Annotated in this window: 40 protein-coding genes and 1 other RNA gene (2 of these 41 running past the window's edge); 11 read left to right on the plus strand and 30 right to left on the minus strand. The window is 35.4% G+C overall.

What is annotated here, in order from left to right:
* Positions 1-586 carry the 5' portion of a hypothetical protein gene (locus tag CPHY_RS17705; protein WP_012201413.1) on the minus strand. The gene continues 41 nt to the left of window position 1, outside the view, so only the first 586 of its 627 coding nucleotides appear in the window; its start codon is at positions 584-586; the stop codon falls past the left edge of the window.
* A 30-nt stretch (positions 587-616) separates the two neighbouring features.
* Positions 617-1,834: an NAD(P)-dependent oxidoreductase gene (locus tag CPHY_RS17710; protein WP_012201414.1), complete on the minus strand. Its 1,218-nt coding sequence runs from the start codon at positions 1,832-1,834 to the stop codon at positions 617-619.
* A gap of 320 nt (positions 1,835-2,154) precedes the next feature.
* Here CPHY_RS17710 and CPHY_RS17715 point away from each other — a divergent pair, with 320 nt between their 5' ends.
* Both CPHY_RS17715 and glmS read left to right on the plus strand, forming a co-directional pair.
* On the plus strand, positions 2,155-3,174 hold the full coding sequence (locus CPHY_RS17715; protein ID WP_012201415.1) for an asparaginase: 1,020 nt from the start codon (positions 2,155-2,157) through the stop codon (positions 3,172-3,174).
* 430 nt (positions 3,175-3,604) lie between these two features.
* A complete protein-coding gene (gene glmS / locus CPHY_RS17720) occupies positions 3,605-5,449 on the plus strand; it encodes a glutamine--fructose-6-phosphate transaminase (isomerizing) (RefSeq protein WP_012201416.1) in 1,845 nt (614 codons plus the stop codon).
* 328 nt (positions 5,450-5,777) lie between these two features.
* Here glmS and CPHY_RS17725 read toward each other — a convergent pair whose 3' ends face one another.
* Positions 5,778-6,632, minus strand: coding sequence for a FlxA-like family protein (locus CPHY_RS17725; RefSeq protein ID WP_012201417.1), 855 nt, complete (start codon positions 6,630-6,632; stop codon positions 5,778-5,780).
* 381 nt (positions 6,633-7,013) lie between these two features.
* On the opposite strand from CPHY_RS17725, the gene CPHY_RS17730 reads away from it, so the two are divergent.
* Entirely contained in the window at positions 7,014-8,474 is a 1,461-nt protein-coding gene (locus CPHY_RS17730; RefSeq protein WP_012201418.1) for a phospholipase D-like domain-containing protein, read from the plus strand.
* A gap of 232 nt (positions 8,475-8,706) precedes the next feature.
* Here the strand turns inward: CPHY_RS17730 and hslO are convergent, their stop codons facing one another.
* The 3 genes from hslO to xylB all read right to left on the minus strand — a co-directional run bounded on the left by hslO (position 8,707) and on the right by xylB (position 12,333).
* Positions 8,707-9,585 carry an Hsp33 family molecular chaperone HslO gene (hslO, locus tag CPHY_RS17735; RefSeq protein ID WP_012201419.1) on the minus strand — a complete coding sequence of 293 codons (879 nt, stop codon included), beginning with the start codon at positions 9,583-9,585 and terminating at the stop codon, positions 8,707-8,709.
* A 65-nt stretch (positions 9,586-9,650) separates the two neighbouring features.
* Entirely contained in the window at positions 9,651-10,478 is an 828-nt protein-coding gene (locus tag CPHY_RS17740; protein ID WP_012201420.1) for a class I SAM-dependent DNA methyltransferase, read from the minus strand.
* Positions 10,479-10,866: 388 nt separating this feature from the next.
* Positions 10,867-12,333 carry a xylulokinase gene (xylB, locus tag CPHY_RS17745; RefSeq protein WP_012201421.1) on the minus strand — a complete coding sequence of 489 codons (1,467 nt, stop codon included), beginning with the start codon at positions 12,331-12,333 and terminating at the stop codon, positions 10,867-10,869.
* 318 nt (positions 12,334-12,651) lie between these two features.
* On the opposite strand from xylB, the gene CPHY_RS17750 reads away from it, so the two are divergent.
* Complete coding sequence (locus CPHY_RS17750) at positions 12,652-13,797, plus strand: ROK family transcriptional regulator (RefSeq protein WP_012201422.1); 1,146 nt, start codon at positions 12,652-12,654, stop codon at positions 13,795-13,797.
* 179 nt (positions 13,798-13,976) lie between these two features.
* Here the strand turns inward: CPHY_RS17750 and CPHY_RS17755 are convergent, their stop codons facing one another.
* The 4 genes from CPHY_RS17755 to addB form a co-directional block, all read right to left on the minus strand.
* Entirely contained in the window at positions 13,977-14,924 is a 948-nt protein-coding gene (locus CPHY_RS17755; protein WP_207635921.1) for a diacylglycerol/lipid kinase family protein, read from the minus strand.
* A gap of 5 nt (positions 14,925-14,929) precedes the next feature.
* Entirely contained in the window at positions 14,930-15,145 is a 216-nt protein-coding gene (locus tag CPHY_RS17760) for a small, acid-soluble spore protein, alpha/beta type (RefSeq protein WP_012201424.1), read from the minus strand.
* A 160-nt stretch (positions 15,146-15,305) separates the two neighbouring features.
* Positions 15,306-19,439, minus strand: coding sequence for a helicase-exonuclease AddAB subunit AddA (gene addA, locus CPHY_RS17765; protein ID WP_012201425.1), 4,134 nt, complete (start codon positions 19,437-19,439; stop codon positions 15,306-15,308).
* On the minus strand, positions 19,396-22,839 hold the full coding sequence (gene addB, locus CPHY_RS17770) for a helicase-exonuclease AddAB subunit AddB (RefSeq protein WP_049762422.1): 3,444 nt from the start codon (positions 22,837-22,839) through the stop codon (positions 19,396-19,398). Before addB ends, addA begins: the two co-directional genes overlap by 44 nt.
* A gap of 205 nt (positions 22,840-23,044) precedes the next feature.
* On the opposite strand from addB, the gene CPHY_RS17775 reads away from it, so the two are divergent.
* The gene (locus tag CPHY_RS17775; protein WP_012201427.1) at positions 23,045-23,521 is read left to right on the plus strand and encodes a hypothetical protein; all 477 of its coding nucleotides are present in this window, start codon (positions 23,045-23,047) and stop codon (positions 23,519-23,521) included.
* A gap of 191 nt (positions 23,522-23,712) precedes the next feature.
* Here the strand turns inward: CPHY_RS17775 and CPHY_RS17780 are convergent, their stop codons facing one another.
* Complete coding sequence (locus CPHY_RS17780) at positions 23,713-25,656, minus strand: NAD(+) synthase (protein ID WP_012201428.1); 1,944 nt, start codon at positions 25,654-25,656, stop codon at positions 23,713-23,715.
* Between the two features lie 396 nt (positions 25,657-26,052).
* On the opposite strand from CPHY_RS17780, the gene CPHY_RS17785 reads away from it, so the two are divergent.
* On the plus strand, positions 26,053-26,994 hold the full coding sequence (locus tag CPHY_RS17785; protein WP_012201429.1) for a radical SAM protein: 942 nt from the start codon (positions 26,053-26,055) through the stop codon (positions 26,992-26,994).
* Positions 26,995-27,102: 108 nt separating this feature from the next.
* Here CPHY_RS17785 and ssrS read toward each other — a convergent pair.
* The 3 genes from ssrS to CPHY_RS17795 form a co-directional block, all read right to left on the minus strand.
* Positions 27,103-27,282, minus strand: a non-coding RNA gene (gene ssrS, locus CPHY_RS21410) — 6S RNA.
* A gap of 97 nt (positions 27,283-27,379) precedes the next feature.
* Positions 27,380-28,921 (minus strand): sensor histidine kinase, encoded by a 1,542-nt coding sequence (locus CPHY_RS17790; RefSeq protein WP_012201430.1) that lies wholly within the window; start codon positions 28,919-28,921, stop codon positions 27,380-27,382.
* Positions 28,918-29,619, minus strand: a complete 702-nt coding sequence (locus tag CPHY_RS17795) for a response regulator transcription factor (protein ID WP_012201431.1) — start codon at positions 29,617-29,619, stop codon at positions 28,918-28,920. The genes CPHY_RS17790 and CPHY_RS17795 overlap by 4 nt, the downstream gene beginning before the upstream one ends.
* Positions 29,620-29,930: 311 nt before the next feature.
* On the opposite strand from CPHY_RS17795, the gene CPHY_RS17800 reads away from it, so the two are divergent.
* The 4 genes from CPHY_RS17800 to CPHY_RS17815 all read left to right on the plus strand — a co-directional run bounded on the left by CPHY_RS17800 (position 29,931) and on the right by CPHY_RS17815 (position 35,205).
* Complete coding sequence (locus CPHY_RS17800) at positions 29,931-30,656, plus strand: Ig-like domain-containing protein (protein ID WP_012201432.1); 726 nt, start codon at positions 29,931-29,933, stop codon at positions 30,654-30,656.
* A gap of 254 nt (positions 30,657-30,910) precedes the next feature.
* The gene (locus CPHY_RS17805) at positions 30,911-32,320 is read left to right on the plus strand and encodes an MBOAT family O-acyltransferase (protein WP_012201433.1); all 1,410 of its coding nucleotides are present in this window, start codon (positions 30,911-30,913) and stop codon (positions 32,318-32,320) included.
* A 104-nt stretch (positions 32,321-32,424) separates the two neighbouring features.
* Positions 32,425-33,750: a DHHW family protein gene (locus CPHY_RS17810; RefSeq protein ID WP_012201434.1), complete on the plus strand. Its 1,326-nt coding sequence runs from the start codon at positions 32,425-32,427 to the stop codon at positions 33,748-33,750.
* Positions 33,751-34,029: 279 nt separating this feature from the next.
* A complete protein-coding gene (locus CPHY_RS17815; RefSeq protein WP_012200343.1) occupies positions 34,030-35,205 on the plus strand; it encodes an ISL3 family transposase in 1,176 nt (391 codons plus the stop codon).
* 191 nt (positions 35,206-35,396) lie between these two features.
* Here CPHY_RS17815 and CPHY_RS17820 read toward each other — a convergent pair whose 3' ends face one another.
* A complete protein-coding gene (locus CPHY_RS17820) occupies positions 35,397-39,380 on the minus strand; it encodes an Ig-like domain-containing protein (protein ID WP_012201435.1) in 3,984 nt (1,327 codons plus the stop codon).
* Positions 39,381-39,877: 497 nt separating this feature from the next.
* Positions 39,878-40,252 carry a TIGR04086 family membrane protein gene (locus CPHY_RS17825; RefSeq protein ID WP_012201436.1) on the minus strand — a complete coding sequence of 125 codons (375 nt, stop codon included), beginning with the start codon at positions 40,250-40,252 and terminating at the stop codon, positions 39,878-39,880.
* A gap of 131 nt (positions 40,253-40,383) precedes the next feature.
* Here CPHY_RS17825 and CPHY_RS17830 point away from each other — a divergent pair, with 131 nt between their 5' ends.
* On the plus strand, positions 40,384-41,247 hold the full coding sequence (locus CPHY_RS17830) for a PHP domain-containing protein (RefSeq protein WP_012201437.1): 864 nt from the start codon (positions 40,384-40,386) through the stop codon (positions 41,245-41,247).
* 228 nt (positions 41,248-41,475) lie between these two features.
* Here the strand turns inward: CPHY_RS17830 and yajC are convergent, their stop codons facing one another.
* The 14 genes from yajC to CPHY_RS17900 form a co-directional block, all read right to left on the minus strand.
* Positions 41,476-41,808, minus strand: a complete 333-nt coding sequence (gene yajC / locus CPHY_RS17835; protein WP_012201438.1) for a preprotein translocase subunit YajC — start codon at positions 41,806-41,808, stop codon at positions 41,476-41,478.
* Positions 41,809-41,855: 47 nt separating this feature from the next.
* Entirely contained in the window at positions 41,856-42,992 is a 1,137-nt protein-coding gene (gene tgt / locus CPHY_RS17840) for a tRNA guanosine(34) transglycosylase Tgt (RefSeq protein WP_012201439.1), read from the minus strand.
* Positions 42,993-43,484: 492 nt separating this feature from the next.
* Positions 43,485-44,354 carry a methionyl aminopeptidase gene (locus tag CPHY_RS17845; RefSeq protein ID WP_012201440.1) on the minus strand — a complete coding sequence of 290 codons (870 nt, stop codon included), beginning with the start codon at positions 44,352-44,354 and terminating at the stop codon, positions 43,485-43,487.
* Between the two features lie 269 nt (positions 44,355-44,623).
* Entirely contained in the window at positions 44,624-45,262 is a 639-nt protein-coding gene (locus CPHY_RS17850; protein WP_012201441.1) for a V-type ATP synthase subunit D, read from the minus strand.
* A 4-nt stretch (positions 45,263-45,266) separates the two neighbouring features.
* Positions 45,267-46,652 carry a V-type ATP synthase subunit B gene (locus CPHY_RS17855; protein ID WP_012201442.1) on the minus strand — a complete coding sequence of 462 codons (1,386 nt, stop codon included), beginning with the start codon at positions 46,650-46,652 and terminating at the stop codon, positions 45,267-45,269.
* A 13-nt stretch (positions 46,653-46,665) separates the two neighbouring features.
* Complete coding sequence (locus CPHY_RS17860) at positions 46,666-48,432, minus strand: V-type ATP synthase subunit A (protein ID WP_012201443.1); 1,767 nt, start codon at positions 48,430-48,432, stop codon at positions 46,666-46,668.
* Positions 48,425-49,012, minus strand: a complete 588-nt coding sequence (locus tag CPHY_RS17865) for a V-type ATP synthase subunit E (protein ID WP_012201444.1) — start codon at positions 49,010-49,012, stop codon at positions 48,425-48,427. Before CPHY_RS17865 ends, CPHY_RS17860 begins: the two co-directional genes overlap by 8 nt.
* 15 nt (positions 49,013-49,027) lie before the next feature.
* On the minus strand, positions 49,028-49,336 hold the full coding sequence (locus CPHY_RS17870) for a V-type ATP synthase subunit F (RefSeq protein ID WP_012201445.1): 309 nt from the start codon (positions 49,334-49,336) through the stop codon (positions 49,028-49,030).
* Between the two features lie 85 nt (positions 49,337-49,421).
* On the minus strand, positions 49,422-49,868 hold the full coding sequence (locus CPHY_RS17875) for an ATP synthase subunit C (protein ID WP_012201446.1): 447 nt from the start codon (positions 49,866-49,868) through the stop codon (positions 49,422-49,424).
* A 34-nt stretch (positions 49,869-49,902) separates the two neighbouring features.
* Positions 49,903-51,801 carry a V-type ATP synthase subunit I gene (locus tag CPHY_RS17880; RefSeq protein ID WP_012201447.1) on the minus strand — a complete coding sequence of 633 codons (1,899 nt, stop codon included), beginning with the start codon at positions 51,799-51,801 and terminating at the stop codon, positions 49,903-49,905.
* A 63-nt stretch (positions 51,802-51,864) separates the two neighbouring features.
* Complete coding sequence (locus tag CPHY_RS17885; protein WP_012201448.1) at positions 51,865-52,905, minus strand: V-type ATPase subunit; 1,041 nt, start codon at positions 52,903-52,905, stop codon at positions 51,865-51,867.
* Positions 52,906-52,909: 4 nt separating this feature from the next.
* Positions 52,910-53,221 (minus strand): hypothetical protein, encoded by a 312-nt coding sequence (locus CPHY_RS17890; RefSeq protein ID WP_012201449.1) that lies wholly within the window; start codon positions 53,219-53,221, stop codon positions 52,910-52,912.
* Between the two features lie 1,381 nt (positions 53,222-54,602).
* Positions 54,603-55,616, minus strand: coding sequence for an aspartate--ammonia ligase (gene asnA, locus CPHY_RS17895; RefSeq protein WP_012201450.1), 1,014 nt, complete (start codon positions 55,614-55,616; stop codon positions 54,603-54,605).
* A 372-nt stretch (positions 55,617-55,988) separates the two neighbouring features.
* Positions 55,989-57,671 carry the 3' portion of a methyl-accepting chemotaxis protein gene (locus tag CPHY_RS17900; protein ID WP_012201451.1) on the minus strand. 312 nt of this gene lie beyond the right edge of the window, so the window shows 1,683 of its 1,995 coding nt (coding positions 313-1,995); the start codon falls outside the window, past its right edge — the gene reads right to left on this strand; its stop codon occupies positions 55,989-55,991.

Here is a 57,671-nt window from a genome sequence, read left to right on the forward strand (position 1 = left end):
GAAGTGTTTTTATCCAATCACATAAAGTATGCCATTCCTTTAGTTTATGATTCTTTCTTGCATGATAGATATTAACTAAAGTTTCATAATTCAAAGTACAAGTACGTAACTGATTATAACTTGATGGTAAAAGCTGAATTAAATCATACCAATACGCCTTCTCTTTTGTTTCTACAAATTTTTGACGAATTGTTTCCATATAATCAATATATGCTTGAAATTTTTCTTTGGACTCCTCAGTCATATGGTCATGGCTAAAGTCATCAAGTTCAAATGGCTTATTATGAATTTTATGCATAGTACTTGTAGAGTTTGCTACCGTTGCTACCTTATAAGTATCATATTCTTTCCACCAATACATTGGTGCTGTAATATCTACCGATACAAGAATCTGTCGAATAAATTTACGGTGATCACTACCTGCCCCACATAGACGCTTCGCAAGATTTAAATCATTTTCACCTAGAACATACTCATGTGCATCATTATAGTAGCTATCCATTCTTGCCCAGCTATTCATTGGATTTCTTGCACCTCGAATAGCATTCTCCATGTTCATAACACTTGTGTTGCTTACACCTAACATCCCTTATCCTCCTTTGCATACTTCCATGAATTATAGATTGCTCATGTATTCATCCATGGCTTCTGCTACCTGTTTTGAATAATATACCGCCTCCACTACGGTCTTTGCACCATTTACGACATCTCCGGATGCAAATATACCAGGGCGTGAGGTTTCTCCCTGTTCATTCGTAACAATTAATCCTCTTCGGTTTACATCGATACCTTTTGTTGTGGAAACAATCTTATCCTTTGGTCCTTGACTAATTGCAATAATAATAGATTGTGAAGGATATAGTTTAGCACTTCCTTCTACAATTTCCATGTTACCTTCTTCATCCCAGGTTACTGTATTCATAATAGGACCATCTTCAGTTAATTCAACTGTAGACTTACAAGTTTCAAAGTTAACACCATCTATTTTTGCATATTCTACTTCATGGACACTCGCTTTGATTTCTTCACGATGAGAATATATTGTAACTTCCTTAACCCCTTTTCGGATTGCTGTTCTTGCAACATCCATCGCAGAGTTTCCTGCGCCAATGATTGCAAGCGAGTCCCCAAGTTCAAAGGAGTCTGGATTTACAAGATAATCAATTGCATAATGAACATTACCTAGAGTTTCTCCTTTTAAGTGTAACGCATTTGGTCTCCAAACGCCAGTACCAACAAATATTGCTAAATAACCATCACGGAATAAATCATCAATTCCAATTGCACCACCAATTGTTGTATTTGGACGGAATTTAATTCCTAACTCTAACATTTTCTTTTTATAATTATCAAGAATTTTCTTTGGAAGACGGAATTCTGGAATACCATAACGTAAAACTCCACCTATTTTTTCTCTAGTTTCAAATACGGTTACATCATACCCTTTTTTCGCCAATAATATAGAAATCGTAATACCAGCAGGACCTGAACCTATAACAGCAGCTCGTTTATTCTTCTTCTCTTCTCGGTCTAGCTTCATTTGATCAAAATAGGTACTAGAAATATAGTTTTCTATACTACTAATGTGTACCGGCATACCCTTTTTGCCTAAAATACAGTGCCCTTCACATTGCTTATCGTGGTCACATACTAAGGAACAAACGATAGAAAGAGGATTATTTTCAAAAACCATTTCTCCGGCTTTTGCAATACCTCCATTTAAAAATTCTTGTATCATAGTAGGAATCTGTGTGCTGATTGGACAACCAGTCATACAGAGTGGTTTCTTACAATTTAAACATCTTTTCGCTTCATATACTACATGATCTGCCATAAAAAAGCCCTCCTTATTACGGTCAGTAAATAACAATATCCGTTCGGATTTTATTATATACGAAAATGTTCAAATAGCAACAATCGTTAATTAATTGACACTATTCGATTATTTTACTATGAAATTTCTAACAATACAGTAAGTTTTTAGTGATATCATCTGCTTGTTTTTAGGAATGAAATCGAGGACTTATTTTTTCTTCTACATTATGGTATCGAAACCCATTGCATATTTAGATTAAATCTTCTATAGTAGATATGATAGTAAACGTGATAATAAGGTTCTAACCAAAATAGGACCAAGGAATATAGAGGATAATTATGGATACAAAGAAAAGTATATTAATATTAACGACTGGTGGCACGATAGCCTCACTTAGCAGTAGTGAGGGTCTTGCTCCGGGTTTAAACGGCTCAGACCTTGGGGGGTATCTAGCTGGTATTTCAGAAAATTACCTTATTACAATAAAGGACATCTTAAATTTAGATAGCTCCAATATTCAACCAGAAGAGTGGATGTTTATTGCAAAAAGTATTTACGATAATCATAACTCTTACGATGGTATCGTAGTAACTCATGGTACCGATACAATGGCATATACCACTTCCGTTCTTTCTTTTATGTTAAAGAACCTTCCGATTCCAGTGGTGTTTACCGGTTCTCAGCTACCACTTACACATCCGCTTACAGATGCTATAGATAACTTACGGTATGCGCTTGCTATGGCGGCAACAGGTATCCCAGGAATTTATCTTGCATTTCATAGAAAAGTTATCTTAGGATGTCGCGCTGTAAAGGTTCGCACGACAGGTTTTGATGCCTTTGAAAGTGTGAATTATCCACTGGTAGCAACCATAGATGCCAATGGACTTAATATCAATACAAATGCCATACAACCTATCACTGGTAAAGTAGTTTATAAAGAAAATCTATGCAATGATGTATTTTTAATTAAATTAACACCTGGTTTAAACCCTGAGATATTCGATATGTTAGTAGAAATGAATTATAAGGGCATCGTTATTGAGGCCTTTGGCTCTGGTGGTTTACATTTTGTAAATCGTAATCTTATGGAAAAATTAAAGAAATTAGTAGACGCTGGAATTCCTATTGTCGTTTCAAGTCAGTGTCTTTACGAGCGAAGTGACTTATCCATCTATCAGGCAGGTCAGTTAGCGCTAAAGCAGGGTGTTATTCCAGCTTATGATATGACTACAGAAGCCGCTGTAACAAAGCTTATCTGGGCACTTGGTCAGTCAAATGATGAAGAAGAAGTTCGTAAAATGTTCCAGACAAATTATGCGGGGGAAATCAATTTAAATAAACCTGCACATGCATAGCCATCATTTCATATGATGATATTGGAGTATTCTTAAAGAATACTCCAATTTTTATGAAAGGTAACAATTTATGTGTTCCTCTACATTGATTTAGTTTTGCACAATCAGATAGGTATTTTACTATTACAGCCAATTGTTGACTTTCCAGTTACTTTCTTGTAAAATGTTGTTTGTCAGTCCAAGGCATAATCCGACAGAAATGTCTTCTCCGAACATATAGGAGATAAAATTAGCGCCATGTACCTCTATTGGACGGGAAATTTAGAGGTTAACGAGGTAGGGAGTTAGCGAATCTTCGGCGGATGCTCTCTCGTACAGTTTGAGTGCGTAAGGTGCTGAAAAAATGGCAGGTAACTGCAGCACAACAGCAGTACTATCAAACAACAATGTATTTGTACTTTGACAACTAAATTAAGAAGGAGAATTTTTTATGTGTGGTATTATTGGATTTACCGGACACTTAAATTCGGCCGAGGTACTGCTTAAGGGACTCGGAGAATTAGAGTATCGCGGTTATGACAGTGCAGGAATTGCATGTTTTATGGACGGAGGAATTCGTATAATCAAATCCGTAGGAAAGGTAGCCGCATTGAAGGAAAAAGTTCCGGCTGCCTTTGTATCTTCTTGTGGTATTGGGCATACCCGATGGGCTACTCATGGTGGAGTATCCGAAGTAAATGCTCACCCACATTCCTGTGGAAAGGTTACTTTAATTCACAATGGTATTATTGAAAACTATCACGAGCTAGAACATGAGCTTAAACTCGGCGGACGCCAACCAAGTTCTCAAACAGATACCGAAATAGCTGCAATGCTTATCGATAGTTTATATTACGGTGATGCCTATCAAACGATTAAGGCAGCTGTTGACAAATTGGAAGGTGCTTACGCATTCTGTATCTTATTTTCAGATCAACCTGATGTAATCTACTGCATAAGAAAAGGCAGCCCACTTGTTGCCTGCAGCACAGAACAAGGTTCCGTAGTCGCTTCGGATATGGTAGCACTGCTCCGTTATTCGAAGGATTATTTCATATTGCCTGAATTTCATATCGCTAAGCTAACCAAGACTTCTATTACGCTTACCGATTTAAATGAGGAGCGCGTAGAACCAGAAATGCTAAGTGTTACTTGGGATATGTCTGCCGCTCAAAAGAATGGTTTTAAACACTACATGCTAAAAGAAATCTATGAACAACCAGAAGCAATTACGCGAACGATTGCTCCTAGAATCAAAAAGTATACAGGAGAAGATTCCAAAAAAGAATATCTTCTTCCAGATTTAACTTGTGATAATATTCCGGATTCCTTATTTTCTGATATCAATCGTATCATCATTACAGCATGCGGGACTGCTATGCATGCAGGATTGATGGGTAAAGTATTATTAGAACGCCTTCTACGTATTCCTGTAACCGTTGATATTGCATCAGAATTTCGTTATCAGGATCCAATTATGGACCGGAATACACTAGTAATTACAGTTTCACAATCCGGAGAAACTGCGGATACCTTAGCGGCATTAAGACTTGCTCATGAGATGGGAGCAAAAACTCTATCCATAGTAAATGTCAAAGGATCCGCTATAGCAAGAGAAAGCGACTATGTATTCTATACTCATGCAGGTCCAGAGATAGCAGTTGCAAGTACCAAAGCTTACACTGCTCAACTTTCTGCCTTTTATATCTTAGCTTTCCGTTTTGCATATGCAAAAGGTTGCCTTGCTAAGAATGAAGTATCGAATTATCTACAAAAATTGTATGATGTTGTACTGTCAATTGAAGAAGTATTAAAACAGGCTGACTACTTCAAAAAAATTAGCAAGGAACTTATCCATACAGAAAATCTATTTTTCATAGGGCGTGGTATGGATTCCGCTCTTGCTTGCGAGGGCTCTATTAAGCTAAAAGAAATTACCTATATTCATTCTGAAGCTTATGCTGCTGGTGAACTAAAACATGGTACTCTTTCCTTAATTACGGAAGGTATTCCTGTCATTGCATTAGCTACCCAGTCAAACGTATTATCGAAGATGGTTTCTAATATGAAAGAAGTACGTGCAAGAGGTGCTATGGTTATTTGTATTACAACTAAGGATGCAGTAATCGAAAGCTCCCTTTATGATTTTCGTATTGATATTCCGGCTACAGAGGATATTTTTGCTCCATATGCTGCAGCCGTTGCTTTACAGATGATCGCTTATTATACTTCTGCTTCCCGTGGTTTAGACGTTGATCAACCGCGTAATTTAGCAAAATCCGTGACAGTGGAATAAATTTTCGTTACATGAAAATTACGCTTCGCAAACTTTTCCTTGTTATATATAAAAGTGTTGATAATTAAAGTGAAGTGCACCTCCAGATGTTAGATAAAATATATCTATCATTTTGAGGTGCACTTCATTATTTTCATCTTTATCTATTTAACATCCTTTATATTTTAGCCTTTTATATCTAAACCTTTTATATCTTAACCTTTTATATTTTATCCCTTTATATCTTAAACCTTTATATTTTAGCCTTTTATATTTTATATCTCTTTTTACATGCTTATAATTGAATATCTTAATAACACTTCATCTAATATCATTCTATTACTTATTATTATATAAGAACATTTACATGTTTATCGTACCTATTATCCATTCGTTTCTCTTCTTTTTCTTCTATCTCAGAGTTATTCCTATACATGCGTTCTTTTGCTACTTTTGTTTCTTCTAATTTCTCTTTTAAAGAAATAGAATTTTTAGAATCCTTCTCCTGATTCTTCAACTCATCTTTTTGAGCATTCGCAAGCTCATTTAATTTTCCGAGTTTCTCACTCAATTTTATATCATTCTGGGATAATCTTTTTTTCGCTTCGGACACATTTTTAGTAAGACTCTTGCTAGCTCCACCTGACCTTGCCATGGATGATTTCAATTCTATGGAAGCGACCCTTAACTCTCCTTCTGTCTTTACTTTTAATCGTTTATGTATACCAACCTCCGACATAACATTGGATGCCTCTGTAAGAAATTTCTGATGTAACTGATTTCTATATTCCTCTTCTGTAATATCTTTATTATTGGATGCTGATTCTCTCTGTCTTTTTTCAATCTCTTTTTGGGCATTTTCTTTTTCTTGCTGCTGTAATTGCTGCTGCCTTAAAGCTATTTGACTTTTTATATCATCGATCTGTTCTTGTATTTCTTTTCTCTTTGCTAGTTTTTCTTCAGGTGTCATTTCTTCATTCGCACTCAATGAATTTAATTCTTCCTGATACCCTTTATACTGTTCTCTTAAGGACTCTAAGAATGAATCTCCCTGCTTATTAAAACTTAATTCTGCTGCATTAATGCTGCTTCTTTCTTCCTTGCTCTTATTAGATTCTTGTATTCCTAAACCATTTGTATATTGATTTTGCCCAAAAGCAAGTGATGAAGAATAAGAGTAACCTTGCGTAGCACCTATATTCATTTATAACACCTATCTTTCTCTCTTTAATTTCTGGTAACCAAATATAAACTATATCATACATATCGGCACCGTCTAGTAAAAATTAACCATTTTCAATAAAAACATAGGCGTTTTCATTATCTAAATATCCTATGTCGGATTTTTTATCGAATTTTAATTGTATTTTTTTATGTGTCTAACTATAATGAACTATTATGACAACTTAGATTTACTAAAAACAAGAAAAAGCTCGCTTTCTTTTTCTTGTCTTGAATAATTTGATACCTTAATAAATGTGAGAATGAATTAGAATATATTACAATATTTTATAGTAGGTACTATATGTTAACACACGTAGTTACTGCTATAGATAGGCGCTTTGGCGCTAGAATAGAGGTTATTATGCAAAAATTCAAAAATCTATCCCGAAAAAAGAAAATACGATATGGTATTTTGTCCGTCCTAATATTCTATCTAGTTTATGTTATCATCAGTGTTACCATCCCCTTCGCAAATCCACCAAAAGTTAGTGAAGAATTTAAGCAAAGTGTTAATTTAAACGCTTTTTATAGTGATACCATATCGGTAGATCGTGCTGCTATAGTGGAAACTAGTCAAGATGCGCTTGATGTTCGAATACATATGATTAATCAAGCCAAAGAAAAGATTGCAATTTCTTCTTTTTCCATAAAGCATGACCGCAGCTGTAAGGAAATTGCTAGTGCAGTCTTAGCTGCTGCTAATCGTGGTGTTAAAGTTCAAATTCTTGTAGATGGACTTACAGGTAATATCGATATGGGATCTGATCCAATTTATTATGCTCTTGGAACGCAGGAAAATGTTGAAATTCGCTATTATAATATTCTTAACTTATTAAAACCATGGACAGCAAATGGCAGACTACATGATAAATACCTTATTGTAGATGATTCTTTATTGCTCCTCGGGGGCAGAAATATCTCAAATTATTTTCTTGGTGAGTATAATACCAATGTCTTAAGCTATGATAGAGATATCCTCGTATATAATACTGCGGCTAAAACAAGTAGAAATGATGAAAGTGTTCTATCCCAAGTATGGAGTTATTTCGAAACAATTTGGAATGATAAGATGAGTGAACCGGTATTTGACCGGGTTCCAAGGTATAAGAACAATAAGGTTTCAAAGGCTTATGAAACTCTAGGTTCCATCTATCAGGACTTAAAAACATCCAGACCTCAGCTTTTTACCGAAGTTGATTATGTTCCATTAACTGTTCCAACAAATAAAGTTAGTTTAATTACAAATCCTATTCATATCATGGCAAAAGAACCTCATATCTGGTATCAGATGGCGGAGCTAATGAAAAATGCAGAGAAACGTGTTTATATTCAGTCTCCATATGCTGTCCTAGACTCAACTATGTATCAGGATATGAATGAAATCAGCAACAAGGTACCTGATTTTCGAATGCTCATTAACTCTACCGCTGGCGGCGATAATGTCATGGCATCTTCAGATTACACCTTCAATAAACGAAAAGTTATCAAAACAGGCGTGCAGATTTTTGAATTTCAAGGAGAACACTCCATGCACGATAAATCTATTTTAATTGACGATGACATATCTATTATAGGTTCCTTTAATGTTGATATGCGAAGTGCTTATCTGGATACCGAAGTAATGCTTGTCGTACATGGTACTGAGTTTAACAAACAATTAGAATCCTATATGTATGCGATGCAAGATAAGTCTCTTCCTGTACATGAAGATGCATCCTATGGAACCAACGGAAATGTCATTCCACTAAAAATTTCAACCGGTAAGAAGATGCTTTATAACATTACCTCTGCTGTATTTCAGTTATTTCGCTATTTATTATAGAGGTAAATAGTTTGGTTATATAGACTTTTAAAGGAATTAATCAATATATGATTTACGAAGCAAATGTATTAGCAAGCTAATTCACTTGTTATGGATAAGAAAACGAAGAGGAGTGAGATAACATCTCATTCCCCTTCGTTTTTATTATTTTTTATTATTATTTTTTTATTATTATTTTTTTATTATTTCTTTATTATTATTTTTTTTATATAATTAAGATAATAAACTTAAATTAATTGCTTCTAGTTATTATATCTTTTAACTCTTCTACTGAAAATTCATAGTTCGTATTGCAAAAATGACAATTTACTTCAATTGGCTTTTCATCGTCTATCATCTCTTGTAAATCTTTCTTTCCGATGCTTACAATAGCCTTCTCCACACGCTCTTTTGTACAGTTACAAGTAAACTTGGTTGGTATCTTATCTAAGATAGTAAGACCAAATTCTCCAAGTAACTCCTGTAAGATTTCTTCCGGTGTCATACCTTTATCTAACATCGAAGTGACTGAAGTAATTTCCCCAATCTTTTTTTCTAATTTCTCAATTACTTCTTCTTCTGCAAATGGTAATAACTGAATGATAAATCCACCTGCACATCGTACTGTATTATCACGATTCATCAATACTCCAAGTGCTACTGAGGATGGAACCTGCTCTGAGGTTGCAAAATAATAAGTCAAATCTTCTGCAATCTCACCTGTAACTAAATCAGTTTGTCCAACATATGGCTCCTTTAGTCCCATATCCTTAATCACACTAAGAACACCGATATCAAGTGCCTTACCAACATCTAATTTTCCTTTTGGACTAGGAGGAAGATTTACTACATTTTGATTCGCATAACCTTTCACATTTGCACCAGCATCTGCAGTAACAGTTAATCCACCAATTGGTCCACTACATGCAATCTTTAATGTTAAGAGATCTTTTTCTCCCTTCATCATACTACCCATCATTGCTCCACCAGTTAGTAATCTTCCAAGGGCTGCAGTTACAACAGGACTTGTGTTGTGAGCCTGTCTTGCAGTTTCAACGATTTCCGTTGAAATACAGGCGAATGCTCGTATCTGGCTATTTGCTGCGGTTGCACGTATTATATAATCGTTCATCATTTTCCTCATTTCTTCACTGTTTTTTTCTAATATTCAGTTTGTGATTTCAAATTATTATTATTTTACAAATAAAACTTATTCTCTTGTTTTTTCTCCCGTGCAATGATATAAATACGCTCACTTTCCTCGGATGGCGCATTCTTAGTCATTGCATCGTAAGCAGCCACATATTCCATTCCTGCTTCGATTAATAATGCTTTTATTTCCTCTAGCTCATAAGCTCTTTGATAATGAGTTTCCTCCCATCTTTGATAAAGATTACGTTCATAGAGTGAAGTTGTTGATTCTAACTCCTCATCCTCAAGCTCAATCTCCGTCTTTTTATAGATTGTAATATCATATTGATTGATTGCTTCTTTGTCATGATAAAAGTTTTCCCAGATAAAACTGCAATCTTCTCGATTCTCTGCAATTGTTGTCTCTCCAAGGATATCTCTGTATTTATGAATTGTGTTCATATCAAAAATAAATATTCCTTGTGGGTCTAAATAGTTATTCACTAAACGAAAGACTTGCTTAAGCTCCTCTGGTTTTGTAATATAGTTCATACTATCACAAATACTAACCACTGCAGAAACAGTTCCATATAACTCAAATTCTCTCATATCCTGATTCAGATATAAAATATCGTCAAAGGAATATCCTACATCCATATCTTTTTCTCTTGCAATTTCTAACATGTCTTCTGATAAATCTATTCCAATCATGTCATACCCGCGTTCAAATAATCTTCTGGTTATACTTCCAGTACCGCAACCGAGCTCTAGTACTAAACCATCCTTCACTCCGTACTCTTTTAATAAACCAGCAAGATACTCTGACCATTCCTCATAAGGAACATTATCCATAAATGTATCATAAACTTCAGCAAAACCTGTATATGCTTGCATTCTAGTTCTCCTCCCAGTAAAAGGGTATTCTATATCGCTATCGCTGCTTTCTCATTCCCTTTTGACACACATAGTATTTAAACAGGAGTTTTATTCCCTGCCAAAATCAGTCCCATCCCTAAAAAGCAGTTGATTTTCCAGATGACATCTTGATGTCATCTAATATCATCTTGATACCATCAAAACCATCAAAAAGGACTGAAGTAAAGTGGTATCAATATTTCATACCAAACTTTACAACAGCCCCTATTATAACATTATTCCATTGTTGCTTCAATGTATTCTAGAAAATGTAATCTATCATATATGTATTATTCCAATACAAAATTTCCTAATTATAATTTTGATTTTAATAATACATCCAAATAATTTTCTTAAGTACTTAATCTTACAGCATACGATATACTGGTTTTAGCGCTGGATACAACTCACGGAATACCTCATATTTCTTATTATACTTCTCCACCAAAGCTGGCTCTTGATGAATGGTATCTGTAACACGAATTAACTTATCTGCTGCCTCAGATACTGTCGCATAAGCACCGCAACCAACTGCTGCTAACATTGCTGCACCATATCCAGGTCCTTCTTCACAAGCTAATTTTTCAACTGTTACATCTAAGATATTAGCTACTAACTTACACCAGAGGTCACTCTTTGCTCCACCACCAATTAATCTGACACGTTCTACTGTAACACCAAAAGAACGAGCGATTTCAACTGCATCACGAAGTGCATATGTAACACCTTCTAAAACTGCAAGCGTCATATCTCCTCTTGTTGTATTCATTGACATACCAACAAATGCACCACGTGCTGATGGATCGTTATGAGGAGTTCTCTCTCCCATAAGGTATGGAAGGAAGTAAACTTCATTTTCTCCAAGTTCACCAATCTCTTGCTGTTCCTTTGCAAACTCTTTCGTTTTTAAGACATCTTCCATCCACCATTTATTTGCAGATGCTGCACATAACATACATCCAAGGAAGTGGTATTTACCGTTTGCATGAGCAAAAGAGTGAAGTGCATTATTTTCATCGACTGCAAAATTATCAGACGCAATAAATACTGTACCGGAGGTTCCAAGAGACACACTACACATACCATGTTCTATTGTTCCAGTACCAATTGCTCCTGCTGCGTTGTCACCAGCACCTGCAATAACCTTAACTTCAGTTGTAAGTCCTAATTCTTCTGCAGCGGTACTCGTAAGCGTTCCAACCACTTCATAGCTCTCATAAATATTTGCGAGTTGATTTTTCTGTATGCCTACAATTTCAATCATCTCATCGCTCCAACATTTATGTTCTACGTCAAATAATAACATACCAGACGCATCTGAAACATCCGTACAATGAACTCCAGTAAAACGATATGCAAGGTAATCCTTTGGTAACATGATTTTTGCTATTCGATTAAAGATGTCAGGCTCATGTTTTTTAACCCACAATAATTTGGGAGCAGTAAAACCAGTTAGTGCCATATTCGCTGTGTAGCGAGAGATTTTTTCTCTTCCAATTACATTATTTAAGTAATCGCATTCTTCTCCTGTTCTGCCATCGTTCCACAGAATTGCAGGTCTAAGTACTTCGTCATCACTATCTAAGATAACAAGTCCATGCATCTGTCCACCAAAACTAATTCCAGCAACTTCTTCATTCTTAATGTCACTAATTAATTCTTTGATTCCTGCAACGCTCTGACGATACCAATCCACTGGATTTTGTTCCGACCATCCAGTTTTCGGGAAGAATAAATCATATTCTTTTGATACTACCTTTGTAATTTCACCATTGTCCTTCATCAACACAAGCTTCACAGAAGAAGTTCCCAAATCCACACCAATATAATACATCTGCTACCTCCCATACACTTTATCTTATTTCAACTAGCTCTGCTAAGCGGTACCCAGAATCCGCTTCGCTACTTCCTCGTAACCTTACAGCAGCTTCGCAACTAACTCAGTGGCGCTCGAACATCCATTGAGATTAAGCTGTTGGCTCCGCTTAGAAGCGGAGGACATCTCCCGTAAGATTATATTGTTTATTTACTAAACAATATAATTATGGTATAATCATAACAATATACAAAACGAGTGTCAAGAGAGATTCTTACGGTTTCCTTGATAGAAATTGAAAGATCTGACACTTTAAAGAAAGGACGAAATTCTATCATGGTTTTAGGTAGTAAAGAACTTATACGAGATATTAATAGTAAGCTAGTGCTTGAAACTATTATACAAAATGAGCCTATCTCTCGTGCTGCTATCTCGAAGAAATTAGGACTTACCAAAGCCACTATTTCTGCTATCGTTAGTGATTTTATTAATGATAAATTAGTTGTGGAAATCGGAAGTGAAGATACGGGGCTCGGTCGTAAACCAATTCTATTAAGTTTTCATAAAAAAGCTGGTTATGCAATTTGCGTTGATATTGAAGTTTCTAGAATCTCCTGTATGATCTCAGATCTAAAAGGGGAACAGCGCAGTGTCAAACAAATCAAAACACCTTCAGAATCAAACTTAGTACCAGTGTTAATTGATCTCATACAATCTATGGAATCTGAATACGAAAAAACACCTTATGGTCTCATTGGTATTGCAATTGGTATCCATGGTGTTGTCCATCAAAACGAGGTATTATTTACCCCTTATTACAATTTAAATGGCATTAACCTCTCAGAACAATTAGGTAGCTATTTTGGTGTCCCTGTATTCTTGGAAAATGAAGCAAATCTTTCTGCACTAGGAGAGAAAGCTTATCTCCCAGAAACTTATACTTCACTTGCAAACCTTAGTATTCACTCTGGAGTAGGTTTAGGTATTATATTAAATAAACAATTATACACTGGATATCATGGAAATGCTGGTGAATTTGGTCATACTATCGTAGTTATGAATGGCCGTACCTGTCCTTGTGGAAATCAAGGCTGCCTCGAACAATATGCTTCGGAACGTGCGCTATTAAAAGAGTATAGTGAAGATGCTTCACTAGATGATTTGTTGTTAGCTTATGAGAAAAAAGAACCGAAGGCTATGGGAGTGATGGAGCATTTTGTAAACTACATGGCAGTTTGCGTGAATAATCTACAAAATACAATTAGCCCAGAGATTATCATCATTAATAGTGCATTTACCAATGCTTATCCGGAATTAGCTGAGATGATTGCAAAAAAAGTTAATAACAAGTTAGTTGATAAAATTCCATTGATAGCCTCCAACTTAAAAGATCATTCCATACTACTTGGTGGTATTACGGTATTGGTTAAAAACTTCCTTGGCATTAAAAATCTAAGCTTAGGAGTCAAGAATCCATCATAATGTATAACTAATATAGGTTTTATTATAAAATGGTTATTTTCCCTCTATTTCTTATATAGAGCTTATGATGTTTGATTCTAAATAGCCTCATTGTTATAACTAAAAGACGCATAAGAAATTTTAACATAAAGATCATATCTTCATGTTAGAATTACCTATGCGTCTTGTTTTAAATATTATTATAGTATTTCTAACGTTTCTTTTGATTCGAGCAATTCCGAACGGTCACAGATATAAGGTATGGCTTCTTTATGTATTACAATGTTTGCTTCCGTTGTAGTACCACCATATTCCCCATCTAAGGACCAAGGCATGTCACTTTCTGAAATAATCTTAACAGAATGGACACGATGATAATATATGTTCTTTCCAGTGAGTACATTATGCGCCAAATCATTGATGATACCACTTAGCTCAACCAGATTATTTGGCCTACGAATTAAGATTAATTCAAATAATCCATCATTTAGCAGTACTTTTGATCCAGTTATCCCCCGGAAACCGCCGATCGAATTCGAATTCGCTAACATGCCATAAATAAAATCATCCTCTAAGACTTCGTCCTCATGCTCAATGCGAAGATGGTAAACCTTAACGCTGTGAAGTTTACTGATACCACTTAAAATGTATGCCATACGACCAAGTACATTCTTAAAGTTTTGTGGAGTATCATAAGAAACATCTGTAAATAATCCAAATGCTGCTGTATAAGTAAAGTACGAATTATTCATTGACCCCACATCACATAATAAGGTAGCACCTTTTACAATGATTTCAGCAGCCTTCACCATGTTCTTTGGAATATTTAGACTATAGCCGAAGTCATTTGTTGTACCGGAAGGTATGTAGCCAACCGGTAACGAACAACCAACTTCCATAAGTCCTCCTACTACCTCATTCAAAGTTCCATCCCCACCAGAACATACAATGGCATCACATTCGTTTTTGGTTGCATATTCCTTTGCTATCTCTCTGGCATCCATTTTTTGTTTGGTTGGGTATATTACAATTTCACAATCTGTCCTTAAGAATATCTCTAGAATCTGTGAAAGCTTCGTACGTATTCTACCTCTACCTGCATTTGGATTATAGATAAATAACATCTTTCTTCGCATTTTATACGTCAACCTTTCTATTCTTCCTTGATTGTATCAATCATTTGCTTTTCCATAGCTTTTCTTTTTCTTGTCATGATACCACCGATACGGCCTGTTTCCTTTGCAGACAAAGACCCCCAGCCCTCACGAAGTACTTGATCAAAAAGTCCTAGTTCTTTTGCAATCTCATACTTCAACATATCTTCCGGTTTAACTTTTGACATATCAATTGGTTTTCTTATTTTTCCCATACAATATACTCCTTATTGTGTTGCAACACAAGGAAAATGTCAATCCCTAAAAGGTGTCATTTCCCCTATATTACTAATTACTGGGTACCTAATACCCTCTTGGAGTATATCCAATTTACCCTACAGTAAACATAATTTAGGGCTTTTTCTTATGGTTCTACTATGATTTTATTCTGATTTCCTTACCAAGAGAGAAAGAATAAATAATCTTTTCTTTAACCGTTTTGTCAAGTAACTGATTCAGTGCCCTCTCATAATAGCGTATTTGTTCTTGATACCGCCTTATGAGTTCTTCTTCTCCTAATTCACCCACTGCATCTGTTTTATAATCTACTAAAACAATTCCATCCTCTTCTTCAAAATAAACATCAATAATACCTTGTATTAATACTAAATCATCATTTTCGTAATCCTGTGAATTTGGACAACTGCACAAATTCGCGTGTGAAAAATCTTCGTTTTTGCTTAGTATGCTGGAGGCTTGTGCCTGCGTCGTCCGCACAAACTTCTGTGTACTTATCTCTCTTACTGGGATACCGATTACAAATGGTTGTTCTCGGTAGAGATATCCTTTTTGATAAGCAATCTGTATACGTTGATAAAGTTCTGACTCAAAAAAACGTGAAAGCCGCTCAAAATTAATACTCGATATAGATTCTTCCTGTATGAGACCACGATTTGCTAACTGAGAAACAAACTCCCTTAAGTTAAGCTTCGTTTTATTATCCGAAAAATCTATCAGTTCCAAAATCTTGTGATACAGATTTCCTCGTTCCGTTCCTCTTAGTTCTTTTTCCTCTTTTAAAAACTTAGGTATAGTAGGCTCTATTAACATTTGACTTTCCTCTTTTACCGGTGGGCTCGTCTCTATCAATTCCTCAACTTGAGGGTACTTTTCTGTCAATTCCTCATCTACTTGAGGCCACGTCTTTGTCAATTCATCCTTAACTTGAGTAAACGTCTCTGTCAATTCCTCATCTACCTGTTGGCTTAATTTTTTTAATTCACTTACCGTAGTTTTTATTGGTAGCATTGCCTCATGTTCATATGGATATCGGAAAGATAGTTTTGTTAAAAGGTCTTTTCTAGGCTGTTCTCCATCTGATTGTTCTCCATCTGATTGTTCTCCGTCTGATCGTTCTTCATCTGATCGTTCTTCATCTGATTGCTCATCCGATTCTTCCTCAAAGCTTTGAAGGAAATTATATGGATTTAATTCCTCTTGTTTATTCTTAATATCCGTCTGTTTTTCATATTCATCCTCCAACAAATCATTCGGTGTAAGCGTGATGACTCGGATTCTAGAATCATAAAGTGCTGCTGGACCAACAAAAGAAAAATAATCTTTCGCCATAGCCAATGTTTGAAACCGCAAAGGAGTAACTCCAGGTGTAGAATCTTGTCTCCATTTATCAAACACATCATTTGCATCATTTGCACTGCCAATCATAATTAGCTTTTCCTTGGCTCTCGTTAACGCAACATATAAGACCCTTAATTCTTCTCCTAGGTTATCAAGCACAATATTCTTTTTAATTACCTGTTTTAACAGAGTCGGACACTTTGTTCTAAGTTGATAATCAATGCATTCTGGTCCGATTCCGTAATCGGCATGAAGAACAATTTTTTCCCTTGCATCCATCGTATTAAATTGTTTTCCCATTCCAGCAAGTATTACCACCGGAAACTCCAAACCTTTACTTTTGTGGATACTCATGATACGAACTGCATTGTCATTCTCCGAAAGTCCACCGGCTTCCCCATAATCAATTTCAAATTTTAATAATCTTTCAATATAACGGATAAATTGAAATAATCCATGGTAACTACTTTCTTCAAAAGATAGTGCATGTTGAACCAGTAGATTTAAGTTATTTCTTCGCTGTTCTCCTCCTGGCATAGCATAGACAAAAAGATCATATCCAGTTTCTTTAAAAAACTCTAAAATAATCTCATGAACCGGAAGGTATATAGCCTTTTCTCTTAATTTATCATAAGTAGCAAAAAAACGCTTTAACTTCTCTCCCGTTTCTATTAAGTTTTTGTCCATAGAAACTGTCTTCTCTGCGCTGCTTTTTTCATACATCAAATCTGCTTGAATAATACTGTCATAAACCGGTTGAGTTTCTTCCGGTTGAGTTACTTCGTCTTGTATTTCCAAATAATTTAAAGCACATTCTCTTGCAGCATCATAAATAGATAACTTCTCTGCTCCCTTTCCCGGTTTCACTCTAAGAAATGATAATTGTTCTGCACTTAATCCTACAATTGGAGAATAAAGAATAGCGGTTAACGGGGCATCTTGCCTTGGATTATCAAGTATTCTAAGATAATTTAAAACAGTTTTTACTTCCAAAGTCTGAAAATACCCTGTCTGCGTATCAGAATATGCTGGAATCCCTTCCTGTTTTAATATTTCAGTAAAGGTCTCTGACCAACCAGACATTGTACGTAATAAAATAACGATATCACGGTACTGACAACGCTTTAGGTCCTGTTCCTCTCCGTTTCTTTTCGTTACTGAGAATCCTCTCTCCCCATGCACTAATTGCTTTATACGCATAGCAACAGCCTTCGCTTCCAATTCTCGCTTGCTAAGCTCTATTGCATCCTCTTCTAACGCCATCACATCCAACCGATCCATAGAATCCGGTATCGAAGCTTCCTCTTCTTTTAAATCTAGAATAATAAGTTCTGTCTTTGTGTCCGAGAATAGAAAAGAGGTGTTGTCTAAATCCATCCCTATCTCTGGAAATTGTGCACCAGGGTAAAGTGAGACCTCTTTGGTATATTCAATTCCTCCCATGGCTTTTGTCATAATCTTTTCAAAGACTCCGTTAATGCTATCTAGCACTTCCGCTCTGCTTCGAAAGTTCTTACTTAAATCAATACGACGATATAATCCTTCCTCCGTCGAATACTGCTCGTATTTTTCCATAAACAGTTCTGGTCTTGCCATACGGAATTTATAAATACTCTGCTTCACATCACCAACCATAAATACGTTCGGACATCCTCTAGTAACCTTAGAAATACTACTTAAGATATATTCCTGAACATAGTTACTATCTTGATATTCATCAATCATAATCTCTACAAATTGTTCGCTCATCTCAGTTGCAACTTTTGTAGGAACAAGATTCCCATCCTCTTTTGTAACTAGGATATTAAGTGCAAAGTGCTCAATATCTGAAAAATCTACAAGATTATTCTCTTCCTTCGAAGCATCTAGTCGTTCTAAAAAGTCATGAGTAAGTGATAACAATACCAACATAGGCCTACGGACTTTTCTCATATCCGTAAGCATGTCCTCCATTGGTTGAAAAAAGAAATCGTCAGATAAATCAGAAAGTATCTTTTTTACCATCTGACGTATTGCCTTTACTTCTTCTTTTCTTTCCTCTGTTGCATCCGGCCATTTTTTCGTAGATAACCTCGCAAATGTTATGTTAGAAAATGCATCCTGATACTCTTCGTACGAATGCTGTGAACCTGCATCAGAGTTAAGGAGCCTTTCTATTATCTCTTGATCTGATAATAATGCATCCAGATAAGGCTTTGGTCCATCCGGGTAATTCGTAATCTCGATTGCTTTTGCACACAAATCAGAAGCCTCACGAAGGATTGCCTTAACATATTGAAGGAGTTGTTTCATCCAGCTAGTTTGATTGATATCTTCTGCTGTCTCAACTAAGAAATCCTTTTCTCTCTCCTCCAGCCATTCATGCGGATAAGGATAACTTTGCGAAAATTGATATAGCTTTAATATAAAATTCTCAATTGGCTCATCTGATTTTGAAGCAGAATAACATTCCACAAATTCTAAAAAATCTTCAGCACCTTCCTCATACTTTTCTTCCAATAAAGTAGCTAATACATCAGATTTTAATAACATTAATTCTGCTTCCTCTGCAATCCGAAACGAAGGGTCTAGGTCAATGGTATGAAAATGATTTCGAATTACCGATAAGCAAAAACTATCAATTGTGGTGATTTGAGCACTATATAAAAGTGTCAGCTGTTTTTGCAGATGAACATTGTCAGGCTGCTCCAATACCTTCTTTTCAATCGCAGCGCCAATACGTTCCCTCATCTCTCCAGCTGCTGCCTTTGTAAATGTAACAATAAGCAATTGATCAATATTAATCGGAGAGTTTTCGGACGTAATCCGATTGATTATGCGCTCTACTAGAACAGCAGTTTTTCCAGAACCTGCAGCTGCAGAAACTAAAAGATTGCAATCTCTAGTATCAATTACCTTCTGTTGCCCCGGTGTCCAACTCGTCTTTGCCAAAAAACTCATCCTCCTTTTTGATTAAATTCCAAACTTCCTCTTTATTTAATGTCTTTAAATTACGATACGAAAAACCACTCACTTTACAGTCAAATCCACAAACAGATTGGAAGGAACAATAAGTACAGGCATTTCGATTCTTGGCCCTATAAGGATTATGCCTGACTTTTCCCTCCATGATTTGCTCACTGAAACGATGCATCAGATCTTTGATATAGTCCGTCAATGTAATAAGTTCTTCTTCTTTTGCTACGGAAGATCTCTTTGTAAAAGTTCCATCCTTCCCAGTCTCTACCGGGATTACTGTTGATTTTGTCGAGGGCGCAAGTTCTCCCTCATCTCCACAAAAGCTAGTATCAAGAAGCGGCACTACAACCTTAGATGCATTCACAAGTCCGTTCATCGCTAACTTCTTCTCAATATCCTCCTCTACGGAGCTAGATTTTGTAACAATGGGATCATCTAAATTATAATAAAATACTCCAGCTGGATGTATCTCATGATTTGGATACTGCTCTTTCATTAATTCCATAGCAGCACTTAAGTAAACACCTAACTGCAATTGCAAACCATAGTATAAATTCATTAAGTCGAAGGATGTACTACCTGATTTATAGTCAATAACTTTAACATAAAGTTTACCGTCCTGTTCATATAAATCCACACGGTCAATTCGTCCTCGTAAGTTTAGATATCGATCCGCATGAGAAAAATATTGCTCATAGCTTCCAGGTTCAAATACTCCCTGTTGCAACTGATGCGTTAAAGTTTTCGTTGTCCTTTGCAATATCCTCTCAACTCTGGTTGCTAAATAGGCACTTCGTTTCGAACTTTCTAAAATTCCATTTCCAAAATTCTCTACTGCTTCTCTTACGCAGCGCTCTCCAAGAGAAATACGAACGTCCTCCGGAAGCTCATGCCATGAAATATCTAACTCTTTTAAAGCTTTCGAAAACCGTTCCAATGCCTCATGAAACAAGCTCCCAATGTCAGGCATGGAAATCTTATATTCCTGACGTTCTTCTAGACTTAGACCATACTGAAGAAAATGTGCAAAAGCACATGCCGCATATTTTTCCATACGGGTTACACTGCCAAGTAATGTTTCCCCATAAAGCTTTCTTGCCACTTCTTTGGTTAAACCCTGTTCGTAGTTTTGATAAAATACCCCTTGTAATACCTTGTCTAATGATATCCTACCTTTGATTTGACCACTCACATATAAATGATATACTTCTCTCCAAAGTTTAGGTTGTTCCCCCTCATAATCTCGAAGTACAGAGATTAGATAGCTTAATCCTTGATCCGTACCAAGTAACTCATCTTCCCTCGATTTTCTATCTGCATCATAAATCTTAAGCTTTGGAAATATTTTACTTATCTTTCCAAGCAAATAAGAAGCACGAATCGACTTTCCCGAAACATCTAATTTGCTATAATAAAGATATAACTTATTCTGTGGCTTTGTTAAATTAAGGTAGAGATAAAACTCTGTAAGATAAGCGGTCTGGCGTTTCGTTGGAGATAATTCGATTTCGTGATCCGCAAATAACTGCCGCTCTGCATCGGATAATATTCCACCACCAGGATTTGCTTTCGGTACGATTCCATCATTCACTCCTAAGAAAAATAATGCTTTGATATCTTTTAGCCTGGTACGTTCGATATCACCAACTAGAATCTGATCAATACTTGGAGGAATCAAACCAACTTTCGCTTCGCGAAAACCCGTATCAAGAATATCTCTAAATTCCTTTAACGGTAATACATCCTCCCCAAGTAGTTCTACCATTCGGTCAAATATTTCAAGAACCATTCGATAGATTTGCTCATATTCTTTGGCTCTTAGTTTATCTTCTTTCTCCCCTTGCGCCTTAAACTTTTCAACAAATATATGAATCTTTTCTTCAATATGATAAGTACACAATAAGTTATAAAGAGCGTTTACACATTCCCTTACCGAGGACTTTTTACTTGTTAAAGTTTCATAAAGCGGTGTAAACTCTTTCAAAATACACTCTCTAACATAATTGATTTTCTCTAGATCCACTTCATAATTGGTTTTATATTTTCTCTCCCACTCATGCTCATAACGGTATTTTCCTCGAATACCAAACGCTATCACATAGTTTTCAAAAAGGTCTATCTCATCCATCGTAAAATCCGTTAATCCGCACTTTAAGAAACGAAATATTGCTTCATAATCAAAATTATGAGTCACTACATCAAGTGCAGAACGCAAAAATTCCACCACTGGGTTTGTAAGGATATTCTTCTTATGATCCACAAAACAAGGAATGCCTGCGAGCTCCAACTCTCTTTTCACAATATCACCATAAACCTCCATCGCACCAGAAACAATAGCGATATCTTTATAACGATATTCTTCTTCCCTAAGTAACCTTGTAATTTCTATCACTGCATGACGTGCCTCGGCCATTGGGTCTTTTGCTGCTGTAATTGATATGTCATCTTGCTCCTCAGTAAATGATTTATATGGATATCGGAAGATGTTTTTTTCCAATGCAGAAAGTGCCATGCTATTATGAAAACGATAAGAGTATCCACCATTTTCTGATGCAACAAGAATTGGAGGTTTTATCTCTATCTTTTGCGTTATTGCAAGGTCTGTAAGCTTTTCCGCCATCTTACCGCTAAGATAGAATAATTGATGTTCCTCCTGTTTTCGATTAATTTGACTTTCATCCATTGTTATTGTTACAGTAACTGACTTCGCCTTTTTCATTAAGTGCGATAGCAATTTATATTGCGATGGTGTAAATCCTGTAAATCCATCCAAACATATTTCACTGTCATTTACAAAAGAAGAATCATCAATAACATCACAAAGAAGATCTAAGATTTCCTCTGAGTTGATATATTTATCCTGGAGGAATTCCTCATAGGCTTGATAAATTGTCATGATATCCGTTAATTTATGATTAAGAAGTGGCTTTCCTTTGGCTACTTCCTTCATCTTTTGCAGTTCATCCGTATGAATGCTATACTGGGCTAATTCTGAGATAATGGATTTCATCTCTTCTACAAATCCCTGCTTTTTAACATTAGCACCAAATAAAATCAGGTCGTTTCTCTTCTCCATCATTACTTTCTTAACAATCATACTTTTCCCAGTATCTTCAAGAACTAAACGATCGTTCCCGCCAGTCTCCTCAAAAATGCGAAACGCTAAACGAAGGAAGCTAAGAATATCGATGTTATGAATGCCCTTCTTGGGGTGCATCGTTACCAAGTCTTTTTGAGTTTGGAGCGTAAATTGTTCTGGAACTAGAATTAGAAATTTCCCTTTTGGCTCCTTTAGCGAACTCTCTATTACTCTTTGATATAGTTGATAGGACTTTCCTGCACCGGAACCCCCTATGACAAATTGTAGTGACATTCTTTCTCCCCCTTTCAATTTTTTATTTGGTACCTCATGCGAAAACATGTCATGCCTTTTATTAAATGACATTAAGTATCCCTACGCCAAAGAATCAACGCTAAAATTATGCATAACATTACGTCTACTGTTTCTATGCTAATCTTATCATATTTTTTATACTCGATTAATAAACTGTATAAAGCATAATTGGGAGGAAAAACAGATGTCAAATACAAAAATAGTTGTAATTAAACTTAAACAGATAATATATGGAGTGATTTTTGCAGTATTAGGCATTGTGTTACTCATATTACTTCTGGCTTTGTTTAAATCTAGCAAGAAGGATTCTGGAGCAAACGAAGATAGCGCAATGTACAAACCAGGTGTTTATAACTCAGTAGTTGCCCTAAATGACAGTACACTAAATCTGGAAGTCATTGTTGATAAAAATCACATTAACTCGGTTCAATTAATTAACCTGGATGAAGCCATTACAACATTGTATCCATTAGTTGAGAAGTCCATCAATTCCATTGCAGAACAGCTATGTAATGATGTCGATATTGCCTCTATTCAAATCCAAGAGGATAGCAAATACACACAGACTCTCCTATTAGATGCTATAGAGAAAACTCTGGAAAAGGCGCTTATCACACCAGTGGATCACTCCATGGATAAGCAAGCGGATACGAAAAAATGATTACCTAATCGTGCATTCATACATATGTGAGTACTTATCCTGACTTTCTTTCCCTAAAATCGGGTTGTTGCAAGTAATTGCAGCAACCCGATTTTTGTTTCTAATGATAAATGATAAGCTCTTTATTTCATACTACTTTTATGTTTTCTTGTTATAAAAATCAAAAGCACTCACTTCGTGAATTTTGCTTATTAATTATCTTGAATACTTTCTAAGTCTTTCATCCATAAAGAAACTGAAGCATCACTTGGCATACGAAGATCTCCACGAGGAGAAACTGCTACAGATCCAACTTTAGGTCCATCTGGTAGACAAGAGCGTTTATATTGTTGTTGAAAATATCTACGATAAAATATCGTAAGCCAGCGATAAATTGTTTCCTTCGTATAGTCATCTTTAAATGCATATACGGCAAGACGATATATTTTTGATGGAGTAAACCCAAATCTTAATACATAGTACAAGAAGAAATCATGTAACTCATATGGACCTACTACATCCTCTGTTTTTTGTACTATTTCGCCGTCTTTTGGAGGAAGAAGCTCTGGGCTAACAGGGGTATCTAAAACATCCTTCAATACATTTCTAAGGGTGTCACTCTTTGCTTCTTCTGCAAAATATGAAACCAGATAACGAACCAATGTCTTAGGAACGGAAGAATTGACACCGTACATCGACATATGATCTCCATTATAAGTTGCCCATCCTAAAGCAAGCTCTGACATATCTCCAGTGCCAACAACAAAACCATTCACTTGATTTGCGATGTCCATTAGAACTTGGGTACGCTCTCTTGCTTGTCCATTCTCAAAAGTGACATCATGCTTATTAATGTCATGACCAATATCCCTAAAATGAAGTTCTACCGCTTCATTAATTCTAATCTCACGTAACGTAGCGGATAATTCCTGCACTAACAGGATAGCATTTTGGTAAGTACGATCTGTTGTTCCAAAACAAGGCATTGTTACTGCTACAATTCCCTTAGGATCAAGCTCTAACATATCAAAAGCCCTTCTAGTCACCAAAAGTGCCAAGGTAGAATCAAGACCGCCAGAGATACCCAGTACAACAGATTTACTTCCCGTATGCTGTAAACGTTTTTTTAGTCCTAATGCCTGCATATGAATAATTTCATCACAACGTTTTTCCCGTTCTTCCTTCTTCGTCGGTACGAATGGGGATTTATCAATAAAACGTGTCAAACTAAGCGTGGTATCATAATTAGAATTATTTTCTGTGGCATATTCTCCATATTCTAAATAAGTATAATCTTTCTTTTCTTCCACAAGATAAGTTGAAATTCTTCTACGTTCAGAGATTATTTTTTCAAGGTCGACCTCAGAAACAATTACGCCATTCACAAAACGTTCTGACTCAGCGATTACCGTTCCATTTTCCGCTATCATATTATGCCCTGAAAATACCAAGTCTGTGGTAGATTCTCCTTCTCCCGCACTTGAATATAGATAACCGCAGACCAAACGTGCAGATTGATTACTCACCAAGGTTTTACGATAAATATCTTTCCCTGTAGTCTCATTACTTGCTGACAAATTTAGAATTACAGTTGCACCTGCTTGACATAACCCTCCGCTCGGTGGCTGTGGCACCCATAAATCTTCACAAATTTCTATTCCTACTTTTAGATAAGGGATTTCTCTATGACAAAAGATTAAATTACTGCCAAATGGCACTTTTTTATGATTTATTGTTACATGCTCTACAATATCATTTCCATTTCCAAAATAACGTGCTTCATAGAATTCAGAATAGTTAGGGATATTTCTTTTTGGTACCATACCAAGTAATTCTCCCTGATAAAGTACTACTGCAACATTAAATAACTTACCATCCTTTAAAAAAGGGAGCCCAACAGCGATAAGAGCATCAATATCCTTACTATAATCGATTAGTTTATTAAGTCCATCCAGCGCCCCATTTAGTAAGGTATTCTGTAAAAACAAATCCTCACAGGTATATCCAGTAATACATAGTTCCGGACATACTATTACCTTTGCACCCTTTTGTTTTGCTTCTTCTATTTGATGGATTATTTCATTTACGTTATATTCACAATCAGCAACTTTAATATTTGGTGTAATAGCCGCTACTTTTACGAATCCGTGTCTCATTATCTCTGTCCTTTCTTATTCCGAAGCTTATCATTACGTTTCACCACATATACAAGAAAAAAGAAAGCTACATGTACTTTTTCTTGTCATGAATCACTCTGTGTTATTATACCACATTCCGATTTGTTTATCTATGTAATTTGCAGTCGAATCCCATTTATTCCCTGACTGTAGTTGTAGTTAATTACCATCTATTCATAACATTAAAAAAGTAAGCTTTGTGAATTTTCATTTATTATGAATATAATGCAGCTCAATAATTTATTTGTGGTAAATGTGGTAAATGCATAGATAGCATATAACTTAGATTTACAAAAGAATAAATCGCTATTATAATACAATCATCATCTATTTGTTTTAGGATGCAAGTGTATTAACCCACAGAGAGGAACGCTAATGTTACAATCTATAAATAAAGATAATTATAATAATATAAATGAAATAGCAACAGATATTTTATCTGCTTGTACTTTATGTCCAAGAGAATGTAAGGTCAATCGTTTTAATAAAACTGGCTATTGTGGTATGCCAGCAAATGTATTTGGTGCAAGAGCTGCTCTTCACCTATGGGAGGAACCTTGTATTACCGGAAAGGACGGGTCTGGTACTGTCTTTTTTACCGGTTGTACGCTTCGCTGTGTCTTCTGTCAAAACCATAATATTGCAAATGGTTCTGTCGGAAAGGAAATTACAATCGAACATCTTTCAACCATATTTTTATCTCTCCAAGAAAAAGGAGCTACAAACATTAATCTTGTCACTCCAACTCATTACGTACCACAGATTGTAAAAGCTTTGATACTTGCAAAGCAAAATGGGCTTACCTTGCCTATTGTCTATAACACCAGCGGATACGAAAAGGTTTCTACTCTTAAATTACTAGATGGATATGTCGATGTCTACCTTCCTGATTTTAAGTATATGGATGAAAACCTCGCACTTCGCTACTCGAATGCAAAAGATTATCCTATCATTGCAAAGGAAGCAATAAAAGAGATGATACGTCAGGTTGGCATACCTGTCTTTGAGCATGATACAATCAAGCGTGGTGTCATCGTTCGCCACTTGGTTCTGCCTGGTCATCGAACAGATTCAAAAAAAATTCTTAGTTATCTTTATGAAACTTACCATGATACCATTTATCTTAGTATTATGAATCAATTTACACCTCTTGCTGAACTATCTTATTATCCAGAGATTAATCGAAAAGTAACAAAAAGAGAATATAATGATGTCATTGATTTTGCCATTGAACTTGGAATTACAAATGCTTTTATTCAAGAAGGTCAAACAGCTAGTGAGAGTTTTATTCCTGAGTTTTCTTTGGAGGGGTTATAAAAACACCCCAGGGTGAGTGCTAATCCGCCTAGCGTTATTTTTTATAGAAATTGCGCTTCAATATTAATAAAAAAAGACAGCTTACGCTGTCTAAAAAATCATTTTTTTGTAACCCCCAAAATGCCGGTTCCTGTATTTTGACTCCTAGCACAAGCTAGGTGGGTAACCGCAAGTAAGTTTCTGCCTTCCACTGCAAACGGAGGCTTGACATCCGCTCACCAATATAGGAATCCCGTTTAAAGTATTGTAGGTTCAAAATAGCAAGAGTATCGAGCACTTCAGGTAGTTAACTTGGTATTATTATATCCCAATATTTCGATTTTTTCAAGTATTATTAGAATGTAATTATTGGTTTCCAGTATTTATTACATTATATGTCGAATTTTCACCTTTGTTCCAATTCTTCTTCCGTGATATAGTCAAATGAGAATACAAACTCTGTTCCAACCGAAATGGTACTGAATACTTCGATTGTTCCTCCATGTTTCAAAGCAATTTGACGTGCGATAGCAAGCCCAAGACCGGAACCTTTCGCATTTTGACGTAACTTTGATTTATAAAATTTATCAAATATGCTAGACAACTCCTCTTTTTCAATACCGGTTCCTTCATCTCGTATCGAAATACGAAGTTTTTCTCCTCTGGTAATTGAAATATATATGGTCGAATCTTCCTTTGAAAATTTAATTGCATTATCACAGATCACTAAAAACATCTGGCGTAAACGGTCATAATCACCATACATCAATTGCACGTTATGATCATTATCAAGGCATACGCTGATATGCTTATCAGTGCCCATGGTTCTAACAGTCTTAAGGATATCCTCAAAAACTTGAGTTAAATTAACAGGCTCTTTTTCAATTACAAAATCAGGATTTTGCATCTTCGCTAGTATTAAAAGATCTCCAACTAAACGCTCCATACTTTTGCATTCTAATAACATCTTTTCATAACATTGCTGCTTTGTGGATTCCTCCTCAATTACACCATCAACTAAGCTCTCTGTATATGCACGAACCACTGTAATTGGTGTTCTAAGCTCATGCGAAACATTTGCAAAGAAGTCCATACGCATTTGATCTAGATTCTTTCGTACGACCTCATTCTCCATTAATTTATCCGTCAAGAAATCGATGGTTCTAGCCAAATCACCAATTTCATCTTTTCTATCTATACCCGTTTTTGATTCATATTTTTTTTCAGCTAGTAATAACGCTGTTTGACGCATTTTTGAGATTGGTCTTACAAGCTGTCTTGCAAAAAGAATTGCAACAATAAAAGATACAATTAACGAAACTATCGCACTTAGGAAAATCATCGATTTGGTATCTCGGATAGATTCTGTTTGGCGTTCCACTTTTGTATTTAATAAGATAGCACCACATACTTCACCATTAACACCTCTTACTGGGACTCCAACAGAAATGGTATCAAACCCATAAGTCTTACTATAACTGGATCGGTAGGTATCTTCTCCTGCAAATGCTCCAAGGTAAACTTCTTGGTATTCCCTTGATACAGCTTGTAATGGCATTGTGGTAATCTCACTATTCATAGGCGCACTGGCGTTAGGATTCGATAAAACCCAGATATCCTCCGCAATAACTCCGACTTCACGAAGTAACTCTAGATAATCCAAACTATTTTTTTCTTCGTTAATTACAAACTCATTATACCTCTTTGCAATAACCTTTGCCTGACTAAATAATTGCTGCCTTAAATTATTTTTTGTTGCTTTTTCACTTAGCTGAAGAAAAACACTTCCAAGCACGATAGCAAAAAGCAAGACCATAAGCGCATAATTTAAGTATACTTTAAAAAATAGACGATTATATAATCTACTCTTTTTTTTTATTTTATCCTGGACATTTTCTGGTGTTTCTTCCACTTCATTACTAATTAACTCTAATTTTTTCTCGTTCATCGCACATCTTCATCAACCTCAAATTTGTATCCGACACCCCAAATTGTTTTGATGGACCAATTTGGATGCTCTAACATATCAAGTTTAGCTCGCAAGCGCTTTATATGGGAATCTACAGTTCGGCTATCACCAAAATAATCAAAGCCCCATAGACTATCAAGCAAGTTGTCTCTTGTAAAAACCTTATTTGGATTACTGGCCAAAGTCCACATGGTTTCGATTTCTTTTTTTGTTAGAGAAATTTTAGTGCCACCGATATGTAAGGTATATTCCTCCAAATTAATCTCTAAGTTTGCGATGGATAAAACATTCTCCGAAGTTTGTTCATTTTCCTTCTTAGTCATTCGACGTAGTATAGCTCGTATACGAGCCATAACTTCACTAGGACTAAATGGTTTTACAATATAATCATCAGCACCAATGTCTAGACCCATAATCTTTTCAAAGTCTTCCCCGCGTGCCGTAATTAGTATAACAGGTACATCGGATTTTGCTCTGATTTTTCGGCAAACCTCATAGCCATCTTCCTTAGGCATCATGACATCTAATAATACAACGGCAGGGTTGTATTGTCGAAACATCCGGATTGCCTCTTCTCCATCGGCAGCAATCACTGGTACCAGATCTTCTTTTTTCGCATAGGCTGCCAGTACATCTGTAATATCTGGATTATCATCTGCAATTAGAATATGTTGCACTCAAGCCACCTCCATCTCTTCATCACAACTTTATCTTATGAATAATTGTATTAAATGATACAAATACTAAGGGCAAAATAAAAAATTATAGAAGAGTAACCCCTATATTGTATTTTATTACATAATAACCCAAGTATATCTACATTATATTGAATAAAGTCACATAAGACAAGACCTTTTTCGAAATAAAATCTTAATATTTTAGCACAGATTCTTAAGATTTTTTAACGTTTTGCCATTATTCTGACAAAATATACGTTTATACTGAACTTGGATGTGACACAAAGAAAAATAGTAAGGAGGACTATATTATGACCTATAGCAAAATTAAAAAGTGCATATTTGTCCTTAGTTTCCTGCTTATCTTTGTATTGTTTTTGCCTTTTACCAGCAAGGGTACTAAAGTTTATGCAAAAGCTACTGTAGAAGAAGCTTCTTCAGCCTCTAAAGATACCCAAAACGAAATTAAATTAAATGTAAAAAGCAAAGATTTAGTGAAAGGTAAAACTTATTCACTAAAAGTATACAATGTTACAGCAACTCAAACTGTTACTTATAAATCTAGTGATACCAATTTAGTCTCTGTAGATGATAAGGGTGAGGTTACTGGCGTTGAAATCGGAACCGCAACTGTAACCGTTACTGTAAAAGAAGGCAATAAGACAATTGGAACCTTACAATGTGATATCAATGTTGGTGTACCCGCAATTAGTATTCGTTTTACTAAAACAGAGCTTAAGATGGTTCTTGGCCAGAAAACTACATTGAAGTATATCATTGTACCGTATAATACAGTAGAAACTGCAAAATTCTCCTCCACTGATTCCTCCATCGTTTCCATTAGTTCCGGTGGCAGAGCAACTGCGAAAAGTGTTGGAGTTGCTACAGTTTATGCAATTCTTGATAATAATACAATAACAAAGTGTACCATTACAGTAGTGGAAAAAGATGACACAATTCAATTAGAGGATGGGGATGAATTCGAACCAACGATAACCCCAGCAGCGAAATCAACTTCTAATACGTCATCTAAATAAAAAATAACATGGATAGACCATCAATTCGATGGTCTATTTTTTCTATAATTTAACCTAACAAGCAAGTCCGTCCCTACTTTTAAGCGAGGCGTAAAGCGAGAAGTAGACCTACTTGTTTTCAGTGGGATTATAAACTGCACTGAAATAACAACTTAGTTCTTAATTGATCCGAGTAAGTAGTAGCTATAACGAGTATCTTTTAACTAATTTTGATAATACTATCAGAAAGAACTTTTAAAATTTCGGAGGTCATTATGATATTTTCCTCAAGTATATTTCTTCTAGTATTTCTACCATTTGTATTAATTATATACTATACCCTCTATTCGCGGCGATTGATTCAAAATATATTCTTATTTTTAGCCAGTCTTCTTTTCTATGCATGGGGAGAGCCTTGGTTTGTGCTAATTATGCTTCTCTCAATCCTAGTTAATTATGTAATCGGTCTTAATATTGATTTACATCGAAATAATAAGATGATTAGCAAAATCTTGATTATAATCACACTACTATACAACCTTAGTATTATTTTTATTTATAAATACCTAGCTTTTACTGTGACTAATATCAACGTGCTTTTCTCTTTAAAGTTTCCGATTCCAAATATCACACTTCCAATCGGAATTTCATTCTTTACATTTCAAGCTATCTCCTATGTCATTGATGTTTATCGAGGACAAGGAATAGTTCAAAAGAATCCTTTAAATGTCGGTCTGTATATAGCCTTATTCCCACAATTAATTGCTGGCCCTATCGTTCGCTACGAAACAATTGCAGATCAAATCGATCATAGAAGAGAAAACATCACGGACTTTTCCGATGGCTGTGTCCGCTTTATTATTGGCCTTTCAAAAAAAGTACTATTATCCAACAACTTTGCTATTGTAGCTGATAAGGCATTTACTCTACCAAATGATGAACTATCTACAGCATTTGCATGGCTCGGTGCAATTTCGTACTCATTTCAAATTCTTTTTGATTTTTCCGGATATTCCGATATGGCAATTGGCCTTGGAAAAATGTTTGGCTTTCATTTTGATGAAAACTTTAATTATCCTTATATTTCTGCCTCTATCTCGGAATTTTGGAGAAGATGGCATATCTCTTTGGGAAGTTGGTTTCGTGACTATGTATACTTCCCTTTAGGTGGTAGTAGGGTAGACACCAAACTTAAGCTAGTCCGTAATCTATTTATCGTTTGGATATTAACCGGAGTATGGCATGGTGCAAATTGGACCTTTATAGCATGGGGATTTTTATATTTTGTTTTAATCACGGTGGAAAAGTTAGCTCGTTTTGAAAGAACCTCTGGTCTACGTATCGTAAGGCATATATACACCCTATTCTTTGTATGCATTGGTTGGGTCTTATTCCGCGCTATTGATTTACCGGAAGCTTTCTCTTATCTTGGTAAAATGTTTGGTGTTGGAGGTATTTACACTGATTCCTTAGCAAGATTTTATTTTTTAGATAATGTTATCTTTATTATATTTGCTATTATCTGTTCTACACCACTATTAACCTCTTTAAAGAAACGTATCAATTATTATGAGTTAACAATAAGTAATGTCCTTACCCCTGTGTTTTATATCTTGCTTTTATTAGTATCGATTACTTATATCGTGAAAGGAGCATACAATCCTTTTATTTACTTTAATTTTTAAAATATATGCGATTTTTGAAATGCACTGAAATATTTACAGGAGTGAAGTTCGCAACTTTGTACTTGCAGCCCAAAGTTGCAGGCTAAGAAAGGCATGGTATTAATATGGATAAAGAAAAACACTCTTTGCATATTGGAAATCTAATAACTGCGATATTGTTTATTCTATTTATTATGGCTTATTTTATTTGTTTATGGGTTAATTCTCCTAATATAATACGAGATATTAAGAAGTCCATAAATAAAACTTTGTCCGTAAATGTGAATCAAGATCTTGATGAGGAAGATATTCTTGATGAGAATATCGAGCAAAAACCAGTCTCTTCCACCACATCAATTTCTGCTAAGCTAGGAACCGTTTTTTCCAAGACAGAATCGGTAATCAACGAATCTATTCCCGGTAGGTTATCCTTAATCGATTGGAATGGATTGGCACAAAGAATTTTGCAAAAAAGAATGATACCAGAATCAAATGATAATAATACGGTATATAAAATGGATAATGGTCAATTGACATATACTTATCCAGACATTGGAGTTCGAATTGCTCATAAAAATTTTACTGTACTAGATAAGTACCTAAAATCCGTCGGTACAAAGCTGTTATATGTGCAAGCACCATATAAGGTAAACCGAGATAATAATCAGCTACCTTATGGGTTAAAGGATTACCCGAATAAGAACGCAGATAAATTACTGGAGGGTCTTAATAAACTTAAGATTGATTATATCGATTTTAGAGAGGTATTTGCCAACAACTTTTTAGATTATCCTAGTCTCTTTTTTAATACAGACCATCACTGGACAACAGAAGCTGCATTTTTTGCTTACCAGTATATGCTAGATTATATGGAAAAAAATTATGAATTTCAATATAACAAACAAACCTATAATGGAGCGAATTATAATCAGGTTACCTTAAAGCAATCCTTTATAGGCTCCTTAGCAAATCGAGTAGGTAAAAGGTATGCAGGTATTGATGATTTTACTTTTATTTATCCAAACTTTAAAACGAAACTTACCTATATGAAATTTGATGCAAATGGTTCCCTCTATCTGGTTCGAAATGGTACCTTTGAAGAGTCCGTATTCTACCCTGAACGAATGGATGACCCTAATACGCCACTTGCTTATCGAGACAACTGCTACCTTGGTGGTAATCCTGATTTAGGCCGAATCATTAATCATAAAGTTCAAAAAGGTAAAATTTTATTTGTTCAAGATTCTTACGGCAAACCGATTGCCTCTTTTATGGCTTTAAACTTTCATGAAGTCGACATTATTGATTTACGTTATTTTACCGAGAGTTATTTAATGGATTTTATTAAGAAGGAAACCACACCTTATGATTATGTCGTAATTTTATATAATCCTTCTGCATTAAAGCGTTCCACTTATTATAGACAATTTCGATTTTATAATTATGAATAGCTATGTTAAAGAGCTACAAGAAAAATAAATTAATAATTAATGATTTCTCAACATTGTAATTGTTTAACAATAATTATAAAGAAAATTTTAACCTTAACTGTGGAAAATAATAGTATGCTAAATATAAAATAAGGAACTGCCCGTTTCGTTATTCTAAACGGCTCTATAATAAATGTTGGGGTATGTGAAATTAATTCGCTACTCCAACGTTTTTTATTTTATAATAATAAAAAACCTCCCAGTGCCAGTCTCGAAACAAATCACCAGGAGGTTGCATAAATGCATAATTATTGTATCAATAAACTACTAAATTTAAAAGAGGTAAAAGTAAAAAATATAATTCATGGGGATTCCTATGTAAAAATCTTTATTGAAACAAAGGCTAGCGTACAAACTTGTCCTTGCTGTGGTCGCCATACCAAGCAAATTCATGATTACCGTTGGCAATCCATCAAGGACTTGCCCTTTCAACTAAAGCATTGTTACCTAGTTTTAAAAAAGCGACGTTATCGATGTTCTTGTGGAAAAAGATTTAGTGAAAAGTATTCTTTCCTTGCTCGTTATCAGCAAAGATCTACTCGCTTAACTCAATACATAGTAAATGAATTAAGAGATACTACTTCACTAAAATCTGTTGCTAATAAAGCCAATGTTTCATCCGCTACTATTGTAAGGATTCTAGACACAATCCATTATACTTGCCCTTCTTTAAAAGACGCGATATCCATTGATGAATATAAAGGCAATGCTGAGACTGGAAAGTATCAATGTATCATCGTTAATCCAAAGCAGCGCTCCATTATGGATATCCTTCCTGACCGCACACAACCTCACTTATCTGCCTATTTTCGGAATATAAACCGTAGCGAGCGATATCGTGTAAAATATTTTGTGTGTGATATGTGGCAGCCATATGTGGATTTAGCCCATAGCTATTTCCCCAATGCACAAGTAATTATTGATAAATATCATTTTATTCGTCAAGTCACCTGGGCAATTGAAAATGTAAGAAAGCGACTTCAAAAAACAATGCCTACTTCTTTAAGAAAATACTATAAACGAAGCCATAAACTGATTTTAACACGCTATCATAAACTAGAAGACGAATACAAAAAAGCATGTGACTTGATGCTTTATTACAATGATGACTTACGAAAAGCGCATATGTTGAAAGAATGGTTTTATAATATTTGTCAAAGTACTAAGTTCTCCTTTCAGAGAACACAGTTTTACGAATGGATTCGCAATGCAGAAAGTTCTGGTATAGCAGAGTTTGAAAAATGTGCTGCCACATACCGTCACTGGGGAAAAGAAATATTAAATTCTTTTAAATATGGAATTACAAACGGACCAACAGAAGGTTTTAATAATAAGATAAAAGTTCTTAAACGTATTTCCTATGGTATTCGAAACTTTGAACGTTTCCGTACTCGTATTTTACACTCTTGTAACTAAATAACAATAGACTGGCACGAGGTTTATTTCGTATGCCCAAAAATATATGTTATAGGCCCCAAATATAAAAATAGCTCTACATCCAGTAATGGAGCATGATTGATAACAATTATACCCCAAGACTTGACATAGAGCCTTCTAAACAAGCAGTTCCTTTATTTTTATCAATTTATTAGCAGTCATGCTATATTTTATGGTAATATAATTGTTTTAATTGGACCATATCCATTTTTATTAGAAGCATAAATCTTAATTAACGATCCTGATTTCAATTTAGGTACCTTTATCGTAAATGTACCATCATCAGAAATCACACCCGTATAGTTAATATTATCAATCTTTGCATATACTTTAGTCTTTGAGTTCTTAATAGTCGCTTCACCCTCATTACCTGATAAGAATACATCAACACTACCTTCAATTGTCATTTGCCCTGTTGTAATAGGTTTTACAATAGGCATATCAGGTGCAAGTTTAACAACTTTAATTTCAAGCGGATCGCTCATAGTAGTTTCATTTAATGCATGGATAATAATTTTGGTACCTGAATTTACCTTCTCAATAGCAACTGTATGGACATAACCCTTGTATTTTTTATTATATACTCCTGATTTTGATTCATATACTTTATTTCCAATTGTTGCTATTACTGAATTATTCTGCTCCGTTACAATTTTAAGGTTTTTATGAGTATTTGTAATTTCAGTTAGTAGTATTGGAGACTTTGGTTTCTCATACTTAACAATCTTTGTAGTTAAAGCAATAAGATTTCCTAAATTATTTCTATGGTATGCGTAAACATAGCCACCTTGAACTAAGTTATCAGTAACCTTATAATTGAATATACCTGTACTATTAGTTGTTCCATTAATAACTTTTATACCTTCCGCCGTTGGTATAGCTAGTGAAATATCTCGTGATGGTAGATAAGTAACTTTAATAGTAGTTACATTGTATTCAATATCTGCAATAGATACATTCTTAGTTTCTTGTTGCTCTTTCATATCTGAAACTAATAATTTTGTTTGGCGACTAATACGCTTGCTACCATTTATAAAGTCTTCTGCATATACCGTTACTTCATCACCCACATTTAATGTATTATTGAGTACCATACTAAAATAGCCACTAGTATCAGTTTTAGTTTTATATACTGATCCCCCAGCAACAATAGTAACTTCTATTTGCTTTTCACCAGTAACAGATTTAACATTACCATATATTTCATTATCCATGTTAGTTATTTCTTCAACTTCTGGAGAATATGGCCCCCCCTCCAGTATTGAAGTAGTGGCTACTTTACTAACTCGACCAACATGGTCTATATTATATAACTTTATAGTATAACCAACATCAATGTTTGGTAATTGGATTGAAAAATTACCTTTCTCATCTACTGTTTCATCTACTTCAATTACACTAAAATTATCTAAGTCTATTTCAGTACATTGTGCTAATCGATTTTCACCACCATCTTTTGGAATGTATACTCTTCGAATGGTGTCTACTACTGCAATAACAAGTGCATCCTCTTCGTTAGTCTTTCCAGTTAATGCATCAGAATTATTAAAATACTTAACCACGCTTAGCTGGTCCGGACCACTTCTTTTTACTTTAACCTTAACTTTATTACTTTGGCGATCATTTGGTACATCCTTAGCATAAACATATAATAAAGATCCAGCTTTTTGAGAAGGAATGCTTACAGAGTACGAGCCATCCCTAGTTGAACGGCCTTCGTATATTTTCCCATCTTGTGTTTCAATCACAACTGTTACATTTGCTTCCGTTCTACCAGTTATACTACTCTTTTTATTACTAAAAGACCAAACCTTTGGTGGAGCCATTTCCTTAACTCCGATGTTATCTATTACTAGAGTATATAATTTTTTATTACCATTATTATCTTCAACAAGAATAGAAATATTTGAGTTCCCAGGAACAGAGAATTTATGTTTTTCAACATTTCTAGCAATAACCCATTCTCCGGCATCAATTTTCAAATTACCATACATATATTTAATACTTTTAATTCCAAAACTCGAAAAGGCATCAACGTAGATATCATATCCTTCAGCAACAGGATCTAAAATACCAGGTGCCACTACGATATAGGGTTCTTTAACTTTTGGTTCATTTGATAATTTTCCACAATAATAATTATATTCGTCACCTTCAATTAAGGTTTCCTTATACCAATCACTTTTGACTGCTAAATCACTTGCCATCTTAGGAACCTTGATAATAAATTCCTGGTTCTTATTCAAAGCAAGTTTCCAATTATAATCTGGAACTGGCTCATAGCCTCCAGTTTTGATTTCATTTTGTAAAAACTCTGTAATTAATACTTGGGTACGATACAGATTTCTTATCATTTGTGTATTCGCCCATTGAAACACTGGATTTGTTTTAGCAAGTGATGATAATGAATTACTCGCAATGATAAATTCCATATCATCTGTAACCAGCTGACCATTATAAGTAAGATTCGTTATTCTTCTAGTACTGTTTATTTTAATGCCATCAATATTATATCTTGGTTTTACATAAGGATCGATAGTATACTGAATACCATCAAACACGAAATAATTTGCCCAGTTGTCTTGCCATTCGTCTGATATTAAGTATACCATGTCATTTGAATCCATTGTGTTATACATACCCGCACACCATTCCATCCACTCACGTAACTGTGCACCAGTCACCTTATAAATACAAGTATATTGACGATACGATTGAAGCGTAAATAAATCTGATTGTTTTACTTGTCCACTGATATTAACATAATCATCTGAAGAATTTGCACCAAAGCTATAATTGGATGCCGCAGCTATTACTGGGTAATTCGCATACGTTTTATCAAAACGTTCGATATATCTTCTAGCATATGCAATCCTGGCATCATTTTGTAACTGAAGGGCATTACTATCCTCTAACAAACTAAAAAAGTTATGAATAGTTACCCCATCTTTTAAGGTTGCAACAACATGAGAACGATAGCCTTCCATCTCCTCTTTCCATTCAGAGAGGGTATCTACAATTGCTTTATTTTCTGTGGTTTTATAATCAGATACTAGTCGATTCGATCCTTTTTGTGAAACAATTTCAAATTTATCCGCAGTCTGATCATATTCAAGAGTTAAATCTGCGATACCGATAGAACGTGCCAAATTCATCGCCATAACCATAACTTTTCCATTTACAATACCATTCACAGGGTCAACACCAGGCATTGAATTATAGGAACTGTTATCTGATTTTGGGTTTGGAAAAGCATTGTGCTCATGACCACAAAGTATAACATCAACCTCATCAATCTTAGTCAACGCATAAGCTGCATTCGTAGCCATAGATTCTGGTTCTTCTTCACCAAATCCAGAGTGAACTAAAGCAACTACAATATCGGCTCCCTGCTCTTTTAGTAACTTTGATTCCTTACGAACATTCTCAACAATGTCTTCTGTTTTCCAAATACCAGTGTAGTCATCTGTCTTTGTTGATAATGTCGGTATTGTTTCTCCAACGATACCAATATTAATGGTGACCTTTTTTCCTGATGCCGTTACCGCATCTCGGGTTATTATCATATTTTGTAAAAATGGATATGAATTCTCTTTTGAGTTTTTTAAGTTCGAAACAACTACCTTATCCATCAAACCAGATCCTGCAAGCTGCTGTAATAAATAGTCCTTTCCATAATCAAAATCATGGTTTCCTAATGTTATTGCATCGTATCCTACTAGAGCCATAGCTTGATAGATTGGCTGAACAACGTCTGAATCCTGATCCATAATATATTCCATACTAGCATCGAATAGTACATCTCCAGCATCTAAGGTTACCGCATTAGCTTTTCCAACCTCTTCCCTTGCTTTTTCAATCAACTGGTAAGCACGAGATAACCCAGTATTCGGAAAATTAGTTCCACCGATATAATCAACACTACTAACTGTACCGTGTAAATCTGTTGTTAAGATAAATCTAAAATTTAACTTATCTTTTTCATTTGTCTTTGTATCAGCATTATCTTTGCTTGTAGCAGACGTGCCTGAAGTAGTGGCAGCCAAAACCTGTTTGCCTGGTACCCCTGCAGCCAAACAACCTGCTGTCATAGCAACAGCCAGCAATGCTGTTATTGTTTTCTTTAAGTACTTCTTCATTTTTTTATATGCCATTTGATCACTCCTACCTTTTGCCTTTCGTTAACTTATTGCCATGTTATCTATACACTAATCTCGGAAAAATTAGCATTATTATCATTTAAATGGTAAGGAAAATTTAAGGCAAATATAAGTCAAAAGATTAAACAATTCATGACGGTTATGAAACAATTTCGACAAAAGATTAAGAAGTTCTAAGACTCCGCATTTCCGAGTCTTAGAACTTCTTTTCATACTATATCTCTTTCTTTATCTACTTCCTTTATCTCTTCCTTTATCTCTTCCTTTATTTCTCCCTTTATCTCTTCCCTTATTTCTTCCTTTATCTCTTTCTTTATCTCTTCCTTTATTTCTCCCTTTATTTCTCCCTTTATCTCTTCCTTTATTTCTTCCTTTATCTCTTTCTTTATCTCTTCCTTTATTTCATTCCTCGCATCTTTTTCTCTGAGTGAATGAGTTGCCTTTTACTCTTACTTATAGAAAACTTTGAAACAATAATTACATTTTAACTTTTAACTTAACATTCCACCTAACATTCCACTTGCTGCAATTATTAAGAGTTTTTTCCCATACTCTAGAAAATCAACTGGACTATCACTTTTTACTAAAAGGGATATTAATATGTACACAATAAAGTAAATCATAGCCGCAGTCAGTCCCCATATAAATCTCTTTTGTTCTACATGTTTCCCAAGATAAAAACTTCCAATGAATACAGACAGCACAGTAATCGCAACTACTGCCACACTAACCGCTGTTCCTCCCATACCCGTTTGATGCATCACAAAAGAAACAATTAGCAGTAAAAATAAGGTTATAACATAGGAAATAACCAAGGCCTTTAATAAATAAACCGCACGAGATTTAGTTGCAGACATCCTCTCCATTTTCTTTTCCTTTCTACATGTACAAATTTCTAGTGTATTATATGAGCCAAAACAGGCTATTATAACCTTAGTTTGCATAGACACTTCACTCATGCTATACTACGAATAGGCAAAAGAAAGGATGATGTATCATGAAGTATGTTGACCTCCACGTACATACGAATGTATCAGATGGAACCCTTACTCCAACGGAAGTTGTTAATCTAGCAGTACAAAAGAAATTAGCTGCCATAGCAATCACAGACCATGATACCATATATGGAATAGAAGAAGCAAAGCGAGCTGCCTTGGCGCAAAGAGAAAATGGTTATGAACTGGAATTAATATCAGGTGTTGAAATTTCTGCTGAATATAAGAAAAAGGATATCCATATCCTTGGTTTATTTGTCAATGAAAAAGATCCACACTTACAAGATATTTTATCAAAGGCATTAAAAGAACGAGACGAGCGTAATCAAAAGATGATAGATAACCTAAGTGCGGATGATATCGATATTACACTTGATGATTTACTATTCGACGAACCAAATACCGTAATAACGAGAGCGCATTTTGCACGTTTTTTAATAGAGCATGGATATGTAAAAGATAATAACGAAGCTTTCTTAAAATATCTGGGATATGATACGAAGTACTATGTTCCAAGAAACTATCTTACCCCGAAAGATGCTATTTCACTAATATTACAAGCAGGTGGAATTCCGGTCTTAGCACATCCTTTGTTATATCAGCTATCGTTAGAAGAACTTAATCTTCTAATCTCGGAGCTAAAAAGCTATGGGCTTGTTGGGCTAGAAACTATATATTCCGCAAATACAGGCTTTGATGAAGGAATTATAAGACGTTATGTAAATAAATATGAACTTTTAATGACTGGCGGTAGTGATTTTCATGGTAGCAATAAACCTCGTATTGAGCTTGGTAGTGGCATGGGGAACTTAAAAATTCCTTATCAACTAGTGAAGGAGCTAAAATGTTATCTTAATAATAAGTAATCTTTATAAGGTTCCTATCAGAACTATTGAAATTGTTACCTGTTTTATTCTCAAACCCAACATTATAGAACAAACTAAAAAAACATGTCTTGCGAACATTTTTTATAATGAATAAAGCTCTGCACCTAGTATCTGGGTAAGTTCCAATGGAAACCTCCTGAATACTTGATGCAGAGCCTTTTTTACTCCTACAATCGATATTTTTACTCAATTGCAATTTTGTATGAATTATTTATTCTCTTCTGAACCTGGTTTCTCTACTTCAACAACTGCTGATTTCTTCATAGGTATTCTACAGTTCTTGTTGTTACCAAACTCTACAATAATAACATCATCCATAACATCAATGACAACACCGTAAAAACCACTGGTTGTTAACACACTGTCACCAATTTCAAGAGAAGATATTAATGCATTCATCTGCTTTTGCTGTTTCTTCTGTGGACGAATAGCCATAAAGTAGAATATGCCACCGATGACAATAATATATCCTATCATCCAAGTCCATGACATAGCTCCTCCCGTTGCTGCAGCGTCTGCTAAAAATACTAATTGATTCATAGTAATCCTCCTATAGATTCTCATTATAATTCAATGCTGCTGATTTATTAATTTCCTTGTTCTGCAGCAAATCCTTCTAATTTCTTCTTCTTATAACTTGCAAAATTTTGATTTTCGATTGCTTCCCTAATCTCTTCCATCATCTTGTTATAAAAGTAAAGGTTATGTGTTACTAAAAAGCGTAACCCAAGCATTTCTTTTGCCTTTAATAGATGGCGGATATAGCCACGGCTATAGTTTTTACAAACAGGACAACCACATCCTTCTTCGATTGGACGATCATCTAGCTCATACTTTGCATTAAGAAGATTCATTTTTCCATGGTTTGTATACGCATGACCATGTCTACCATTTCGTGCTGGATATACACAATCAAAGAAGTCTACTCCACGCTCTACCGCTTCCAATATATTTGCAGGAGTTCCTACCCCCATCAAGTAAGTAGGTTTAGCCTCTGGAAGATAAGGCACTGTTTCTTCAATAATCCGGTACATCTCACTATGGGACTCTCCGACGGCAAGTCCACCTAAAGCATAACCATCCAAATCAAGCTCTGAAATTCTCTTCGCATGTTCAACACGAATGTCTGTATAGGTTCCACCTTGATTGATACCAAATAACATCTGATGTTTGTTAATCGTATCCTCAAGAGTATTCAATCGATTCATCTCATTCTTACATCTTAATAACCAACGTGTGGTTCTAGCAACTGAATCCTCCATATATTCTCTAGTTGCTGGATGTGGTGGGCATTCATCAAACGCCATGGCGATAGTAGATGCCAGATTAGACTGTATTCTCATACTCTCTTCAGGTCCCATAAAAATCTTTTTTCCATCAATATGAGAGTTAAAGTATACTCCTTCTTCCTTTATCTTTCTAAGACCGGCCAAGGAAAACACTTGGAATCCACCTGAGTCTGTTAGTATAGGTTTATCCCATACCATAAATTTATGAAGACCTCCCAATTTCTTTACAACTTCATCTCCGGGTCTTACATGAAGATGATAGGTGTTACTTAGTTCAACTTGTGTTCCTATTTCCTGCAAATCCATTGTGGATACTGCACCTTTAATGGCTGCTGCCGTACCGACATTCATAAATACTGGGGTTTGTATTTTCCCGTGTACCGTTGTAAATTCGCCACGCTTCGCATTTCCATCCTTACAGATTAATTTGTACATTTTTCTCCTCATTCCTACGCAGCTTTTCGCGCATCCGAAATTTGTGCTGAGGATTACACAGGCACAAACTTCTAGAGTGAAAGATTTATCCCTCACTCTTACTCTATTCTTGTTTTACTTTAAATATTGAAATGACTTCTGTCACATTCAACATTTTGTCCTAATTTTTCCGTACTACGTACTGTAGTACAAGTATACCTTCATTGCAGTTGTTTTTCAACTAAATTTTTTCTAAACGGTTTATTTAACTACTTTCATATTGTTAACATTTTCCCCATTTATAGTCATACTAATACTTCCTATGTTTTGACCTATTACAGGAATAAGAAAATGCACTTCGCGAATTTTTCTCTGTCATAAATTACAATAGAAATCCGTCTTATCGAGATAGGACGGATTCTTAGATCTTTTATGAACTAATAAGTATCAAAACAAATAAAATTTATGATACTTATTAGTTTAGTTTTCCATGTTAATTTTCAATGAATTTATCTATCTGGATAAAACCTCTGCTCCCTGTTCTGTAATTAAGATGGTGTACTCCCACTGAGCAGAAGGTTTCCCGTCTTCCGTACGAATGGTCCAGCCATCGAACTGATCTTCTGTTACCCCTTCCTTCCCCATATTTATCATAGGTTCAATCGTAAAGGTCATTCCTGGAACTAGCAACATATCCGTATTTCTTCTTCCAATATGACATACCCAAGGTTCTTCATGGAATTCTGTTCCAATACCATGACCACCAATATTTCTAACTACTGTATAACCGTTCTTTTTTGCATGTTGATGGATTACATACCCAATATCTCCAAGAAATCCCCATGGTTTTGCTTCGGAAAGACCTAGTTCCAAACATTCTTTTGTAATCTTAACAAGTCTCTCTTTCTCTTCTCCAACATCACCAATACAGTACATACGAGAAGCGTCACCATAGAATCCATCTACAATTGTAGTACAATCCACATTGATAATATCTCCATCCATAAGGATTCTATTTGGATCTGGAATACCATGGCAAACTACTTCATTAATTGAAGTACATACACTTTTTGGATAACCATGATAATTTAAGCACGCTGGAATTCCACCTAGTCTTCTAGTCTCTTCTTCTACTAGCCTATTTAGTTCCTCCGTAGACACCCCTGCTTTAACAAAAGGTTCTACATAATCAAGTACAAGAGAATTAATATGCCCTGCCTTTTTCATGCCCTCTATTTGTTCTGGAGTCTTAATCATATCTCTGGATGGAACCATCGCTCCTCTTCTAGCATATTCTGCGATTCGTTCATCCATTTCCATATGACAGCTTTTATACTTTTTGCCGCTATTACACCAGCACATATCGTTCCTGCCTATTCTCATATTCTACCTCCTACGAAGAATTTCTTATATATTGAGAGAAGAAAATATCATCAGAATACATTATGAAATATTATCCTCAATAAGTATTATATTTATAGCATTTATGCTATGCCACTCTAAATTATCGTACATTCGTAACAAGAATTCAATACCTAAATCATGAAACCTCGATTTTTCCTATATGAAACAAAAAATATGCCGTTTTTTTCTTGTCTTAAAAAATAAGTCTAATCAAGTATCTCCTAAGAAATTCTTGACTAGACTTATTTTTAAGAAGCTTTTTGTTTCTTTGTAAGCTTTGCTCGTTTTATTACCTTTAATCTTGTAAATTCCTCTCTTTCCTTTTCCTCGAGGGCATTTGCAATTTCCCTCGTAAGTCCAGTATAATAAGGAATCGTAATATTCTTTAAAGCATTCGCTCTTTTCTGGGTCTTCTTAATACTCGTTGCTAATCGATAGGCAGCATTCTCTACCATAGAAAGACGAAGCGTTAGTTCCTTAACTTCGTTAAAGTGCCTGCATGCCTCATCTAGTGATAATCTGGTATCATATAAAGCATAACTAGGTACATTATCCTTCATTCCATCATAATCAACTAACGGTATCTCAGTTCCCATAATACTTCTAGTTTTAATCTTAATAGAATCCTCGATTGGAATTGCATGGCTTAACGCATCCACATGATGGATTCCCATCTCAATATTGGCATTTTGTAAAGCCAAATAAGCAGCGGAAAACGTTGCATCCAGCTCCCTTTGAATATTCTTCGAAGAATTGATAAGCTCCAACAGCTCACGGATAAGAATATTACGTTTCTTATCCATCAGCTCATAGCCTTGTTTTGACAATGCTAAGGAGTTTTTTGCAAGGATATAATTACCCTTGGTTGGAAATGAATTTTGATCCATATGCTCACTCCCTTGCTTTCTTTCCGTAATACTTTGCTAATATCTTCGTATCAATACGGTCTAACTCCTCTTTTGGCAGAATTGCAAGCAATCTCCATCCAATGTTTAAAGTATCTTCAATGGAACGGTTATCTTCTTTTGTCTGAGTAACAAATTCTTGTTCAAACGCTTTACCAAAGGCAAGATATTTCTTATCGAGGTCTGATAACTCATCCTCACCAATAACACTTGCAAGCGCTCTTGCTTCTCCAACATGAGCGTAACAAGAGAACAACTGATTTGCTACATCCTGATGGTCTTCTCTTGTATATCCTTCACCAATACCATCCTTCATCAGACGGGATAAGGAAGGTAATACATTGATTGGTGGATAGATGTTCTTTTGGTATAAAGAACGCTCAAGAACAATCTGACCTTCCGTAATATATCCAGTTAAGTCTGGGATTGGATGTGTAATATCATCATTTGGCATTGTTAAAATTGGTACCTGAGTTACAGAACCCTTGCATCCCTTAACAATACCCGCTCTTTCATAAATAGTTGAAAATTCACTATATAAATAACCTGGATATCCTTTACGGCTTGGAATTTCGCCTTTTGCAGAAGATACTTCACGAAGAGCCTCTGCAAATGAGGTCATATCGGTTAAAATTACAAGTACATGCATTCCCTTTTCATAAGCTAAATATTCTGCTGCTGTTAATGCAACCTTAGGAGTAATCAAACGTTCAATAACTGGATCACTTGCTAAGTTTAAGTACATAACAACATGGGAATTTGCTCCGCTTTCCTCAAAGGTACGGCGGAAGAAATCAGCAACGTCATATTTTACACCCATTGCAGCAAAAACAATAACGAATTGTTCGTCACTATCATCACCAAGAGAAGCCTGTGTAACGATCTGAGCTGCTAGCTCATCGTGTGGTAAACCATTTCCAGAGAATATTGGAAGTTTCTGACCACGAATTAAGGTTGTTAATCCATCGATAGCGGAAATACCAGTACGAATGTAGTTTCTTGGGTATTCTCTCATACATGGATTTAGTGGCTCTCCATTTACATTACGTCTCATCTCTGGAATGATACTGCCAAGTCCGTCGATTGGTTCTCCTACACCATTAAAAACACGGCCCAGGATTTCCTCGGACAAAGCAAGCTCCATTGGATGACCGGTAAGTTTGGTTCGTGTATTATTAAGAGACATTTCTTCTGTACCTTCAAAAACCTGAATTACAGCTTTATCTTCATAACTCTCAACAATACGTCCAATTTTTTTTGTATGCTCATCTATTGTAATTTCTACAATTTCTTCATAGGAGGCGTCACTTACTCCTTCAAGTACAACCAATGGTCCATTGATTTCACTTAAACCAATATATTCAACTGACATCTCTACCCCTCCTTTATGCGTTTGTCTCTATAAAATGCTGATAGAATTTATCAATCTCAGTTTTATAAGTGTCAAATTTTGCGAGTTCCTCATTTCCTACGTCGTATTTCATTGAAATGACATGGTCAAAGATTGGATTCTCTCTTAACAATGACATCGGCATATTCATCTCAACCAATGACTTTGCCTTTTCATAGAGGTAAAGGATTACTTCCATCATCTTCATCTGTTTAGGCAAAGGTACATACGTATCGGAAGCATGATATGCATTTTGCTGTATAAATCCAAGTCGGATAACCCTAGCGATCTCTAAGGTTAATTTCTGATCATCCGGAAGTACATCACTACCAATTAACTTAACGATTTCATTTAACTTACTCTCTTCTGTTAAGATACGTAATATTTCATTTCGGTAATCCATGAAATTATTTCCAACATTTTTTGCATACCATGGCGCTAAATCATTCAAATACTCGCTATAGCTCGTTAACCACTGAATTGCTGGGAAATGTCTTGCATATGCAAGAGATTTATCAAGAGCAAAGAAGCAACGAACAAATCGTTTTGTATTCTGAGTTACTGGTTCTGAGAAGTCACCACCTTGAGGAGATACAGCACCAATAATAGATACACTACCTTCTGAACCATTTAAGTTTTGTACATAACCAGCTCTTTCATAGAAAGAAGATAATCTGGATGCCAAGTAAGCAGGGAAACCTTCTTCTGCTGGCATTTCTTCTAAACGACCTGACAATTCACGAAGAGCCTCTGCCCAACGAGAAGTTGAGTCAGCCATGATAGCTACGTGATAACCCATATCACGGTAATACTCTGCTAATGTTATTCCAGTGTAAATACTAGCTTCACGAGCTGCAACTGGCATGTTTGAAGTATTTGCAATGAGTACCGTACGGTCTAAGAGAAGATTTCCTGATTTAGGGTCCACCAACTTAGAGAAGTCCTCCAGTACCTCTGTCATCTCATTACCACGTTCACCGCAACCGATGTATACGATAATATCCGCATCGGACCATTTAGCGAGCTGATGCTGTGTCATTGTTTTACCAGTACCAAATCCTCCAGGAATTGCTGCTGTTCCACCTTTTGCTAATGGGAACAAAGAATCTAGAATTCTTTGACCCGTTACTAAAGGCATACTAGCTGGAAATCTCTTTCCGATTGGTCTTGAGATACGAATTGGCCACTCCTGCGTCATCGTAAGATTGATTTCTTTTCCATCTCTATCCTTAATTACAACGATAGTATCTTTTATGGTGTATTCGCCATCGGATACAACGGAGATTACCTTACCTTCCACATGAGGAGGTACCATTACTTTATGAGTAATCGCAGGAGTTTCTGGTACTTCAGCGATTACCTTACCTCCATACACAAGTTCTCCAGGAGCTACTGTAATATGTGTCTGAAACAATCTTTTTTCATCAAGGGAAGGAATATTAACACCTCTCGAAATAAATGCTCCAGATTGCTTTGCAACCTCGCTTAAAGGACGCTGAATACCATCAAAGATATTACTAATGATACCAGGGGCTAACGTTACGGAAATTGCACTTCCTGTTGAAGTAACCTCATCTCCCGGACGTAATCCCGTGGTCTCTTCGAAAACCTGAATCGTTGTCATCCCTTTTTGTAGACTGATAACTTCACCGACTAGGTTTTGTTTACCAACTAAAACCATTTCAGCAACACGAAATTGCTGTTTACCTTTTACATAAACAACAGGACCATTAATTCCTGTAATTTTTGCTGTTTCACTCATGGAAGCTGCCTCCCTTCAGAGCAAAGCTCTCTTTTGCCTCTTCCCATTTACTTAAGAAGGATTCATTAATTACCACGTTTTTATCTGGTATCACAGCTCTAGTTCCACCCCAGAAGTCTGTTGTGTTGATTTCAATCGTGATATTTAATTCTTCTCTTAGCATGGCAGCCTTATCTGCATCCGTACTATTTAGATATACTGTAACGGAATGATCTTTGGCAAAGTCCTTCGCTTCCTTGATTTGTTTTTTTAACAGTTCCACATATTCTTTTGTTTTCATAAACTCGAAAAGATTAATCTTGACCTTTGAAAATAGGCCTTCTGTTATTTCTGTGGCTCTGTCTTTATATAAATGACGAATCTCTAATGTTTTTAGAGCGAGGGCAGTATTCTTTTCACGCACCAAGCGTTCCATCTCTTCTTTAAGATAATTATCTGCCTTTCTTCTCACTTCTTTTTTATGCTGCTCCAATTCCTTTTCAAGGAGTAGCCTATATTCTTCTACCATAGCAGTATTCTGAGCAGTAGCATTGTCAACTGCCATGTTATAGAAGTGTTCTGCTTTTTCTTTGATGTTCATAACAGACTAACCTCCTTATAATTTCAATCCGATTGCCTGACTTACATAGTCCGTGATAAAATTAGGATTTCTACCTGTACCATGGCGGTCTGGGATTTCAACAATTAATGGTAAACGGCGATGTAACTTGACGTCATTGATAATATCAGGAAATTCTTTTTCAAGTTTCTCTGTTATTAAAATGATTCCAATTGACTTATCTGCAACCGCCGCTTTTAATTGTTCCTCCAGATGGTCTTTCGAGTGAATTATAACACCTTCTACCCCTGCCAAACGCATACCAGTATAGGTATCCACATTATCACTGATAAGAAACATTTTCATTTAAACTCCTATCCGCGTGCTTTAGTACGCATCAAAATCAGGATGAACCTTTCCACCTCTTTATTGGGCCTTGCTGTTACCAAGTCTAAGCATTTAAAATCATAAAGGAAATTAACATACCATAAAGAGCAACACCTTCTGCAAGAGCAACGAAGATTAATGCTTTACCCATAATCTTGGAATCTTCGCTTAATGCACCAAGAGCTGCACTAGCTGCGCTAGCTACGGCAATACCAGCACCAATGGTTGACATACCTGTGGATAATGCTGCTGCAACAAAACGTAAACCATCTGCTGCTACTGGAGCTGTACCTGTTGCAGCATCTGTTGCAGCTGCCAACGCAACTGTACTGGAAGCGTTATGAAACATAAGTAAAGAACCTACAACTACTGTTGCAAAAAATACAAAAATTTGAGAACCAAAAACCCATTTTGTAGTTTTCTGCTGTTTCTGTTTTTTAAACAACATATATCCAATTGGTAAAAAGAAATTTAATACTAAAACACCTGCTAAAATATAATTTGTATACATACACTAACACTCCTTTTTTTACGAGTTTATTGGCTTATTCGCCACCACGTCTTGCTTTGAACTCTTTACCTGTTCCTGAATAGAAGCGGCTGAACATTTCATAATATTCCAGTCGCAATACCTGAATACCTACAATCAATCCTTCTAGGCCAGCAACCAATAGATTACCAAGGATAATAACTAATATATTTGGGTGTGCTCCTTCCGCATGTGCAAGCATTAATACAACTGACATCATACCTGCATGACTAAGTGCAAATGCACCAACACGCACGAAGGATACGGTATTGGTTATATAGCTAAGTATAACTTCAAACATCTCAAAGAAGGTTTCAAGGAAAAACATTCCTTTACTACCAGGAATCAAATCATTCTTTTTTTCGATAAGTCTTGTAAGTGGCTCTTTTATAAAAATAAGCATTAAAGGAATTACAATTGTTATAAACAATAGAAAAATTCCTGGTAAAGTGTGGCCTGTAAATAGTAATACAACGATTGCTACTACAGAACCATAAAATACGAATCCTGCAATACCATTGGTATCAAAAAATATCTTTTCAATATTTTTTTCACGAATACCATTGATTATATTAAATATCATTGCTATGAAAATGAGGAAAACACCAAATCCAACTGCTGTTATTAATACTGTCATCGGATCTTTCATTGGATTCGTCCAAATAGGTTCCAGCCATTCTTCAAACCCAAATACACTACCATATAAGAAACCAAATATAGTGGAAAATATTCCGGCGCAGGATAATATTGCTGCAAGATTTAACTTTTTAACTTTGTATAATATAAAGCCACCAACTACAAGACACAAGCCTTGACCAACATCACCAAACATCATACCGAACATGATAGAGTAAGTTAATGCTACAAATATGGTAGGATCAATTTCCTTGTATGATGGTAAGCCATACATCTTTATGAATGTTTCAAATGGCTTAAAAATTCTTGGATTTTTGAGCTTCGTGGGGGGTTTTGAGGTAGTACTACTGGCATGGTCATCCACGAAACAAGTCACCTCATGATCCCCTCCAATCTCCCTAAGGAATAATTCTGTATCCTTCTCAGACATCCATCCACAAAGAATATAATAAACCTCTTCTTTCTGCCTAGTACAAGCAGCAAGTTTTCTAATTTGTTGGTTATCACTGTATTCTTTTAACTTCTCATAGGCGGCAACAAAATCTGCTGCATGCTTTTTAAGTACGTCCTTCATTGTGAGTAATAATTCATCCTGTTGTTTTAACAAAGCACGGCGTTCCTGTTTTAAGCCCTGGTTAATGTCATTTAAGGTATCAGAATATCCTTCCGGGAAATCCATATCTTCAAAATGCAGGGAAGATAAAATAGCGTCTACCTTTGTTGCGTGAATCCTTGGTACGAAATAAGCACCATAAACATAATTTTTATCAGATTTACATTCTATGAAAATTGTATTCATATCTTCATAGATATATTTTGTTAACTTCTCGTAGTAATCAATAGCGATACGGCCGAATTGGCAGCGTATAAATTGAAAACTATTCACTTTAGAAAGCTCAAGATCAAAGGTAAGATAAGGTTTGATTTCGTCTTGTCTTTCGGCAATAGTCTCTAACTTCTCTTTGATTTCTTTCTTTTGCACGTCTAGATCATCTAGCATCAGGTGCATTTTTCCTAATAAATCTTCTGCCTCATCATAGGTGATTTCGCGTCCCGAAGACTTTATTTCAGGACGAAGTTGTTTCATGGTTTCTTCAGCTTTTAATAAACTTTCTCGATACGTATTTGTATCCACGTAAGGAGTAAGATTGTGTATATCGCTCAGTTCTGATAGAGCGTTCTCAACGTGTAACTCATATTTACTTAAATACTGAGTAATAACACGGTTGATGTCCTCCTTCGGACCTGTAATACGTAAAAACTTCATTTTCTCAATCACCGTAATTCACCTCCATGTGGTTAAGTTCCGTGTGAAAATATCTTCTATTTTCACACTACATAACTAAATTTTTATAATTAGTTGTAAAATATGATCAGATTCCAATCCATAACGGATACACTCGAGTACGGTGGTTAAATTATCAATCTCTAATTCTTTCAGGTAAAGATAATTTAAGATTGGCGCAATACTAACTGGATACTTAATCTTGCTAAATTGATATGCAAATAAAATAGCTTCAAAGTAAGCCCTCTCCATATCATCCTGAGTCAGATTTTCCTTATCAATTCGATAATTTGAGGCTTGTAACACATTCGTAAATTCCGTAACTGAACTAGCATTAATCATATTCATTAATTCTTGCTGGTTTAATTTATAGGAAATTGGAATGATGACCGCTAGTATATCTGCTGGTTCTATCGCGTAGTATTTTTTACTACGGTATATCATCATGATATTAGCAACGTCGATTCTTGTACCGATTGCCCTTGTGAGGGTTTCTTGTTCTTTCCCTTTTAATACTTTATTCTTACGCTTCCATAATGCCTTATAATAGTAAGCATCTAACTGCATCTCTAAATCAAATAAGGATTTATGATTGGAATTTAACATTCGCATAAATAATGGGAAATATTCTGTACCCCGAAGAATGTTTGTAAACTCCTCCAAATTTCTTGCATTCTCTAATTCTACCAGCCGTAGAGAGGAATGTTCTTTAAAAATCTCTCGATATACTCCTAGATTTAATTTAATTTCAGGACTAAACAGCTTTTGCAAGCAACTTTTTAGCATTAATACTTCATAATGGAAAAATACTAGCTTTAAAATTTCTCTTTGCTTTTTATCGGCAAACCGATATAATTTTGCAAAACTGTCATACAACGAGTTTTTTAATACCATCTCTATTTGCCCTCTATGCACAGCATCTTCATTGAGTGCCGCAAAGAATGGCTGATATGCATCATGAGATTTAAAATATAGTACAAATTCATTGACTGAAGTCATCTCGGAAAGTTTTCTATAATCATCGTCTTTGATGAGTTTGCTCTCCATCGCCTTTGATTTTGTAGTGATACCACTGTACGATAGTAATTTACCTGACACGCGATCACTCTCCTATCATTTGCTTCATAATCTGCTTCACCAAATCATCTTGTTTGTTACTATATTCCTGATTAAGTTTTTCGAGATTTTGTTCGTACTCCTGCATCATGTTTGCTCTGGCCGCTTCTACTTCACTTTCATTTTTCTTACGCAGATGTTCAACCTTTTCCTCAACTTCTTTATTAAGTTGCTTATCATACTGCTCAAGGTCTACTCTACTCTTTTGATAGATTCGTTGCTTTTCGTCTTCGGCTAGTTTTAGAATGTTCGATGCTTTTTCTTCAACTTCTACCATTAAACTAAGTATCTGCTCCATGCCACACCTCCTAAATCTCAATTCATTTCAACTTTCAAACATTTCCGCAACATCCACCACAATTGGACAAAATTATATTTTCTAACGTGTTATCCATTTTATGGAAACTTAACCAATTGCTAGGGATATACTGGAAAGTAAGAAAACCGTATTCATATTACTCTTTTCTACTACAAAATCAATCCTTTTTTCTTTCCTTAACGAAAACTTAACAGCTTACTTGGCCATCTTTTATGTTATTTTAGGTATTAATAACTAGAATATCATCCTCCAATCACATCGTTTTTCCTTAGGGAATTAACGACATCTATCTACATTTTTATTAGAATAATCAAGGTATCATTCGGTAATTTTGTTTTGAAATCTTCTTAATTTCCTATGAATGTTTTATACAATGATTTTTCTCCTAGAGACTTGTCCCCTCACTCTCCCGAATTTAGGTACATAAAGAAAATCACAACATAACTTGGATTAAAATGATATCGCTTTTGGAAAATATTTCTCAATCTCTTAAGGGAGCACCGATAGATAAATTAAGTTGACTTTACAATTTTCCCACAAATGCTCCTTAATTATTGATAAACTGCAGATTTATTTTTTTGTACTGCAAGCCAATCAGATAACATAAAAATGAATAAAACTGATTTATTCTCAATATTTTGATTCCCTACTATGATACCCATTATTATACGCTTAAGTATTCATTTCCACCAAAATATAGTTGCAACTACTTATGCTATAACAACTGCCTTAATAAGGTAATAAAACAGCATCTATCTATCGAAACAGTATCAATCATAATCATATGTATTAATTTGATACTTTATTTAGCTATCTGATATAACTTTTATTTATATTATATCTGAAATAATAAAATTATCTACTCTTTTTAAGAAGAGGTTAAATAAATCCTATGTTTTCGTTATATTTGGTATTTCTGCTATTGAAAAATACCAAAACTTTCACATATTTTGGTATTTATTATCTTTTTTCTCATATTCCTTTAGGTTATAGCAAATATCTTCCCAAGTGAGATCGTATGGAATCTTAACAGGTTTTTGTATGCATAGAGTGGCGTCCCCTATTTCAAAGACAAGCATCCCGGCTAAAGCTCTGCGACATAACCCCGAAGCATATTCAAAACTATTACAGTTATGAAATGTGGAAAAATGGCGTGAGCGCAAACAAATAAATAGTATTTGTTACAGAAAAAGGTACCTTGAAATGGCTTTTACAAACCAAATCAAGATACCTTTTTCTGCTACCATGTTTCACACTACCTTCTTATTTAAAGCGGATATTCGCAATCCGCTTACGATACTTACTAATAATTTCATTGCCTCTACGTGAAACAGGCAAGTCCCTTCCTGATGAGTCTAAATTACAGTAATGTAATTCCGTTATTACCTAATTTCTCTATATCTTCTTCTTTCCATATTGAGGACTGAACTTCTCCAATGTGAGCCTTACGTAAGAAGAACATACATATTCTACTTTGTCCAATACCACCACCTACGGTATATGGAAGTTCACGATTTAAAACAGCCTTCTGGAATGGGAGTTTGGCACGATCCTTACAGTCAGCAATTTCTAATTGGTTTGCTAATGATGTTTCATCCACACGAATACCCATCGATGACAATTCAAGTGCTATATCAAGAACAGGATAATATACAATAATATCACCATTTAGTGACCAATCATCATAGTCAGGTGCTCTTCCATCGTGTTTTTCACCGCTTGCAAGAGCGCCACCAATCTGCATAATAAATACCGCACCTTTTAACTTAGCGATCTTGTATTCTCTATCTTTCGGTGTATCATTTGGATACATATTCTCTAATTCTTGCGTTGTAACAAAGGCTATTTCTTTCGGCAGAATTTTTCCTATGTAGTCATATTTATCAGAGATATAATGTTCTGTATCTTTTAATGCTTGATAAACACTACGGACAACCGATTTTAAAGTCTCTACATTTCTTTCGTCATGGAGAAGTATCTTCTCCCAATCCCATTGATCAACAAAAATAGAATGAATATTATCTGTATCCTCGTCACGACGAATTGCATTCATATCTGTATAAAGGCCTTCTCCATAAGCAAAGCCGTACTTCTTTAATGCCATCCTCTTCCACTTCGCTAAAGAGTGAACGATCTCCACTTCCGCATCATCTTGCTCTTTAACTCCAAAACTTACCGGTCTTTCAACTCCGCTAAGATTATCATTCAATCCAGTTTCCGGACGAACAAATAAAGGTGCAGAGACACGTGTTAGATTTAACTGTTTTGCAAGCTGTCTTTCAAAATGATCCTTAACATGCTTGATTGCCCCCTGCGTATCCTTAATATCTAGAGCGGAGTGGTAGTCTTTGGGTAGTATTAATAATTCTAACATTTCTCTACCTCCTATAAAATCTCGCTTTCTATATCATATCCTCACATGAATAGTTAGTCAATAAATATATTTTACAGTTATCAATATTATGTATAATTATAAGTTCTTTATTGCAGTAAATATTAATTAATTGAATTATTACAATTTATTTTTCTGTTGAAAAACCCCGATTTATTCTCAGCAAGCTAAGCCAATTAATAAAGGCACCTACCAAAAATGGACACCCTACTTGTCTTTGGCTATTCACTTTCACACTACTAAGACGTTCTAGGGATTTTCACCCATGAGATTGCGCCAATGCTGGGCACACTCGATAAAAAAGATGCACCACCAAACGATGATGCATCTTCACCTAAAATATAATAGTAAAGATTATAATTTAAACTCAGTAACTAAAGAATTTAACTTGGATGCTAACTCAGATAGATAATCGCTAGCATTCGATATTTCCTCGATGGAAGCGGTTTGTTCTTCGGTCGAAGCAGAGACCTCTTCGCTTGCAGCAGCATTTTCTTCAGCAACCGCTGATAGACTCTCGAATTCTTCAATAATAGCCTTTCTCATAACATCCATATCATCACCTGACCTATCTAACTGCTTAATAGCATCCATAGAATTAGTCATAGTCTTTGCAATAATTTCATACTTCTGATTATTACTAACCACACTATTTGCCTGCTCGTTTGAGATGACTGAGACACGTTTTATCGTGGTAACAGCATTCTCCGTATTATGCTGTAATTCACTCACGATCTCATTAATTAACTTCGTTGATTTTGAGGATTGTTCTGCAAGTTTTCTTATTTCCTCTGCAACAACCGCGAATCCCTTACCAGCCTCTCCGACTCTTGCAGCTTCAATCGCCGCATTTAAAGAAAGTAAATTAGTTTGAGCAGCAATCGATTCTATCACACCACTTGCTTCGCCAATTTTATTTGAACTCTCATTCATCTCCATAATTACTTCGTAAATATCATGTACTGCTACTGTACTTTCATCTGTTATTTTACTAAGTAAAGCAATATCTTCTAGCCCTTCTGTTACGACATTTGATACCTGCCTTGAAGAATCCTTCACCTTATCAATATCGCCTTTTACTAGTTCTATTGTTCTTCCTAAGGATTGGGCTTTGCTTGTACCAACCTCCGTACTTTTTGCTTGTTCGGAAGCTCCATCCGCAATTTCTTCTATCGTTTTCGCAATTTCACAAGCTGCAGAAGATGCTTGCTGGGTGGTGGCAGTAAGCTCTTCCGATGAGGAACTTAATTGCTCTGAAGAACTATGTATCTCCATTAGTATTGTTCGAAGTGAATGAATAATATTTTGAAGCGATCTTGCAAGTTCACCAATTTCATCTTTTTTCTTTAAGTATTTCTGATCCAAATTAGATCTCAAATCAAGACTCGCTATCTTTTTTGAGTGTTCAATTGTGTTGATAATTGGTTTTGTTAAAGAACTTCCAATACTATAGGTTAATATAATCCCTATTAGAAGCACTATTGTAACCACTATAATTATCGATCTTTGCAGTACTGATACCGAACTTAAGATTTCTGCTCTACTAGCTACAATAACAAAGGTCCAGTCAGTTCCAGGAACATTAGCAAAGCCAATAAATTGATCTCCTCCATTAAATTGATAATTACTGGTTCCTTTGTCCTGAGATAATATCTTCTCAAAAGATTTAGCTAAAGATTTATAATTATCATCAGTTTTCGCTTCTTCAATTGGTGAGAACTGGTTCATGACATAGTCTTGATTTTTATGACCTATTACAGTACCTTTACTATCCACGATATAGGAATACCCTTCCTCTCCATAGCCAATATCCGCAGCAAGTAAACTCAAAGAATTTCCGTCCATACGTCCGACCAGTGCGCCTAATACCTCCCCATTATTCTCTATCGAAACTGCTTGTATTAGGGTAATTTCACCTGTAGCAACACTTATTCCGAAAGAAATCGCATGTCCATTTGAATTCAATGCATTTCTCACTGGATGAGTATCCTCGATTTTAATACTGTTTCCTTGCGAATAAACAATTGTCCCATCCTG

The sequence above is a fragment of the Lachnoclostridium phytofermentans ISDg genome (genome assembly GCF_000018685.1).
GTDB lineage: Bacteria > Bacillota > Clostridia > Lachnospirales > Lachnospiraceae > Lachnoclostridium > Lachnoclostridium phytofermentans.

What these genes read in the sequence shown, in the direction of transcription:
- CPHY_RS17730 (WP_012201418.1), top strand. Translation starts at nt 7,014, where the DNA reads ATGCAAAAATTCAAAAATCTATCCCGAAAAAAGAAAATACGATATGGT.
- CPHY_RS17740 (WP_012201420.1), bottom strand. Translation starts at nt 10,478, where the DNA reads ATGCAAGCATATACAGGTTTTGCTGAAGTTTATGATACATTTATGGAT.
- CPHY_RS17860 (WP_012201443.1), bottom strand. Translation starts at nt 48,432, where the DNA reads ATGAGTGAAACAGCAAAAATTACAGGAATTAATGGTCCTGTTGTTTAT.
- CPHY_RS17710 (WP_012201414.1), bottom strand. Translation starts at nt 1,834, where the DNA reads ATGGCAGATCATGTAGTATATGAAGCGAAAAGATGTTTAAATTGTAAG.
- CPHY_RS17790 (WP_012201430.1), bottom strand. Translation starts at nt 28,921, where the DNA reads ATGAACGAGAAAAAATTAGAGTTAATTAGTAATGAAGTGGAAGAAACA.
- addB (WP_049762422.1), bottom strand. Translation starts at nt 22,839, where the DNA reads ATGTCACTACAATTTGTCATAGGGGGTTCCGGTGCAGGAAAGTCCTAT.
- CPHY_RS17855 (WP_012201442.1), bottom strand. Translation starts at nt 46,652, where the DNA reads ATGTCAGTTGAATATATTGGTTTAAGTGAAATCAATGGACCATTGGTT.
- CPHY_RS17715 (WP_012201415.1), top strand. Translation starts at nt 2,155, where the DNA reads ATGGATACAAAGAAAAGTATATTAATATTAACGACTGGTGGCACGATA.
- hslO (WP_012201419.1), bottom strand. Translation starts at nt 9,585, where the DNA reads ATGAACGATTATATAATACGTGCAACCGCAGCAAATAGCCAGATACGA.
- CPHY_RS17890 (WP_012201449.1), bottom strand. Translation starts at nt 53,221, where the DNA reads ATGGAGCAGATACTTAGTTTAATGGTAGAAGTTGAAGAAAAAGCATCG.
- CPHY_RS17760 (WP_012201424.1), bottom strand. Translation starts at nt 15,145, where the DNA reads ATGGGAAAAATAAGAAAACCAATTGATATGTCAAAAGTTAAACCGGAA.
- CPHY_RS17865 (WP_012201444.1), bottom strand. Translation starts at nt 49,012, where the DNA reads ATGAACATCAAAGAAAAAGCAGAACACTTCTATAACATGGCAGTTGAC.
- CPHY_RS17815 (WP_012200343.1), top strand. Translation starts at nt 34,030, where the DNA reads ATGCATAATTATTGTATCAATAAACTACTAAATTTAAAAGAGGTAAAA.
- asnA (WP_012201450.1), bottom strand. Translation starts at nt 55,616, where the DNA reads ATGTTAGAATTATTAATACTACCCAAAGACTACCACTCCGCTCTAGAT.
- CPHY_RS17805 (WP_012201433.1), top strand. Translation starts at nt 30,911, where the DNA reads ATGATATTTTCCTCAAGTATATTTCTTCTAGTATTTCTACCATTTGTA.
- CPHY_RS17870 (WP_012201445.1), bottom strand. Translation starts at nt 49,336, where the DNA reads ATGAAAATGTTTCTTATCAGTGATAATGTGGATACCTATACTGGTATG.
- CPHY_RS17875 (WP_012201446.1), bottom strand. Translation starts at nt 49,868, where the DNA reads ATGTATACAAATTATATTTTAGCAGGTGTTTTAGTATTAAATTTCTTT.
- CPHY_RS17820 (WP_012201435.1), bottom strand. Translation starts at nt 39,380, where the DNA reads ATGGCATATAAAAAAATGAAGAAGTACTTAAAGAAAACAATAACAGCA.
- CPHY_RS17785 (WP_012201429.1), top strand. Translation starts at nt 26,053, where the DNA reads ATGTTACAATCTATAAATAAAGATAATTATAATAATATAAATGAAATA.
- CPHY_RS17830 (WP_012201437.1), top strand. Translation starts at nt 40,384, where the DNA reads ATGAAGTATGTTGACCTCCACGTACATACGAATGTATCAGATGGAACC.
- yajC (WP_012201438.1), bottom strand. Translation starts at nt 41,808, where the DNA reads ATGAATCAATTAGTATTTTTAGCAGACGCTGCAGCAACGGGAGGAGCT.
- CPHY_RS17725 (WP_012201417.1), bottom strand. Translation starts at nt 6,632, where the DNA reads ATGAATATAGGTGCTACGCAAGGTTACTCTTATTCTTCATCACTTGCT.
- tgt (WP_012201439.1), bottom strand. Translation starts at nt 42,992, where the DNA reads ATGTACAAATTAATCTGTAAGGATGGAAATGCGAAGCGTGGCGAATTT.
- CPHY_RS17825 (WP_012201436.1), bottom strand. Translation starts at nt 40,252, where the DNA reads ATGGAGAGGATGTCTGCAACTAAATCTCGTGCGGTTTATTTATTAAAG.
- CPHY_RS17800 (WP_012201432.1), top strand. Translation starts at nt 29,931, where the DNA reads ATGACCTATAGCAAAATTAAAAAGTGCATATTTGTCCTTAGTTTCCTG.
- CPHY_RS17780 (WP_012201428.1), bottom strand. Translation starts at nt 25,656, where the DNA reads ATGAGACACGGATTCGTAAAAGTAGCGGCTATTACACCAAATATTAAA.
- xylB (WP_012201421.1), bottom strand. Translation starts at nt 12,333, where the DNA reads ATGTATTATATTGGTGTGGATTTGGGAACTTCTTCTGTGAAGCTTGTG.
- CPHY_RS17810 (WP_012201434.1), top strand. Translation starts at nt 32,425, where the DNA reads ATGGATAAAGAAAAACACTCTTTGCATATTGGAAATCTAATAACTGCG.
- CPHY_RS17775 (WP_012201427.1), top strand. Translation starts at nt 23,045, where the DNA reads ATGTCAAATACAAAAATAGTTGTAATTAAACTTAAACAGATAATATAT.
- glmS (WP_012201416.1), top strand. Translation starts at nt 3,605, where the DNA reads ATGTGTGGTATTATTGGATTTACCGGACACTTAAATTCGGCCGAGGTA.
- CPHY_RS17845 (WP_012201440.1), bottom strand. Translation starts at nt 44,354, where the DNA reads ATGAGAATAGGCAGGAACGATATGTGCTGGTGTAATAGCGGCAAAAAG.
- CPHY_RS17750 (WP_012201422.1), top strand. Translation starts at nt 12,652, where the DNA reads ATGGTTTTAGGTAGTAAAGAACTTATACGAGATATTAATAGTAAGCTA.
- CPHY_RS17850 (WP_012201441.1), bottom strand. Translation starts at nt 45,262, where the DNA reads ATGGATCAAAATTCATTTCCAACCAAGGGTAATTATATCCTTGCAAAA.